Source organism: Serratia sp. M24T3, from assembly GCF_000257645.1.
Lineage (GTDB): Bacteria > Pseudomonadota > Gammaproteobacteria > Enterobacterales > Enterobacteriaceae > Rouxiella.
The window spans coordinates 1-52,032 of sequence record NZ_AJHJ01000016.1; the positions used below are offsets into that span (position 1 = coordinate 1).

Sequence of the window (52,032 nt, forward strand, 5' to 3'; positions counted from 1 at the left end):
AAACTATCCGTTCCTACCTATAAATGAGATACCAGACTTCAATAAAGCATTACGAAGTTATGGTGGCAGCATAATTTCCAAATATGCTACCCAGGTCCTTCAGTATACCGCATTACGCACTATTGAATTGAGATCTATGCTATGGACAGACATCGACTTTGAAAGCAGGTTAATCACCATCAATCCGGAAGTAATGAAAATGCGAAAAGCTCACATTGTTCCAATGTCTGAGCAGGTATTTTATATTCTTAAGGATTTAGAGCCTATTACTGGCATGCATGAATATGTTTTCTCTGGACGCACTGATAAGTCTAAACCTATCAGCGAGAATACTGTTCTCGGGGTAATTAGGCGAATTGGTTATGGCGGTTACGCCAGTGGTCATGGATTCAGGCACCAGTTTAGCACTATCATGAACGAGCATGAATTTAATCGTGACGCAATCGAGGCTCAGTTAGCTCATGCCAGCGGGGGGAATACTCGCGGAGTCTATAATCATGCCCAGTACTTTAAATTGCGTCAGGAAATGATGCAGTGGTGGGCTGACTGGATAGATGGCAAGGTGAATTAATAAAACTTGCCTCACCGTTATAAGTGAGGCTCATTTCACATCAGCGGACAGTCATCAAACTCCCCTGTCGTCGCATCATTGATGATGTACGTCACCACACCCCACACCATCGTTTCCTCCCCTTCCAGATCGCCGCCTTCAATCAATCGAACATCATCGGCATTATCCAAAGACTCCAGGCAAGCAGTCGGGAAAAGCTTCAGGCGTTTAACCTCAAACTCTCCCGTGTCCATGGTCACTACCAAGCTGCCGTCTACGGCCGTTCTTGACCGGTCGATGACCAGAACAGCGCCCTGCTTAATCCCTTCTCTCCAGCTCGTGCTTACCGCTCTTGCCATAAACAACGCTGGATTATTTCCCCAGCGACATACCTGGTCAGGCGAAACTCGACCTTCAACATAATCCGCTGCCGGTGATGGAAAGCCCATATCAGCGCCCTCCGCCATAATTAAACATGAAGAAGGTGCGAGCCTCTCCTTCCTGAGTCGAGATATCACTGAAGTTATGCGTGTAGTGCTCGATCCATTCGTTAGCCTGTTTCAGTGACCAGTCCCAATTAACCTTTTTCAGTTCAGCAACAAAATCGACTGTGGTCACAGTGCGCTTACCCTTTGGGCTCATTTTTACTGCTCTGTCAAAAGCAGTACCTATATCGTATCGACGCGCCATACTCGCCACCTCATAAACACTGGTTATACGCACAGTATAACCATGCAGTGCCGAGTATGGGAAGCCAGAGTTTTAGGTTTTGGGTATCTTACTGAGGATCGGGGAAATTAACTTGTCGCAGTAGTCGTGGTCGCGCTTGTTGCTTGAGTTAGGCTTGCTTGAAGTTGTGTTTCAGCCTCTGTAAACGGATCGATACTGTCACCAGTATAGGATATCTGGAGGCTGGTAGTTCCAGTGTCACTGGTTGCGGTGTTAGTGACTTCAAATATCGCAGTGCCGGAGTAAGTGGTGACCGAATCTTCTAACGTCTTAGTTAGATTCAGAATTGATGTTGCTTCAAAGGTTAGAGAAAAATCTGCGGAATCAAGAGTTGTCGTAATTCCGTAATCACTTATTACTTGCTTAGGTGATAATGATTTAGTAATTGTAAAGCTCATAAATACCTCCTCAATTTAACTGTTCGTCATTGCTTAGGAACTTGATACGACATTCGGAGAGTATCCACTAATTGGATACCAATATGTGCCATTATAATAAAGCTCAATAGATGACCCAGCGTCTAGCGTCAATGAAGTGGCCCCTTCAACTGAGCCAGATAATATTAGAGAATACGAAGATGAGAGATTTCTAACAATAAAGCTTTGACCGGTTGTCGTTCCTGTTGGGACGGTGACGGTATCTGTTGAGGCGGTAGACGTAACAAAGTTAATACTTGTTGTTGGGACAAGTGTCCCACCGACTGAGATGGTCACGTTTGGTCTAATGTTAATAGGTCCTTGGTGGCCAATTGTATACCAAGTACTCCCGTCACCAATCAATTCAATGGTATTGCCGGGTTGTAATTTAACCCCACTTGTTCCCTCATAAGAACCAACTAACGTTACAGAATAGGTGGAGGCTACATTCCTGACTTTAATTATCAAGCCTGCATTTGCTGTAGGCAGATAGACAGTATCAGAGTCAGTGGTTGGTCTTACAAAATTTACCACGTTATAACTTGAGATCGTTCCCCCAATAGTAACTGAGGAGTTTAATCTCAACCTAAGATATTCAATCTGACCAGACGAATTTATTGCAGTTAAGGTTGAAGATCCTGCTGCATCCTGAATCAGCAACGGATATGAAGAAGCCCCCTTTATTTGGACCCCATAAGTATTATTTTGAAGAAGTGCGCCAACAGTATCAGCAGCAGAGTAGTAGCCTGCTGTATTGGCGGAGTATGAAACAAACCCGTAATTTGTTCCGTCATAGGCAACAAATCCAATATTAAACTCACCTCTGGATTGGAAAGCCTGTCCTACCCCGTAATCACCAAGGTTTACAACATCAAACCCATATCCAACATAACCGTCTGTTTTATCATTAATTAACCCTAATTCATAGCCAGCAAACTGTGTTGCTTTAGAGGTTGAAGCAAGGGTGACAACTGTATTTTGACCCCAAATTTTTGTTGATGGAACAAAAACAGCGGTGGATGATTCACTCGGAGTTCCTGTCGTCCCATCTCCACCCTTGAGATACCATGCAGTGTCTACTGTGATGGTTGAATCTGAAAGAGATGTGATTAACCCACTGTAAACTACAGTTGAATCGGATGAATCTGTCACGTCGATTATCTGTCCTGCTCTCAAGTGCTCAGAGACGCTTGCGATATCTGATGATGTAATTGTATTGGCTGTGAAGGTCGTGTCGGAAGTAGTAAGTAAAGCAGGTGCGCCTTGAATTTGGGTGAAAAGTAAAACCTGATCCCTATCTGAATACGATCCCAATCCAGAGGCATCGGCAAGTCCTAACACTTGCGTGGTGGGTTCTACATGGTCTGGTGTTGTGAGGTTACTGAAAGATACTGCCGCTCCTCTATCTTTGTATCCGTCAATCCAATTAAAAGTCTTTAACGTAGACCCAGGAATACAATATTGCTTAGCGCCCAAATATGGGATTCTTTCTGATTTAGCAAGAAGCTTTATAGCAGTTTCTTCAACACTGGGGTCAAAATCTGAACGCTCGCTCCCCCCATCCATCAAGCTTATTGATTCTGCATTTTTATTGTCCTGCGTTCTAGCAACTGTTCCAGTCAAGCCCTGCTGTGTAGCAACCAATGCCGCCCCGCTTTCGGCTGATGCAAGAGCTGTCCTTAACAGGCCATCCCCGGACACAGACCATGCGCCAGACTCAATACCACCAGTAGCATCAACTGATGAATTAGCCGGTACAACTTTAGGGAAATCCCCCGTCCAGTAATACAGGTTTGTACCGTCGTTAATTTGGTCCAGAACGGAATCTAGGGTGGCACCGTCAACGAATGTATTTCCGCCTTTGACTGTATTTGTTAGATTATCTTGAACGGATAATCCATTATAGGCCCCCACTAATGCTGCGCCAGAATCTGATGATAGTGCATTGCTGAAACTGTAATTTTGAGCGGTTAATTCAGCAATGTATTCATAGTTACCAACATTATATTCGTAGTACTCTTTTGCACTGGCCGCGTCATAAGATATATTTGTCCAAGTGCCATCAGAGTTGTATGAATACACCTCATCATCAGAGCTATTTTTATACATGTCACCGACTTGTAGAGCGCTGCCATCATTCCTTGTTATGGGTGCAGTACTTTGCGTTCCAATAAACCATGATGATAAGCCGGTTGAATAGGAATAGTATTGCTCCGCCAGAGAGGCTGACGCCGATGAGTTATCTGCATAGGTAGAGGCTTGATCTGCATATTCCTGAGCATCAGTAACAATTGTTGTATTTTGATCTGAGTAAACTTTCGCTGTTGCAGCAGCAACTTTTGCCTCAGAGGCATATCTCTGCGCATTAATTACGTCATTTGAAGCCATGTTAATTCCCTTCTTGTAATCTTGTGGCTTGTTATTATTTTCGTTGTTAATTATTTGAATTTAAAAATTACTTATTAGGTGTGTAATTGGAATTTCGTTGTTTCAATCAACTATGAATACTCTTCAATAATTACAATCCCTACTTTCCCCGCACCGCTAGAATATAGACTCCCTGACATTCCCGTGTCGTAGGCCCCGCCACCTCCAGAGCCTATAGCTTTTGCATCTGCCCCTCCGCCAGACCCTGCACGACCTCCTCCGCCCCAGTAAGATGGGCCTCCATGCCCAGGGAAGATATGCGACCCTGATTGACCGTCATAACCGTCGCCACCACTCGTATTAACATCCCCGCCTGTCGCCGTTCCTCCAGTACCACCAGGCGTAGTTGTAGCATTGAGATAAAAAGCGGCTACTCCTCCATATCCAATTATTGTTCCCGCAAAAGAAGAAAGTGAACCCGCATTACCCGCAACAGCACCGCTCACAGCCGAACCGCCAGCGCCAACAACTACGGAGTATGTAAGACTTGATGAAATCGTGAGTTTTTTTATTGCAGTGCCCCCCGCGCCACCTCCGGCACCACCCAGGGTTTCAGATGTTGATGAGCCTTCGCAGCCCCCGCCAGAAGCACCTCCTCCAGTCACCAATACATTAATCATCCGAGTGCCATCAGAGGGGGTATACGTGTAGCTTCCTGATGTCGAGAACACTTTCTTACCTATATACCGACCAAAATTAAAATCTTGGACAAGATTAGTACCATCGCCCCGGATCTGATATGAGGTCCCATTTGGTACAGTGATCCCAGTGCCACTAACCGTGCTACAGATAACGTTGTATTTACCCGTGCAGTTATTTACTACCGTCCAAGTCTTGGCCCATGCGGGGAAATAAACATAAATGCTGGCCGTTAAGGTTCCAGATAAAATCACCACATCACGAGCTGCCTGTAAACATGTCAATGTCGAAGCTGTTGCAGATAGTCCGGTTACTGCACTTGAACCTGTAAACGCCAGGGGGATCCATCCGGTGCTAGATGCTGCAGTACCTTCTGGGTCGGTGATATTGGCATCTATGGTATTCAACCAATTGCCTTTAAAATCTGAAGAGCGCAATACCGCCCCTTTAGGATAACCAGTAATAGCGGCAGCAAAGGTTGAATCAAAAGGTATTGCCCCCCCGGCATCGCCCCATTGAAGCTTATTAGTGATATCGAACAGGATGCCATTAGTATCAAGGCCGGTTGGCGGTTTTCCGCCTGAGGAAATTGCAGTTCGGGTTAATGGTGGAAACCCGACATCATAAGTTGCAACACCATCGGATAATGAAGTAGTTGTTGAGCTATTTGCAATGTCGTTATATTCACCGTTTGCAGCAAAAGCAGTAGAGAGTCGATCGGGGATTCCTGAACTTTTCATTAATTGGTCTCAAATATATATGACACGACACATCCCGCAGGGCGGGGGAGAATATTCCCATTTTGAATGATGGCTAACTCTGGAGTATTTGGTGTAAAGTCGAAGCGATATGACATAGCCATGGGCCCATCATGCTGAACCCAGGCGTTGCCAGAGTCGCTGAACATATACATCAGCATGGCATTCATCTTGGGAACGGTGCAGTCAGATATATTTGCCATGGCCTTCATCATGATTGCTTTTCGATAATAATCATCAGACAAAACAACACGGCCGTCAGTATTCAATGATGGGTCAAAAAAAGGGTAAGTACTGAAGGGTTGTGGATCTGTTGTTGTCGTCACTTCAAGCTCTGCCTCACGAAAACCGAAATAAAGGTTTGTATCGCTGTACTCCATGGTGCGGCTTAGATTGACGATTTTTCCCCAGATATTTAGCCCGTAAGTATTCGCAGTGCTGACATCCCAGATATTCGTATAAAAATCATCAATAAACTCCGATGGGCTTACCGCCTGCCAAAGCAGGTTTGCCATATTGACGATTTTTGGAGAGTTGGAATATTGCCTGAGGATGACAGAACTGACGTCGAAGTCAGAAAAGCCTGTCGCCATTGATTAGCTGCTCAGTGATACCGTGATGTTCGATGAACTCAGTGTAGGGATCTCGTCGATACCGAACTCAAGGCTGGTTGAAAAAGTAGAGTTATCCGTGGAAAGCTCGATGCTTAAAATATTAATGTTCTGCTGATCGATATCCTGCACGCCGCCGTAATACCGTCCGGCGTAAATCGTAGAACCGATCCGCGCGCGGGTACCACCATCTTCACCATTGAATGCTTCAAGAATGATAGATTGAACAGATGATGTTAAATCTTGCGGCAGGTAGTCATTACTCTCTAGCGTAACATTCACGTAAACAGGGATTGTGGTCGGGACTGTCCAGTAATAGGTATATTCCGGGTAATTTGATGTATAGTTCGTGTCGTCGGTCACAGTGTAAGAGGTTTCATTTGACGTCGAGCATTCAGTAGCGCAGCCGGGATTTAACTTGTTATAAAATGCATCTGCCACATCAGAAGAGTCCCCGCCATAAACAGCGATGTAGGCCGTGCCAACGGGGATACTTACGGCTGTAGAACCCTTGGATATAACGGTCGTCGTATTGTTTGAAAACACGTAAACATCGGTAACATCTGTGATCCCCAGCAGCGCAGCATAAAGCGCTTCAATGGTGTTTTTGCTGTTAGCAGTGACCATCTGGCGACGACGCCACTCAAAATTATTTCGCGACTCCTCTTCCGACCCCAGCACGCCAGCGGCATCGTTCGTAATGCCTGACCAGCCCGTAACGGCCTGATAGATAGTGGTCAGCGTGCCTGCGGCGCATTCGATAGGCCCAGTACTCGAGTTCGTGAAAACTACTGAGGCTGTCCCATCACTGCCTATCGTTGCGTCGGCCGTGGAGTAATATATATACCCGCTTGTGTCCTGGGCATAACTTCCCGACGGAATATCCGTGTCAACCAGCCCTGTACAAGTTGCTGTTACTGTCGTGCCCGTCGCCGGGTTACGGTCAATAAAATACATCTGCCCGATCGCATCTTGGAATCGGCCGCTGGAATAATCCGGGTTAATCATATTCGCGAAGGCCAGCAACTGGTCATTTTTATCGCCGACAATGGCGGTTTCAACCATCGCGTATTGTCCTTGCGGCGTCGTTAAGTCTGTACTGGCATCGGTGCCATAAGCTGTCTGCGCATCCGTTAACGAGCCATTGAGGACATCAATTAAATCAGGCGCAGTAATGCCCTCAGTGCTAAATGTCATCGACGGCACCGCGGTTGAAACTGTTGTGGTGGTGGTCATGAATACCTCAGAGGACTAGTGTGGAAGAGGTTCCGTTTGAGTCCGTAATGGATATGTAGCCAGAAGTATCGCGCGTGGCGCGATTAGGGATGAGTGTTACGGTCGCGCTTTGGACATAACTCAGGCGAGTAGCCTGCTTCTGCAACCAGGATGATAACGTTGTGGTTGTCACCGGCCGACCGAGTAGAGTATCGAAATAGGGGATCCCGATAGTGGTATCGTAAATAACCTCACCCAGTATCGTCTTGCAGGCACAGGCAACGTCTTGGGCAACCGAGTATGGATTGGTGACAGTCTTTAACGAACCGTTGCCATCAAGAACCAAGTCCCATGTATCAGGATCGAGATAAAGCGATCGCGTTTGCATACGCCTCCGATGTTTGGCCAATAAAAAACCCCGCCGGAGCGAGGTTTATGTCAATTATGTTGTTAATTCCTGAACGCTATATTCTGGTTATCGAATTGTTTGTTTAAATTTTAAATTCACTGCTTTTTTAACGCATGCTTTCTGATAATCTGAAACCGAAATCAAAGGAGAAACTATGAAAAAAATCATTTTATTGCTTGCAGTACTTGCCTGCTCATCAACACTCACAGGTTGCATATGGCCTGGATGGGGACCTGGCGGCGGTGGTGGCGGCGGCGGTGGCCCGTCACAAGGTGGCGGTGGTGGCGGGGGCGGTGGCGGCGGCCCGTCACAAGGTGGCGGCGGTGGCGGCGGCCCGGGCTGATAATCTAAACCACTGATCTTTTATCAGGATATGAAACTTCAAGATTTGACGTAATCTCAATACTCCTATCACAAACTGTAAGGTAAACAACATGAAAAAAGTTGCTGCTCTGATGGTTATGGCTCTTACACTAACATTTGCTACTAGCGTTATGGCTTGCCCTAAGGGTACCCACCTTACAGGTGGAAAAGGAGCCCACCATAAAGGCGGGATCTGCACTAAAAAATAATGGTCTTATATAGAACCTCGCATCTGCGGGGTTTTATTTACTGATACAAAAAGCCCATCTTAGTGGGCTTGGTCACTGCGCCAAACTTCGAAGCTTTTCTGCTACTGATTGCAGGTCATGAAGCCCCTGTGCAGCTTCAGCTATATAATCAGCAAAGCCAACAACGGGCGCTATCGTCACCCCGTTCATGTCCAAGAACACCATTGCAGATGCTATGGCAGTTCGCTTATTGGCGTCGTTGAAGCCATGACCGCGTGCTATGGATAGCAGCAGTGCAGCGGACAGAACAAACAGGTCAGTTTCACTCTCATAAATATTAAGATTCTCAACCCGCGCAACCATCCCTTCCACCAGGCCAATATCCCTGAAACCCGGCAAGCCACCATAAGCTTCTAACTGGCTATCGTGGATCGAAATAACCTGCCCGACAGTTAAAAAGTAAATCATTTATCAGCCAATTCCTTGAACAGAGCCTGATTTCCCGGCTTATTCATCACCTTGGCAAGTGACGCTTCAAACTTAGCCTGCTGCAAGGCCGCAAACTGTTCGGCACTTATCACAACAACATCAGGGGCCATACGACGGGTAATGGTAACGGGCTGGTCTACAGCCTTGTTGAGAACATCAGCGAACTGAGCACGGGCATCTGAGTAGGTTAATGTGATCATTTGAAACACTCCGGGGATAATAAGAATACAACTGAATTGTACAACTCAATTAATATCCCCGTCAATATTGATGTAGTCCTCCTACCACCTAAGCGGGCTGTTGGCGTGGTGATTTTGGTTTGTTTAATGTTATTGGGTAAGAGAATTCATCGCGAAAATGAATGCTGTAGCTGTATTAAGAGCCACATATGCTTCACCTTCTTCCATTTTAACATTCAGATGGTAATCGGCTGCATGCCTTCTATGCTTGACTTTTGTTAGCTGTAAGGAAAGGTTATTGCAAAGGTCCTGGGGATAATGGTGAACTCTTGGAAGGCTAAGATTTATGTAATCGGCCATTCTTTCATGTGAGCCCTTCTTTTTGATGCTGCTATCTTTCTTGCATGACAAACCGTACTGATTCGCTGCATGACTATACATTGAATAATAGGCCCTGCTCACAGCATTTCGCACACCTATCTCGGTTTCAGTAGAAATTCTTTTTGCAAATTCTAAGAAATCGTTCGAGTTAACTGACATGAGCACCTCCAAAAAATATAACAGGGGTGACGTGCGTATAATCCAGCATAGAATCAGTAATTAGGCGATCTAGTTTTCTATCAAGCTCTTGGAACCGATCATGGCAATCCTCGTGCAGATAAAAAGCATAACAATAGCAATCCTCGTCATCCTTCCACACCTTGGTATCGATAATAGGCAACCCTTCTTCCTCTGCAAGCTTTAGAACCAAGTTCGCAGCTAAATTCAGGCTTTCTCTTTCTCCTTCAGAAGCGTCGCCCAAAGTAGAAAGCATCTCTTTAGATTCACTAAACATTTTGTTTATGCCCATATCATCGCTCTGATTGTTCTCTGCATTAAGTTGAGCCAATTTTCTTTCGATATCTTTTAGCATGCTAAATTCGCACCATTTGGCCGCGACGTGCGAAGCGTATTTAAGCAAATGAAGGTTATTCAATGACAGGGATTTCTTAAGATAGAATAGCTCCCTACTGTACCTTTTATTTACACCAAAAGAAGCAGCGGTGTTACTTATCACGAATCCCCTTTGCTCAGGTGGACAATCGGCAAAGGCCCTATCAAAAAAATCTACCGCACCAAGCACGTCATCTTCTATCAGCCTGGTAATGCCATAAGCCACATTCCTTTGATACTCAAATGGTAGCGTGGGTATTAGCTTTTCAAGCAATGCCAATGACACCGAGTCATCTGGATGAGATAGCTGCTCGAACAGGGGATCGATAATTTCGGCTGAATTTCTAAAAGCTAGAATAGGCATAATTTTAAACCATTAGGGGGACGCCTAAATCTATCATGAGGATAAAATTGCAATTAGATGGTGATTTGAACAGTTATACTTTAGCATTAGTAAATAGCCCATATCGAAATGCAGTGACCAGCTCCCCGTTGACTTCCTAAACGAGTACCATTCCGACATTTAAAAAAGCCCACCTGAGTGGGCTTGGTTTGATGATTCTATTGACAGAATTTTCGACCGATTAAGCTGCTACACCGCTTACACCGAGCATTTTTGAAAGTTTTGTAAGACCTTTTGCAGTAACCAACACCTGCTCAACAACCTTTTCACTGCCATCAGACCGCTCGACAGTAGTTACCTTGTGCTCAAGAATGCCTGACTGAATGCGATCTTGATAAGCCAGCCAGGTTTTACCGCCAGCACGGCGATAAATCCAGTGACCTTCCGACATCATTTTGAACAAGAATTTTGGTTGCACCTGCAAGTGCTTTGCTGCATTGGTAATGCACATGCTGCCGTCGGCTTTTGCGATACGGTCAAGCGCCTCAACATCGGGCTTCATTTCTTCAACCTTATGTTCGAGCGCAATCACTTTTTCGCTATAGGTCAATAATGTTCCGCGCAGGAATTCAGCATCATTAAGCGCCGCCATTGGGTCGAAAGCTGACTGAAGCTTGCCGGTCTTAAAGTCGATGAAAGTCTGGTTTACTTTCAGACGATATGACGCTGAAATCCAGCCGGCATACTCAACCGCCAGGAGTTCATGGGCAAAAGTGCCACCGTGCCGACCTTCTTTTTTAACTACCGAGATCACGGTAGTTTGCTTATCTAGCTCGTTCATCAGGTTCTGTGTGCTTTCAAGGGCAAGCCAATAAGTTGGCCCATCCTTTTTCTCACCACCGCTAGCCTTGTGAAGTGCATTCAGGTTAAACCGCCCTTCTGCATCCGTAGTAATGTCAACGCCAGCGATGACAGGCAGTGATTTCTTTGCTACATTAGAATTAGTCATTAAAAAATCCTTCTGTGATTGGAAAGGGTTTCGACATACGCCAGTAGCTGCAAACTACTGGCTTTTTTTATTGCCGTATGCCAGAGCAAACGCGCCATCCCATGCACCTACCTTAAGTCTAATACCTATTCTTTACTGATCCAGTGAGATTCTTTAAATACCACTTAAATTCAAATAATTAGACTTTTGAATCTACAGCAAGTCCAAAATATTTAGCATTCAACCTTACTCAAGCTTCATCATCCCTTTAAGTCCTGTTTTAAGCTCAAGGCTATTCCTGACCATTTTCACAATCATGCATGAGTCGTTTATTCTGTCGTAAAGCTTCACCGCCAATGGCGATCCCATTTTTACAAGCGAAGGGTGAAGCTCGTTACGCCAAATCTCGCTAATGACATCCATATTTGTACATGCCGCATTGATGTTATGTACCTCAGTGGAAAAATCAGTGACGACCTCCTGCTTTGGCATCCACTCACCTTCAATCACCTTTCCAGCCAAGTATTCGACAGCTTCAGCAGTCTGTCTCGGTGACAGTTCGTCGATATGGTTTACACCGAACTCTTTGTGCACCAACTTATAAACCGCCTGATAGGTCAGCCCATACTTACCCATAATGCGGTTTACGATGCCGCGTAGCGGGGTGCGATCGTCAACGGTGGTTTCTGGCCTGCGGACCGCAGCGCCTTTAGTCCAATAATCATGGAGGGCCGTGAAACATTCTTCCTGATAGCGGATCAAACGATCTCGGATATCATCGCGTACTTTTGCGGGGTTGATGCTGAACAGCCAGCCATTGAGTTTTTTCAGAGGGATGCACAGCATGCGTTGCAATCCACCGTTTGTAGGGATGGAGATATCTCCACACCCAAACTTATCCATCTGATTAATAAGCTTTATATACTGACCTTTCCAGTTAAGACCGATATTCTCAACAACTGGTTTCATCGCCACATAAGCAACACCCGCTGCCATGGCTGTGATAACGCTCTGGCCGTGGAACGGCAAAGAGGTAGTGTTCACTGCTTCAATAATTGCTATACTGTTCATCGTTAGTTTCTCTCAAGGTTACTGACATTAGAGGCCCCGTTAGTGTTAGCGCACTGCGGGGTTTCGCATTTCTTAATGGTCATTCGAACGCTCCTCACGAAGACACCTCGCCAGACGCTGCACGATTGCCGAGTTGATCGAAATGCCATCCATCTCCGCCAAGCGGCGGATCTCCTCCTTCATGCGCTCCGGCAGGCGTAGCATAAATTTGTCGCTTTTTGACCCTGTATAAAGGGTTATCATAATAGCTCCCAATGATATCACCATGACTTCAGTGTCACTATGACTCCATTTACTGATAGTGTCAATGTGATACCATTAAGAAAATTTAAGAGGTGTGTATGTCAGACAAGCAGGTACGGGATTACGACAAATTTATGCTCAGGCTACCTGATGGGATGAGGGATTCCATAGCAGATTTAGCCAAGAAACATGGTAGGTCGATGAACGCTCAAATTGTTCATATTCTGGAAGAGTACATCACCCCACCTAAAGTTGATGATATGCCCTACCTTACAGATGCAGAGTTAAAATCTTCTGATAAAGTACAGGAATGGATGAATGTTCTGTCTGAAAAGATTTCCATTATTGAAAAGGTTGTCAAGAAAAATTTTCCCGAATAGAAATCAAAACAAAAAACCCACCTGAGTGGGCTCTTGATGTTTTACTAGTTATGCAGGGTAAGCCATAATTTTATTTAAGCTTCTTTTGAATCTCCACCCTGGAGTAAAATTTCATCAATTTGGGCATTCAGTGTTTCAGCATCAAAAATCATTCTAAGTGCCAAAACCCTATTCACTTTTTTGCCTAAATCATAGTCCGACTCGCAGCGGCTTGAATGGGAAGCTCTTAGTTTCATCCCAATTTTTGCTATCATGGCTTCATCGACATTTAGTAACTTGGCGGCGTCCCCGCTGCAAAGCCAATCACTGAGCCTACGATGAGTGCCTGGGTTAAATTTTGTCCCATCACTGCTTGATGCAGGTAACGGTTTTCCAGCAAGAAGTCGTAAGGTTGAGTGATACATTGCATAGTAACTGCGGCTTATGGCATTTCTCGTCCAAGGCTCGCCTTGAACTTCTACGGAAGATTTTGCTACAGCTAAGAATTGCTCGTAATTTATAGACAATTATTCAATCCTCAACCTCAATTGGCTCAAAGAAAGCTATACAATCCCTAGATTTAATACCTTTTGATATCAGCAAATCAAAGAGCATGTCGTCTAGCTTGGCGAGATACTGAAAGTCATCCGTTTTTATCCCAACCCTAAATGCGTAACCACCTTCAGCTTCATCAACGATCGAGCTGCTTACAATCTGCAGGCGTTCTTTATCAGCAATCTCTCGTGCTGCAGCCGCCATTTCTCCCAACTCATAAGATGCCTCAGGACTCATTTGATTAAGTTTGCCCATAGTCGCCTTTGCTTTAGTGAGAGATTGGGACATCCTTGGATTTAAATCCATAAACTCCGTTAACCGATAAGCATGATCGGTAATTTCGTTGAGTAAACCTTTGTGAGCCCAAAGAGCTGCCACCTCAATGCATTGGATTAGCAATATCGGTATGTTGGTCTTAATACCTCGCTGTGCTAACTCGAACGCCCCTTCATGGAGACCCCATGACATCAGAGATATGAGGTAATTTGACCATGCAGTCCTGTCATTGGGTGATCTGCTAATGGCTAACTCGCATAGCCTGACAGCTACACCGATGTCACCTTTGACGAAATTTGCTAGCCCTTCAACCAAATACCGCTGAGTAACATCAGGTAACTTCCTAGCATTATTGATTATTGTTCTTAAAGCGATATCATCAACAAGCTTCTCTCCCTCAAGAATGGAGGGCAAGAGTGCGTTAAGTAACTCATTGGTTATAGGTTGGGGTGAGAGCATGTTTTTGGGGCCTTCCTTGTCAATTGAAAATTATTCTACAGAAGATTGTAGCAACTTCAATGGTGTTTATTTCAACAGACATCCCGGGCCTGCCGGCTAAAGCAACTGCCCACCTGAGTGGGCTGCTTCGACGCTTTGTGATGGTCATGCTGCTTTGTCTATAAGACCGGGAATGCTAATTTGCCCCTGCTGCTCGAGTCGTTCCATTTTTGCCAGTAACTGTGGCTTTTTCACTCGCCCCCAACGGTTAAGCAATCGGCCTGACATACTGGCAACATCCTTTTCTTTCATGTATTCCAGCATAAGCTCATTACGATCTTTTTGGTATGAGTGAGAAATTTCCAGCAACTTGTCACGCATCCAGTTGAATGCCTTGATAAACGCCTCCTTGATTGCCGCAGCTTTCTTCCCAGTGAATGACATGATGATGTACATAGCGCCATCACGGGAAATTTCATATTCAACATACTGATTACCCTTATGTTCATAGGTAACCCGCGAAAAGTTGCTGGTTAGAAATTCACCTGAGCAATCCAGTTTTTCTATTTTCTGGATGATGTGGTGGTGCTGCTTTCCAAAGTAATCAGCTACCTTTCTGGAGGTGGTGATAATTCTTTCACCTGAAACTGAAACCATGTCACGAAAGTCGATTGCTGCAATTTGATTTTGCATTTCGGTAGTTACCTTTTAGTGATGAACCTTGAGGAATCCGGCCCACAGAAAGGCACCGATAGCCAACCGGTATCCTCAAGGGTCATCCTGAAAGGTTCTGTGTTTAATGCGCGTGAGATGCGCGGGGATTTATTGCGGACGTAAAAAAGCCCCGCACGATGGCGAGGCTCATTTGATTCAAGGATGCTTATATTCATCCTTGAAATCTAAAAGGGAAGCGAATTAGTTTGGTTTTGTAGCCAAGCCAGCCGCTACCAACGCTTGATAGTTTGGAATGTACTTCTGAGGGGCTAACAGGCAAGTGTCGGTATAAGACGCAGAAAACGCATTCTGAGCCTCTTTTCCTGCATATATAGCTTTCACTGCCTGCTGAGCAATATCCTTGTTCTGAGTAAAGTAAGCGATGACCGAATCCACCTGGCTTGACGTCATTTTGAAAGCATTTTTCCCATAATACATGGCCGTATCTCTGCCGTTTGTACCATTTTGATCAGGAATGCCAAAAGCAGCACTACACGTAGCCATATAAAATTCAGCAGCTTCAACACATAGCATATTTTCAGGCGGCAGAGTAATCGCAGCTTCTCTACTTTGAGCGCTTGCTAAAGTCGGAACACTTAAAAGAAGCATAGCATTAAGCAAGTAGTACGAAACAATCTTTATCATTATCAAAAACTCCTTGTGTGTAGTCGTCGATAATTTGCCCCTAGTTTCCTGCAACTTCAAGCAAATTATCCCCCTCACCACACGTAGAGTACTGATCAAATGTCAGGATTGCTTGTAAAGCTGACATAGGCGTAAGTTACTGTATTTACACGGAGGACACCATATGGAAAAGTTTGACAGAGCTTTGCAGTTGGAAATTTTAAAGATTCTATATGATACAACCCCTACACCATTGGATGACGAACAAGAAAAATCCTTGATTTCAAAATTTTCTGATGAAAATCAATTCATTGCTAACCTATTGTATTTGGAGCAGCATGGGTTGATATTTTCAGGGGTGTTAAAAACAGCCCAAATGATAGGGGCCTCATTTAATTTTTTTGCCAATGAATGCTCCATAACTTCCAAAGGCATTGATTTTTTATTAGATGATGGAGGCCTTGGGGCGATTCTTAATGTTCAAACTATTCGATTGCACAATGAAACTATCATCGCATTAGAAGACATTATTTCAATTTCAAACCTTCCTCCTGAAGAACAGAAAGGGTTAATTTCAAAGCTTCGAGACCTTCCGGCAGACGCCATAAAATATTTGACGAGTCAACTACTGGTGAAGGGCGTTCTGAACCTGCCGGCAGCAATTCCGATAATAGAAAAATTCCTGCATCATGGCTAAATTCGCTAGTTTTTCTCTGTAAAGTAAACTTACCCCACCCTAATTTATGACTAAGTAAAATCCAAAAATCAGTCAGGGAGTCGGCCGTAATAATTAAGCCATTAGGATGAATGCACGCCGTATAGATTTTCATGCCTACTCCGGTTTATCTGTTTCACTCCCGCCAGACTCAACGCCGCCGTGAACATGGCTTGAAAGCGCAATGCCATTCCCCGTCACTTCCCCTTCAGCAGTGATGGTGCTTGTTGTGGTCACAGTACCATCAATTTTCAGGCCATTAGGAGCGACAATATTGATGCCCGAGCCGGTAAACTCGATATATTCAGTTGGGTCGCCATTCAGCAGGCCTATGCCTCCAAGATAAACGCCAAATTGGCGAGAATGCCTCTGCCCTGTAGCTGCAGTTGCAGCTGCCTTGCCTGATAGAACGTTAGATATGTCTTCGTCACAGACAAGCATCAACCCCATGTCACCGGCTTGAGGATTAATGATTATGGCACTACTGCCCATTTGTAGACGGAAATAAGGAATGCCAGACACACTCTGAGAATCGATTTCCTCATTAGCTGCGTTAACGGGGGTCACTAACGGCTTGACTACGCAAGTCTTGGCATCGCTATCGACACTTTCAACAATAACAATCTCGATGAAGGTTGCCTGGCGAAGCAACTTTTTGAATACATAGGCCAAAGAGTTGGCTTCTGAAGCGCTGTCATGCGCCATCATGGTGGTTTCAACTGACACTGGCTACTCCATTTTTAGGCGTCAATAAAAGGGTTGAGAAGAAAGGACCATTATCCACCCAAGACGATATCTGATGCGCTGATTGAGCGGTGATAACGTATTCGCCTGATGCGTTTGGAACTGAAGTTGTAAGTTTGACTGCCTTGCCAAGCTCAAATTTGGGGTTATATATAGCAGTGCAGAACACCCCAAACTCCATAAAAGTTGGGTAGCCTATGAGTCCCGAGCTGGTTGACAAGGCAATGGTGTTTTCATCGACAGCCTGCCCTTCGATATAGGCATTAACTGTTGAGAAGTCCGTAACGATAAAGACTCTTTGTCCTCGCACGGCCTCTTCAATTTTAGCAAACTGATCAGCAGCGCCCCCCTTTAAATATATTCCATTGAAAGTTTTCGAAGAATTGCATATACCGACTGTCATACCCACTTTCTGTGCGATAGTTGCAAGAACTGTTTTGAGAGTCACATTTCCAGCAATGCTGGTATCAGTGATGGGGTTATTGAACGTTAACGGTTGTGCGATGACCTGTATTTCTAATGGAACATCCGGCGCTTGGCTGTAATCCGGCCTCGCCCATTGAATGACCCCCTCGAAGAATATGACGCCATCCACCTTGATCCTGATTGTAGTGCCGGGCCTGCTGTTGTACTTAAAACCGCTGCCGGAAATAATCGACATTTGGGATTCGCTTAGCCCGTAAATGCTAGCATCCAGGGTGTAGCCGCTCATGCCGGCATTGATATTTTGTGATGCGATAATCTTCGCATCTGCGATATGCAATGTGTTGTCGTTAGCTTTAGAAGTGAAAGACCCGCCAGTCAGGCTGATAGTGACATCAATTTTTCTGGTTTTATACGTCATGCTGCTGCGCTCTCTAATTCTGCGTTGGTGATGTAACAAAGCTGGAACCGGGTTCCCAGCTCTGACCATTGAGGATCATCCGCCCCCTGGCTATCGATAAAAAACAGGTCCCCGCTAAAACCGGTTCTTGCCCGGAGATAGCTATAGCGAACCAATCGGTTAGCGTTCATACACAACACTCCGAGACAAACGGCGGCATCACCCACCCATAAGTCTAAGTAAAGCCCGGTTGTGTGTTGGTGAAACTTCATCGTGCATGACACGCTGTCCAACGAGATATTGAACTGTTGCGACATTTCTGCGGAAAGAGTGATTATTTGCATTAAGAAATCCACGATTTCACTAGTGAATTAACACCTTTGACGATTTGTGTGCTGGCCGTCGTTGATTCAGAGCTCCAGGTGGTTGAAACGCTCGTTGCGGCACTATTAACCTCTGTCGTGACCGCGTCAGCAGTGGTACCCAACACGCTGGAAAGAGTGGCCTTGCCACTGCTGATCGCATTGGTTACGTCTTTGAGGGTTGCATTCGTCACGGAGCTTTGCGTGGTGACAGTCGTCATGGCTACGCCCGCAGAGGTTTTCTGATTGCTGCTTGTCGCAGAATCCTCACTGATGCTGATCACTTCTTGGAAATAAGCGTTAACCGTCAGTAAGGTTACGCCCCGCCCCTCTTTCATCTGGTAGTCGTAATGCACCAAGTCGCAAGAGGCAAAAGAAGTATCTGGCGTTTCGATGGTGTAAATGTTCGCGCTGGCGATCATCTTATCGAGCAGGTTAATGAGCTTCTCACGGGAAAGCGTGGTCAGGTTTGTGAGGTTTGGGATTGCCCCGCTATACCCCGTCCAACCTTCCAAGGTGAACGTTAAACGAATATCACCCGGGCGGCGCACTTTGTTATAGCTGGTATAGCTGCCTTTTTCGATGGGCGCATTGGCAATCGAAGCATCTGATGTTCTCTCAAATCCAACCCACGACGTCGGTGTAAATACCGTAGTGCCAGCTGAGAAAGAAGAGGCGTAATCTGAATTACTATCAACGGTCGTTACAGTAATGCTGTACCCCGGCTTTAGGACGCTACCAAGGATACTGGACAAGCTTCCACTTTTCACAGCACTTAGTAGCGTTGTTTCACTTAAACTGAATGCCATATTACTGTCCTGAGCCTAAGCTAGCGATTGTTCCCGCAGTCCTCCGATGAATGTCATTGAGAAGGGATTTGCCGGTAGTCGCTGAGGTGTTTATGTGACCAATACTTATGTGCGTCGTGGTGGCACTGCCTGCATGATTATTCACAACACTGCTGCGCTGCGCTGCTAAATAGGCGCCGCCCTGAGGTAGGCCAGCAATCACCTTAGGTACGTATGCGGAAGTTTCGCCAGGCATAGCAGAAAGACCATACTTATCGACATTACCCTCTCCCCAGTTGTAAGCAGCCAGAGCATACTGGAGCTTGCCGTGATAATGCTTTAGGAGCTCTGAAAGATATTTCGCCGCGGCCTGGGCAGATTTTTGCGGATCGAATACATCATTGCCTGACAAGCCCAAATCTTTAGCTGTCGGGTCCATAAACTGGAATAAACCTTTAGCACCGGCCGGAGACTGTGCGAACTGATCGCCATTTGATTCCGTTGTGGCCACTGAGTTAAGTAGCCCCGCTGGTAAACCATACTGCGCCTCAAGTTGTCCGAACTGGCTGGACATGAAAGACAATAGCTCTTTGCCCTTTCCTATGGCGTGGGCAGACTGAGCATGTTGAAGCGGCACATATGCTAGCTCCTGACTTGCAGCGCGGCGTGCTGCCCAATCACCCGTAACAAAATCCCTTACCTGATTTCCTGCTTCTGTAAAGGTGCCACTATCGGCGGTTGGGATCTGAATGCCAGTGTGTTGGAAAAGCCATGCCCGAAACTCATCACCGGTCTTAGCTACAGCATCAGCACCGGGTAAATTATTCAAGGTTTTTACTACTGGGTTATTTTTTAATGCAGGATGTGCATCCTCATACGGCTTAATAACAATCGCTTCAAGAGCAGTCAATCCCGTTATTAACCCGGCAGGCCCCATAATTGATGAGCTAAGCCCGGTGAATAAAGAAAGAAGTTTACCGCCAACCGATGCGCCAACCAGTATCTCAATAGCAGTCTTCCAGCCACCAACCGCATCCGCCCCTTTATTAGCCCAGGTAACGACATCAACAATAGCTTTCTGGATTTTATCCAGAGCAGCTTGAACTTCCTTCGGGTGTGAATTTAGCCAGGACGCCCACTGTTTCATGTAATTGATGACCTGCTCGAAAGCTGGTTCAAGCGCAACAAAAACCGTGTTCTCAACGTCTCTAAGTTGCTGCCCCAGATCCGTCATTGCCGCCGTAGCCTTTTGGGCACGTTCAATAGCCTCATTATTGATATTCGAATTGGCCGTCATCTGACTAACGCCGGGGAGAAACTTACCCTGGGCGTTATTTTGAATATCAGCCGCATCTAGCCCCACCATCCCCCCAAACGTGTACTGGTCCGCTTTATTGACGTGCTGGAGCCTAGACATTATAAGCCGCATAACATCGCCAGCATCATGGGCCACCATTACCTGAGGACTAACTCCTAACCGCTGGGCTACCTGGTAAATTTTCCCACTATAGTCGCCCGTAGCATGCGCGTCATTCATTTGCTGCTGCACATTAGAAAGCGCGCCAGTAATTGACTGCGCAGTTGAGCCAGCCTTTTGCGCCTGGCGCTGCCACCCATCCAATTCCTTGGCAGACATGCCGAGTGCTTTTGACTGAATGGACAGCTGCATAATCCCTGTCGTCATGCTTGTGACGAAACCAACCGCACCGCCGACCGATAAGCTGATCCCCGCAAATGCCAAAAGCTCAGTCTTGAGGCCGGTAAAAATATTCTGAGTTTTTTTGGCCGTTTCCTGCAGGCCCTTTTGAAGCTTTGAGGAGGTTTCGCCCAGTTTCTTTTGAGATTCAGAGGTGTGCTTAGTGGTATCGTCAAATGAGGACACAAGGTCTGCCAGGTTTTTCTGAATCTCCTGAACCATCGGTAGTACGGCTTTTTGAAAGTCAGTCAGCTGATCGGCATCAACGCCGATGCTGACATAGAACTCCTCGAGGGTGCTTCCTTCCATTAATCACCGCCGCTTAAAATTTTCGTGTTGTGGTTATCCACTGAGGCAATTTCCAGCAGGTCATAGACGTCCTCGAGGCAGTACACTGTTTGACACTCGTAAAGCGTGGCAAGCTTTGAGGAAACCACCGAGGCGATAGTGATCGAGATGTTTGTATACTCGATCAATTTTTTCTGCGGTGGCATCTGGAGCGGAGCGTCTACTCTGCGGCGTCGGTAAAAAAATCGATGTTAATTTTGATAGCTTCAGTGCGCAGTTTAGATATCGAAGAAAGCTCCTCAATATCATCATCATCCAATGCACGAGTAATCGTCGGATCCGCAGCACTCGGCATGATTTTAACCTGCGTCATGAGTTCAGCCTGGAGCTGCGAAGAAACATACGGGTCAGCTTTGATCAGCATATCCATGAACATCGTTTCCACCGCCTTTGAGGCCTGCTCCTTTTCCGCCTCGCCTTTACCATCTTTAGGCTTTCCAGCTACTCCAAATAAAATTTGAGCCATCGCTGCGGCACTGCCAATCTGGCTTAATTCCGCACCTTTCCCGCTGCCGTACACGCCGTTAAGTAAACGCAATGACCAGCTATCAATTTGGGCCGCCGACATCTCTGTAATCAGAAAACGCTTCCCTTTATCTCGCCCCTTATCGAGCGTGATGCTTAGTGTTTTACGAGCCATAAATTAGCGTCCTTTAGTTAAGAAGAATACTCAGACGGGGTAACAGATTCCCAGCGGATTAATGCGGTGATGGGCTGAACGGTCTTTGCTGCTGAAGCCATCGTGGTGCAGTTAATCAGCACGCCGTTTGTGCAGGTGTACTTCTTGCCATGGGTTGGGAAAATAATGGTCGCGTTACAGCGATAAACCGCGATGCTGGTTCTGCTGGTTGTTGCCCACGTCTGGAACTTCGTGTAGGTGGCGCTATCCGGCATGATATGCCATGTCTGGTCCATAGGCGTAAGTATCGCCCCGGCCGATAACGTCCCATCAACTCCCATCACCGTTTCCGCCAACTCAAGATTGGTCACATCAAAAATATTATCAGCCGTAAATCCCTGAAGCGTAAAACCAGAGGTGTACAAGTTAGTGACAGTCATGGTTGCTACGACGTCAGCAGCAGTGATTATTCCACTCATTTATTGCACCTCGACACTATTAAGGGTTAACGACTGGATTTGACCACCGTCGGTGTACCACAGATAAACAACCACACTCTCCCTGTCCATGCGCTGCGTAGCGGTAAAGCTGCCGATATACATGTAATATCCGGTGTTGGTCAGCGTGGTGCTAATGTCTGTACCGACGATCGACTTAATTTTAAGTATCTGACTTGAGTCAAGCGAGGTCCCCGTGCTAATGCCGCCCCAGGTTTTAAATTGAGCAATAACATCTGAACACCACGACTCTACCGTCGCCTTGCCCGTTGTGTTATATGGCAGGTTCGTTTTGTCCAGGAACCCCGTCAGGATTGCACTCTGGAGATTTGCATTTAGCCAAATTTGCCCGAAGTAAGCGTCAGCCCACAGGTAATCACCTGTAATACTGCCCGGTGCCCAATATTTTTCAGCAATGTTATTCGCCCCATACTGGCCATAAAAGTTGTAGCCATTGGCTTCAAGCGCGGTCCATTCGGCATCGGTAGAGGCCTGCGCAAGTAAGCCATCCAGCTGAGTATATTTAAGGGAGTTTCGACCATTCTCTTGATCAAAATTGAGGGCAGCTGCCCAACCCATCACGCTGGCTGCATGCGTTTGGTCGCCATAAACGGGGATCGTCCCGCCGTAGCTATAAACCTCATCAATCTGATAAGCCATTGTCTCCGTGCTCCCCGAGACCGTTTCTGTGCCATCGTTTGACCAACCCACGTAGGCATAGCGATCGCTTTTGTTTGAGCACCATTCGGCAAACAGGAGGTGCTGGGAGACCGAACACTCAAAGGACGTAGTGAATGTTGCCCAATCGTCTGTAGCCGCTATCAAAGCCGTGAAACTATCTGTTGGGTCCGTAATAGCATCCGCGCCCTGAGAGATAACTGCGCCCGTTGCCGATGTAAGCAACAATGATGTCGCCAGGTCACCAGAAGCGTAAGTGATGGCAGAGTTTGCGCCGGTCGTCGCAGACGAGATGATGAAAGCAGTCACGGTAGTGTCGTAAGCCACACTTACCGTGTCGCCCAAGGCTGTTTGAATTGCCGCCGCCGCGCCAGCAAAACTGGTTACTGATGACAAATCAATAGCGCCTGTGATTGAGGTGCCGTTATCAACAGTAAGTGTCAGAGAGCCTGAAAGCAGCTTAAGTGCGGACACTGTCATGGAGGACATTGACGCAGAGCGAAGCCAGGCTGAGACATCAGTGGTGTTATAGCCCCAAAAATACAACGTGCCAGGTAAGGATGTGCAGTTTGTATAGCCTTGTAAATAAATTTCAGCCATCGAATATTCGGTGGCCGCCGTGCCGTAATAGGTCCCGACATCATCGTCATCAGTGAACGTTGATAGCGTGCCGACCGGCGCATAAGCACTATTTGTAAGAATTACCCCATTAAGGTCCAGCGCATCGCCCGAGGCGGCCAGAACTCCAGGGATAATTTTAATATCTTTACTCAGAGAGATAGACATTTCTTGTCTCCAGAAACGGAAAAACCCGCCGGAGCGGGTGATAGTTTATTGCGGTGTGAGTCAAAGAGAGTCTACTGAGTAGGCCTCAAGCTCCACGCTATCGAAGAAGTAACGAGGTAATGTGATTGACCTATCGATGACCAAGGTCACGTCGAGGGTCCAGCGGTCTCCATAGCCTGACTCGGAATTAATGAATGCCGTTTGCCGCAGGTCTCCTGTGGACACTGGTGCCAGTGGGTAGCCGAAAGACTTGAATGCCTCACAGGCCCACTCAGAACGAAATGTTGTTGAAATCAAACCGGCCATCGACTCCGACTCGCTACCAAAGCAGTCGAGTTGCACGCGCCATAGCGCTGTCCGTTGATGAACCTCATCCCCAGGGGTACTCGTGCCATTGTCGTAGTCAATCCGGTTGGTAGATTTCACATCCTCACCGAGCGATGTCATCGCAATGAAATTACCCTCGGGGATAGAAACCTTATTTTGCTGACTTTGAATGACGGGAACATCAACGAGTAGCAGGAGAAATTTACGGAGCGCGGTGAACATGTCCGACTGAGAAAGTGAGTTGCTTACGTTAGCTGTAAACATGCAACCACCCTTGTCCAGTCAGGCCAGATTTCCGGCACCGCTACAACAAGCCAGGTGTCATCACCAATAACGAACAAATCTCCGCCCTCATTCTTTTTGCGATTCATCCCGCACCAGTTACCGTTGGTGTAAATACCGATGAACTGACCTTGAAGGTTGAGGTTGTCTAAATGCTCCAAGTCATTTTGTGAAATGGCCTGCTTCTGCACATCCATCGTTACCGCATCTGCGTAGCTGGGTGTCATAGAGCCATTATCGGCAGTATCGTAACCGGTCGATTTATAAATCTGAGCGGACACGTTGGGATTAATGCTCTGTGTGACGCTATTGGCGATGCCTCTGAGGTTCATTTGCTACCATCCATAATTTCGAAGCTGAGCGCATTTTCCATTGAACCGGTTTCGACCAACGGTTTCTCAGGGTTAGCTATACCCTTGCGCTTTTTGGTCGCCCAGGTTCCGTTACTGATCGGGACGAAATTACCTTCGATGATTGTGTTCTGAATATCTGCAACCATCACCCCGCCAAGCATCTGCAGGGCATCCCTCACTGATTCTTTAGAAACAGGTTGCTCAGCCAGTTTTTTAGTGAGATTAGCAGCCCATTTATCGGACTCAGCCTTAATCGTATTGCGGAAAAAAGGACGGGCGGGAATGATGATGTTGTGCGCGGGGATTGTCACATCCTGAACGAAATTAGACTTTTCCCGGCTAACGAAACGGTTACCAACGCTGCCATCAGCCGCCTGCTTGAAGTGAACCTGGCTTTTCCTCGCTTCCACTTTTACCAGCGCGCCAAATTCGTTTGCGGCTGCATACGGAGCGATTAGCTCACCGGTTTCAGAGTTTGTTGCGCTATTCAGTATCCCGACTTTCATGCTGATATTTTTTACGGCGCTGATCCGCGCCAGCGCTGCCTGGAGCTTGCCGCCGACTTTTAGCGAGTTAGCCATGCTCACCCCCAAGGATGATAGTATTTTTTTGCCACATACCGGCCGCCGACAACATACTTGCGCGTGGACTGCCAGTACATGCTTCCGCACGGGGTCAACTTAAACCATGAAGCATCGGCAGCATTTGGAACCGAGAATGATACGCTAACCGAGCCCTCTGACGCGCCAGCGATCGGCCCCGCTTGGCCGTCACCCCACAACGCTATCGTCGCAATATGGCAGGTCAGTAGGTTTAGAATCGTTTGCCGATCATTAATGCCATTGGCCGGGTCATACGGAACAATTGAGCTGTTGGTGTTATCAAGCAGCAGGCATGCCACGTTAAACGCCTCATTAAGTTGCGCATCAGTGAGCGCGCCAGCAAAGCGCGGGTAAACTCCGGTGAACGCAGTAGGGTCAAACGTGACGACTGCCATTAGGCTGCGACCTTCTCAGCTTGCGTGATGGTAGTACTTGTATCGATAGGCTCGCGCCCGTGACGTTTTTCGATACGCTCACGAGCCATATCTTCCGCGCTTGCGAAGTCGTCAGCAGCAACGATCAGCTCGTTTCGGAAAAGTTTGGTTTTACCGTACTCCTTAAGCAAAGCCTCCCACTCGACTGCTGGAATTTCCGTTTTACCGTATAGTCCTACTGGAATTTTGCCCTTATCTACCCCGATCAGGCTTACTGCGTTGCCATTAATTTTAATGACCTTGCCGTTGCTCAAGCTAAATTCGATACCGTGAGGGTTGTTCATGCGGACATGTTTGATTTTTTCTGCGGCCATGATTATCTCTTCTTCAAATAGAAAAAAGGCCCCGAACGGAGCCTTTCAGATTTTCAATTAATGGTAAGTCTGTCGCTTAAACGCCAACCATCTGAGCAAACGCAAACGGGATCTTAATGATGCCGCCATAGGTGGTTGCTGTGAATTTCTGGCTAAAGCTCGACAACGCTGGAATGATTCGGCCAGCGCGGAACTTCGCGCCAAAGCCGAGCAAACCGGTCTGCATGCCTGCTACTTTGGGGGCGAACATGAACATCGTTTCACCGGCATCGCCTGACAGTTGCGGAAGGACAATGATGGTGAGGTTAGAGAAGTATTTATGCAGCATATCCAACACTGAGACGTTGAAGTCTGTTGCCCCACCAAACATAACGCTGGTATCTGGAGACACGGCAAGTTTGATTTCGTCTTTGTTTGTGATGATACCGTTGGATTGCTTCACCAGGCGCTGGAATAACGCCAGGCAGTCGTTGTAACGTTGCTGGGTATTCTTATCTGCCCATTCAGTCACAACTGAGCCGTTCACGGTTACTGAAGTTGGTGAAATTGCCGCTGGCAGATTGGGATCATTCAGCGCCCCATAGATTTCCAAATCCTCAACGCCGAGAAGATAGAATTTATTGGCGTCGATATCGATAGTCGTGGCAGCAGCCCGCTGCTTTTCAGCGGCGAGGTTAATTTTAGCGACAGATGAAGTCTCAACTTCCAGATCACCATAATCGATAATGGTACTGAAACGATACTGCTCGCGGGTAAGCCAGTTAACGTTCATGCCGGACTTCCCAGACTGGCCGTAGTCAGAATAGGGTGATGTGGTACCGGTAATTTCATTGGTGCGCCACTTCATATACGCCGTGGTCCAATCGCCCTTTTGTTCTTCGCTCAAAAGCTCGCGCGAGTTTCGCGGCGCGGTAAGAATATCAACCACTTCTGGGTCAATGTATGCCGTGAACTCAGCGGGGATGGAGGAGTTAGCGCTAGTAATTAACGCGGCATCCTGAGCCATTTTTGCGGTGTTGGCATGATCAATCCACATGCGGGCGCCAGGGAACGAAAAGCCATATTTCGCGGCCTGGGTGAAAGATAATTGCATTGAGTTTCTCCAACCCGCTGACGCAGATAGCCCTCACCGATGAAGGCGATACGTCAGTTGGTTTAAATTAAAGTGGGATGGTTAAGCTGCGGCTGAAAGCGCTGACCAGTTTGAGATGGTCGCAATACCGCTCTGACTATCGTAGTTTTCAACCCGCCAATCAGTTTCGACAGATCCGCTTACCGTGTCGCCCGTAGCAGCGCCAGAAATGCTGCCATCAGTCAGAGATGCGAAGACTTTTTGCCCGATGGTTACAGCAGCTGTTGGCTTGACGAAGTAATCGCCTTTGCGCGCTACCGTTAGAACCGATCCGGCCGGGATAACCATTGTGCCGGGGCTGGTTAAGTTGTAGTTGAAGTTAACCAACACACGCTCAACCAGGCCAAGCGGCTGGACTGAATCATCAGAATACTGTTGCGCTTCGGTGAAAGCATAGGAGCCAGGCCAGACGAATTGGCCCACCGTCACATTACTGGTCGCGATTGGGTTAAAGGGCACGTAAACGAACGGATTGTTTGAAGCGCGATCCCCTGGCACCGCCGGGGAGTAATAAAGACCAACTTGAGTTTGCATTTACAGTAGCTCCTTAGCCAAATTTAATATTTGCGAGGTGGGCGAAATGGCCTGTCAGCTCTGCGGGTTCATCTTTAAAAGCATGGTCGTTGGCTAAGGCTGAAGGCTGGCGCTCAGAAATCATGTCGAACATGCCCTCGTAGGCTTCCGGCTTGTAGTTCTTGATATTCACGCCCTTGCTTTTCAGCGCATGCGCGAAAATATCCTCAGCGCTGTCGAATGCCATTGCATCGAGATCACCGACCAAGCTACGGACTTTATTACCGGCCGCATTTAACTTACGCGCATGGCCCAAGGCTTCTTTTTTTGCCTGAGCAATGATGGCTTTACTGTCCATCGCAGGGCCCTTACCGTTGTCGTCGTCCAGATTGTCATCACCAACCGGCTTGACTTTACCATCAGACAAATCATCCAGATCTTCGTCAGTCGCAGGTGCTGCCAGGCAGGCTAGCAGCTTCTGAAGCAATTCATCAGGCACTTTACCCTCGAGCATTGTTCGTAAACTTTCCGAAGCATTATCCTCATCAAACGCCGGGTCATCCTCCTTCGCTCCCTCATCCTCGGGCTCTACTGCGCCGCCAGCCGCGTCAAGGAGCTCGACCAGGTCATCAGCTTCAATATCCATGTCCTGAGCAATCATACTGCCGTACTTACGAGATACGGCTTTCGCCAGGGTGGAAGATTTTTTGTAGGAGCCGACTAGTTTAGTCAGATCGTCCGGCAGAGCATCCTGCGCCAGGCGCGGGGCTAAGTAAGTGCCGAGAGCAGCTCGCACTGCTACTTGCACACGGGTTAATTTCATAGGTTTTATTACCTTTTTGATTTTCGACGGCATACCGTCATGTACGTAAACGTCGGGTCCTGCCCGACCCTCTTTAACGAGCGCCACATGATTTCCCCGGATGTTTCGCATCACGAAGTCATAGGCAACGCCGTTAAACTCGCCTGGCGTAAAGTCTGGCGTGTAGAAATACCCGCAGCTGATTTCACGCAACGTTTCATCGTTGATGCCGTCAATTGCAGTCTGATCAGTAATGGTCAGGGAGTTATCGAGATAAGGTGCGCTCCAAACCGGCGTTGTGCCGACCGAACCCACTCTCACCTCTTTAAGCGGAGCATGGGCGCTGTCCTGCTGATGGATGATCAGCAGCGGCATCCCGTTGAACATATCGAGGGACTTTTCAAGCTCCTCGGCTGGACGGTAGCCGTAATAGACTTTGTCCGGCTCGAGTCCTAATTCCTCGTAGCCTGGGATTTCACTCCCCAGATACGGGGCAACCTGCTCTTTTGTTAAGTGGGTCTGCGTAACGTGAAGATATCCGTTCTCATCGATGCGGCGGCGTGAGGATTCAGCATCCAAAGCAATGCCGCGCACCAGAGGCTTTTTATTTTTTGGCATGATGCCCTCTGAATTTCAGGCATAAAAAAAACCGCCTAAACGACCGTTTGGGTAAGTTGAATTTACATTAATCGAATCCCGGCACGACCGGCCGGAAGGTGCATTTACAGTTAATTAGCTCAGCTGGCATTATCCACTCACCGTCAATGAAAGCCCCCTTAGCCAGGCTGAAACGCAGCTTATCCTCTCCCGCCTTAACGTGGGAATGACGATAGGTTTTGCTGCCGCCGCTATGATGTACCCATATCCCCTCGGCAATCCCCACGGACAGATTTCTCTGAATCGCTATCGCCTGTGTGGCCTTGTTGTTCTGATCGCGGGCAATCACGATTGCGCGTCGCCGGGTAACACCATAGCGCTGCTGTAGTTCGTCCCTGAGCCAGGCAATATCACGACCACGGGATACGCTCTCTTGCACGAGGACGTCAACCTGAGTGAGATATTGCTCGGGGATACTCTTTATCAGGCTGACCTGAGTGCGGTAGGTAGCAGCCAAGACAGTTTTCACTTCGGGGGTGTTCTGCATTTTCACCGACATGCCGGCGGTGTTTAGCGCGTGAATCGTTGATGATGAAACGGCCTGGTCAGTCGAGCGCACAAACCAACTGCTCGTTAATTCCGCGTGCTCGTTAAAGCGCTTGCGCCATTGTTTGAGCAGCTTTGATAGCTTGGTGGCCATCGCCTTGGCTGGATTAGCGTCTTGCGCGATGACGGGCATTTGGCGCTTATATTCGGCCTCAATCCAATAGCAGATCGAGTTATTCATCTCATCGACAATATCAACCAAATTCCTCTGATAGGCCTTCTCGATCCCCATGTTCCCGCGCGTCGGCCTGGCTGTTTTCGATGTTCGCATACATATCCTCATCTTGCGGGCTAGTCGGCATCTCGCTGACATCGATATCGGCATAACCAGAGTTAGGATCCGCCGCAATCTTCTTGCGCACCTCAAGCGGCGATACGACGTTGCGGTCGAGGTAGTAAGAATCCGATTCGGCTTTGGTGTTCTGCGTGGTGGCTATCGCGGCATCGTCATCTTCGTTGAGGCTGCGGAATTTGAAGCTGACCGATTTATTGATCTGCCCAAATTTCACAATCTGGATGATGTCGAGAACCTTCTGAAGACCAGCCCGGAACAACTTGCCCTGCTCCGTCGAGACGTGGTCGTTATAATTGGTAATGTCCGCTTCGCCAGTGTTAAAGCCTGCAGGCGATATGCCCATGGTTTTAACGGCCGGTGTGCGGTTAATAGCCACGACGAATTCAAGTTGCTGACGCACGATATCCGTGACACCGGAAAGTGGCGTAACCACGTTCACGATGTCTTCCATCTCCATATCGATAGCCATGGTGCCGTCGTTTGACCGATAGGAGTTCATGTAATCGAGACGGGCATCTAGCGAACCGGTCGAGTTTGGGTTGCTAAGAATGTCCTGCATGTCAGTTTTGAGAATGGTCAGGCTAAATTTTTCAAGTAGCCTGGTCGCCGCAGCGCGCGCATCCTGAAAATGCAGAACGTAGTCATAAAGAATTTGCGCCCGAGGAATGCCGAGGAAATTATAGGACGGTTTCAGCATAAGCGGCACTTCGTCGCCCACGATGCGGATGAGGCGGCTTGAATGGACCTCTTTACTCAATATCCACCAGGTATCTGGATTGAAATATTTGGGGCTGAGCGGATCGGTTGACTCGTATCGACCGGGGAAAATATTGATTGGCTCGACTACGGTCAGGCGTTTGAAATTACTTAGTTCGGCCGATTTATCAGATATATCTAGCGGCAGCTTCAATGTTTCGCCTGATACGCCTGTATCGATGAAAATCAGGCAGCCGCCGAAGTACCCATTTAGCTCAGCTGCCTTATGGAATACCTCGCGAACTTTGTAATCGATCATCGCATCTTCGATGGTCTTCTTTACTTCCGACTCGTCACCACCGCCTTTAACGTCGGCCTCAACAATTTCAATCCATTCACGCGTCATGTCATCCGCAGTCGTTTCTACACACGCACGGATCAGGCCATTCTGTGAAATGTTGGACAGCGCGGCATAGCCCATGAACGAGGGTGCGCCACCAAAGCCTTGCCCCATTTCGAAAGCATGCTGTAGGAGTGTATAAGCGCCACCGCCTGTCATTGCATGGTCAGCAGCCATCTTTATTTCTTGGGGCACGCCGAGTGTTTTAGCTGGCCCGTAAATTATTTTGATTTCATCAATCGTCGGGATATAGCCTGGCGTTAGAAGCCGTTCACGAGCTGTTGCACCGAGATGTAGCCCTTTTCGCTCTGGGCGTGACGAGGCGCGCCGTGCATTACGACGTTGAGTTTTAGTTGTCATAGATTACCGGCGTGAATGGAGGTTTCTTGATTTAGCTCGAGCAACAGTTGCAGGGTTCATGTTGATCCCGCCCGTACCTACACTTAATTCAGTGAGCGCCCAAACGGCCGCATCAAGTCGGTCAGGGGATTTCTTTGCAGTCGCTGGCACATACTCGAGGTATTGGTTTTCCACCTGGTAGAGATTGCCGAGATGGGCAACTTTTCCCTGTGAGTACAAGGCTGATATCGGTTCGGCGCGGGCATACTTGCCTTTGCTGGCATGGACGCGAATAATTCGACCAATGAATCCGGCATTTTTGAGAGTTTCCTCGGCCATGTCGCCGCCCTGGTTCGTCTCAATGACTATCGCGTCCGCGTCGTGGGTTTTATAAGCCTCTATGGCCCGAGTAGCCCAACCATTCGGGGAGTAATGGCCCGAGTAGTCGCCGTCAAGGGAGTACATTCTCTCTTTGCCGCCACCGTATGAGGATCCGACTACTATCCCCGTCTCATCGCTATCGGGATTATTAGAGGCTTGTGGGTCAATGCCGACGACCGTTCTGGATTTCTCCAGGTGGATAGTCATTTTATGGGAGGCGTTAACCATGTCCTCCGTCCACAGCGCACCCTCAGCATTGAATCGCCGAGGATTTTGCATGTACTGGGCCTCAGCTGTTCTCCTGTGCGAGAAAAGCGATACGCGGTGCGTTTCGTTATGCTTGAACTCCCATAGCCATCCATCAGGCAAGCCGTGTTCGATCGGGATAGCATGAGTGTTGTCTGGATACGCTTCATGGTAGGACTTGCTGTTATCAATCAGCACCGGCAAATTGAGATGATGCCACTTTTCACCACTCCCGCCTCGCAGCAGATAGCCACTAAGGTCATGAAAGTGGATCCGCTGCATGATGACAATCATCGGCGTTGTTTCGATGGCCAGGCGGCTTTTAATTGTTTCGTTAAAGCGATTGTTTACGCCGTCACGAACCGTCTCAGAATAAGCGTCATCTGGTTTAACCGGGTCATCGATAATTAGCGCACCCTGCCAGCCTGGCTCCATATGCCCGGCACGAAAGCCAGTAACCTGACCGGCCGCGGATGATGCATAAACGCCGCCGCCCTGCTCTGTCCACCACATTGCCTTACTGTCCGAGTCATCCTTAAGCGACATGGGCCACATGGACTGGTACGCAGAGGATTTCACAATAGCGCGGGCAGTCGATGAGTTTAGTAGTGCAAGATTGTGCGAATAAGACAAGTGCATGAAGCGGGCGCGGTTATTGATCGCAAGGCCATGGGCGATCAGGTTTATCGTGGCCAGCTCAGTTTTGGTGTAACCGGGCGGAACGTTAATGATTAGGCGTGATATTTCACCATTCACGACGCGCTGAAGCGTATCGTCAATTACCCGATGATGTGGGGCGATAATCATCTTGCCGCCGCTGCGCTGCTTGAAGAAATAGCGGGAAAAATAAAGCCCGTCTTCCTCGCACTCTAGCTTACGCGCATAGTTTCGCTGCTCAACAGTCGTCATCCTCCAACATCTCCTGTCGAGCCTGCTTATATTCTTCTTTGCTCAAAGTGGCTGACTCAATCGGACCGCCGTTCTTACCGGTATGCTCAACCTTCTGGCGATTAGTGTAAGCCTCTCCAACCTCTTTGGCTGCTTGCTCCAACAGCTGAGCTGCCATAGCTATATTCTTCATGCCTTCAGCTTTTGTCGCCATGCGATCAAGCGCCCGCAGCCTATAGGCGCGACTGGCAATCGGTATGTCTGAAATTTCGTTCTGGAATCGCTCGCGGGTGCTTTTAAATAACTCAACCCACTTAGGGGCCAATCCAACACCTGCCGCCTTTGTAGGGTCGTGAGATGCGGCCTGCTGGCGAGTAATATCAACGGAGAATTCTTTCTTTACCGACTCGACGATCTGCGAAGGGGTATCGAAGCATGCCAAGCCTTGAACGATGAAGGCTTTCACTTCTGGTTTCAGTGATGCCATATTTCATCATCCGTATTTAACAGTATTAAAATTATGCCAACTTCAGCATGCATGTCCCGCATGCCCTGGCCATATCGATCCCTGCTACGTCTGGTTTGTTTTTAGCAGCGTCAATCATCTCTTGGACTTCAACGCTCGCACCGTATCTACGTACGACGCCAACAAACTCTTCAACGTCGTGGCCGCGCATCGCCAATGCTGGCTGACCATCTTTGTTGAACTTTGGCGCGCCGAATTCATCCTTAGCCTGGCCGATGTGATAAAGCTCATGTTCGACTAACGCGCAGAACTCACGGTCAGTGCATTGGGCACAATAGTCTGCTGCCAGCGTAATGATGAATTTTGGCACCTCGCCGAACCATTCATGCATCTGCTGCTCCAATCTGGCCTTCTGCCAGCCACCGGCACGCATTGCCACTTGCTCGGCTTGACCAAGCACAGTTCTACCCTGCTTTTCGAATGCAGATGACGCCCACATGATTTTTATATCAGCTTCAATCAGGTGAGCGTGGTCTTCGTTATAGAGCGAGCCATCTTCATCAAGGATCTGGCTGTTTACCCACTCAAGCACTTCAGGGGCTGGGTATACACGAGTGTAGAAATGGAATGAGCCAAGGGGGTCTAATGGCGGCAGCGGTCTTTTGATAGAATCGACCATTTTTAGAATATCCTGCTGGTTGGTTGAGTATTACCCTCGGTGATTTCATCACCACGCCCCAAGGATTCAATATGTTTATTCTGTCAAAGGCGCTCATTGAATGCCTTTTGCAGAATTTTATAAATTACGCAACAGCAGCCACTACGCCTTCATCGTCTGCGCTATCGTCAACCGCAACAGCAGTGCTGGAAGCGGATGCATCAGCGGAAGGGTCTGTGCTATCTGGGAACAGTGTAGCAATCGAGGTTGCCACTGCATCAGCCAGGCCAACGGTTTTGGCTTCAGTGATTTTGCTAACGATCAGTGCGGTTACGTCATCGGCCTGAATTGCTGTTTTTAGTTCGTCGGTGGTTACGTCTATGGTCATTTTAACCCCTAATTTTAAGGCAATAAAAAACCGCCCGGAGGCGGCGATATCTAAGTATTATCATCGGAATGCTTTCGGAGTGTGGCGTGCATTGCCAGATAGATTAGTCCGAAACCAATTAAAATTAAAAAACGATATCCCAGTGCGTTGAAAAGCCATACTCCTCCCACCCCCCCTAATAGAAATGAAATGAGTGTAAAAGAATGAAGCCTAAGACGTTCGAGATAAAGTGGAGCTTCTTTTGGTGATTCTTTTCTACGTACTACGTCAAAAAGCATTGCTAATTCAATACCAATATCCGTAGATGTCCCTGACACATGAGTCGTTCTCACGCGTGCATTCGATATCCGAGTCACTACTGCATTCTGTAATCCCATTAAAAAACTCAGACTCAAGATCAATACTACGCCAGGAGAAGACGGTGTTAACCAGCTTTCAACAATACCCAGTATCATCAGAGCCCCCCCCTCAATCAAGATATTTAAAGCATATACAGAACGAATATTCTTTCTTCGACCTGCATTTATAATAATTGTTGAGAACACCGCGCCGGAGATAAAAGTAGCTACAATCCACAGAAAAAAAATACCTGGTACAAGGTTTAACTTCGCAAGATTTGCTGACAATGATGAGACGTTCCCGGTCATATTTGCAGAAAAAAAACCTACAGACTCAAATGCCGCAGTATTTAGAGCCCCAGCAACTGCAGCAAGCGTGCTTGCCAAGCGTCTATCGGCACGATTACTGCGAGCATCCTCAGTACTAGTGAGCATAGTGATTGCCATGGTGACTTTACATGCAGATATAGTCTGCTGATTGCTCGAAATGGACAAGAAATTTGAAACTTATTCTTCTGTCGCTGATAGAAAATTATGGTCACATTGATCCGGCTTAACACCTAGACACATCTCAGGCTGATTATCATCATCAAACGTCCGACAGACAGACAGACACTTTGTCATGAAGAGATGTTGGGAAATATCCTCTTGTTTTAACTGCGCATGTCGGTTAAATAGAGGAACCATGCATAGGGCATGGAAGGAGATTATTATGGGTTACTTTGTCATTAAGAAATCTGAAAAAGCTGTATCTCAACCGTTTTACTTCCTGCTTAAAGCCGATAACCATGAGACTATCGCAACCAGCGAAATGTATTCTTCAAAGGATGCCGCTAAGAAAGGGATTGCTTCTGTTCAGAAGAATGGCCCTTCAACTGATATTCGCGATCAGACTGTGTAACATCTGATATATCTCAGGCCCGGATACAGGGCCTTTTTGGTCAACAATTGCTCATTCTCTTTCTGTCATTATCTAGCCCACTCGTGAATGAGCTATGGAATGAAGAGCCGTTGTGAAAGTGGTTCTCATATAGTTACTACTTGTCGACCTCTCCGTATCGCTTTTCACCGATGCGCCGGAGAACTCGTAGCTGAAGATTGATGCTGTGTACTATTTCCTTCGCAGCGGCCACCCTGCCAGTCTCTAGCAGCTCAAACGCATTCCCCATCGCTTCTTCGATATAATCGATACGGTTGTATTCGCTTTTTGTCATGTTAGGCCGCCAGCCTGTGCTGCTCTTCAATCAGAGGCTGGCGGTGGTTGCGATCAAACATTCCCTTCAGCACCTCTTTCCTCTGGTCAAAGTCCCACCCCATACTGATAAATACCGTATTGGCGCGTTGCAACTCGGTAACACAGTGGATCTGCATCGGGGTCAGGTAATCACGAATAGACTCCTTCTTGTCTATCTCATGATGAACACGGAATTTTGCTGACGTCATGCCAATAGCCAGTCGATTAATCAGATCAGCCTCATTGCTGAAATGATGCGGAGCAATGGACTTACCCGCTGCCTCACGCTCATGCTTTATGGCATCAGTCATTGGCTTGTATTCGAGCCGTGAGGTGTTGCGGTCAAGCTTTTTGCTGGCAAGCGCTCCACGCATTCTGAAGAATTCGGATACGAGGCGTTTTTTGAATGCACGCACCACATCATTGTTCCGCATATAAGTTATCAGTAACGTTGTTTGCAGCTCGTTAAGCAAAGCAACTCTCTGCTTTTGCTTGCCGCCGTTTGTATCAAAGGTGCGGATTTCAAATCCGACCCCACCAAATTCTTCAAGGTCCAACTTGTTACGATCCACTAACTTGATGATGGTGTCATGGTCGCGGCCAACCCCACCAGCGATAGCCACAGTATTGGTTACAAGGTCGAGTTTTTTAATTTCAACTAATTGCATGGTTATTACCTTTCAAAAAAGAGACCTCTGCTCACCAGAACGCCATGCCTGAGCGCACCATGCTGCGATGGCGTTCTCAGAGGTCGCTTTTGTGAATGGTCTCAGGACTGGAAGCGCGGGTGAGTGCGCGGGGATTTACTGCAGGCATAAAAAAGCCCCGCACGGTAGAGGGGCTTATGGGTGATGCAGGTCAGACTTTAAGCTGCGGTTTCCACTGCTGTCGAGGTATCAGTGGTGTCGTCTGAGGCAGCACTGATATCGGTATCGGTATCGGTATCGGTATCGGTATCGGTAGCTGAGTCGGCGCTTGAATCAGTGGCGGTTGCCGCGCTGGTTTCGTCAGTGAATAGCGCTGTAATCTGCTTTACGGCTGATTCTTCCAGTCCATCCGTTTTTAAATCTTTCAGCTTCGTGATGATCAGGGACTGCACTTCACTATCTTGCAGCACAGTTTTCAAATCATCTTGAGTAACTTCAACAGTCATTTTTAGTCCTGAAATTTAGGCATAAAAAAAGCCGAAAGACACTTAATGTGTAATTCAGCCAGCTTGGTAAAAATGTAACTTATTTATTGATTACTTCAACCAACTATTTTTTAGAGGTATTTATCTTTCAGCGCTACTAGTTCGACTTCAACTTCTTTACCCAGCACTTCGATACCCTGCTCTACGAATTTAAAAAATGCTTCTGCTTTGGCTTTAAACTCTGCCAGAGGAGACTCTGAAGTAGTCGATACCACGTCTGTGGCTGTAGAAGCCGTTTCAGTGGTTGCGGTAGTTGTATCAGTAGACGTAGCGGTTGTGGTATCGGTCGAAGCAGTGGCATCAGTTGAGGCTGTGCTCGCATCAGTGGTAGCGGCCGTAGTTGATGAGTCAGTGGTGGTCGCTGCTGCCGTGGTTGTATCAGTAGTGGTTGCTGCGGCAGTAGTTGCCGTTGTATCGGTAGTTGTTGCAGCTGTATCGGTCATCGTGTTTTCTCCGGATGTTGAAGTTTCAGCCGTCTTGGCTGAGGTGAAATAAAGGCTCTTGATAGCAGCCCAAAGACGCTTAATCATTTCTGTCTGGCCTCAGTTATATGTCGCTTTTTTCATCTGGATGGCGTATGCCTCTTCCATTGTCGCGTCTCGCCAGCTAGTAGAGTTGCGGTCAATTTCAGGAAAGTGCGTCGATGGCCTTCTGTAGGTTCGCTGGTTTATTTCAACCTGTAATATTGCAAGCCCTGTAATAGGTTGGCGACGAAATTTGAAATTACCGGTGATGCCGGTCTCTAAAGTGTTTATGGGCATCGGACTCATTCTTTCTGCCTCTCAGTTTCAATTTGCCGTATGCCGTCAAGCTGGCTGCTGGTTTACCCAACCAAGCCCTTAATAAAATCTTCACGCATTGTTAAAATACCTGGTTTGATTTCTCTCAAAACCACCTGAACACTCACTGTCCCATCTGCAGATTCTGTTTTCTTCTGCAGTACGAGTTCAAGTTTTGAACCAACATTCGGCACCTCGCCGTCAAAGTACTGGCCTACAGCCTGCTTATCTCCAGATAACTCCAGAAAGGAACAATCGTCCGGACTGCAAGCGCTAATGCCGAGGTCTTTACCAGCGAGGTTGTCTTTTTCATGGTTCATAGTTATTTACCTTGTTGATTGGTTTCAATTTGGCGGATGCCATCTAATTGGCTATTGCAGTTCTGCAAGTCGGTTAGCAGTAACTCATTCCACAGCACGCTTGCACCGTAAGTTAACGGGTCACTTGGCATGGGTGACGGCTGGCACTGATTTAGCAGGCTGGCCGGTATCGGCGTTACTGGCACTTTGACGTACTGCGTTGTAGTGGTCCCGCAGGCTGTCAGTAGCGGCAGCAGGAACAAGCACCAGATTGCACGGTGCTGTTTCAAGTACCGTCTTAATGATTGTCTGGCGGCCCTGACTGGCAGAGGCGTTCGTTTTTTGCGCATCCAGGGTAGCTCCGGCAATGGTGTTGAATATGCCGACGCTCAGCGCCTGAGATTGGGTGATGAATTCGGCTTCTTTCTTTTGCTGCACTGCGATAGTGAGTTGGTCGGTGGTTGATACCGACTTACCGTAGTAGTGGAAGGCAGCCTACATCAGCAGGGAAATTATCAGCAGGATGATAGCTGTCAGGGCAACGGCAATTTTGTTAATCATGAGAGAAGTACTCCAATGAATAAGCACCAGCCCCAACCCTTTTTGCCAAATAGCGCAAGCACAAAGGCGAAATAGAAAAGCATTAGCGCTAATCCATGTCGGTTCATGGTTGCCCCATCAGGCAAACTTGCCGGTCAATTTCACGCCGGTTGATCAGGCCACGATTCCTCTGCTTATTCACGTATACCCATTTGCGAAGGTCATCGCATGCTTCAGTAGTCTGGCCAGCGTTGAGATGACGCAGTAAAGAGGAGTGCTTGAAGGAGGTAACGCCGACGTTGTATGCAAAACTATACATGGCAGCGCGGGTGTAGTTGTCGATGGGCACCTTTACAGCCGCATCCACAGCCTTTTTAACCGGCACCAGGTGTTTAATTAGCAGCGCATCGCACTCTTTGTCTGAGTAGTGGTGCCCGATAATCACATCCGGTCCGGTTATCCCGCTGCATACCGTCCAGACTCCGCCCTGATCGCGGTAAGGGACGCTTTTCTGCCCTTCCACTCCATCCGGGCCACCGAGCAGAGCAATCGCTATTGTTATCGCGGTTGCTCCGCCCAACTTAACTATCTTGCTCCGCAATTCCGGTGACATCGCCATAATTACTCCACCTGATCCATGGCGCTTTCCACTTTTTCAGCGACGTTAGCAGGATTAACTTCTGAATCGCCTTTATGCCCGGCGAGAAATGAGACCATTGCGTCCGTACGTTTCTCATCAAGCGTCTGCTTTACCTTTAACGCGTTGCGATTGTTTAGGAAGGTACTGAATGAAAGTAATGCACCAAACAATGCACACAGGACGTATATCCACTGCTCGGTCGATAGGCCCGCAGCACTGGCAATAGTCGTCAGCGTGGCCCAGAAATGTGTCCACCATCCGTCATTATTCTGTTGATTCATTTTCACGGTTCCACTCCCATTCTTTAGATGGGCTGTGTCAGTAGTCGAAGGGATTAGCGCCGGAATGCATTGCAATAGGCGTCATTTGAGGGTTGAGCATTCGGCGCTAAATAGGGTTAAGGCTGCCCGTCTACGCTGGGCTGTTAAGAAAATGATTCGAATAACTGGCGGCGTAGCTCGTTTGCATCTTTGATGTGGTAATTCAGACGAACATGCTCCGCAAGTGAAGCCTGATAATCCTCAAGCCTGTTCTTGTCCTTAATGAGAGACTTCATTTTCCTTGAGAAATCATGATTTCCTTCAGCGTATAAGACATGATCGCAATCGACCTCATTAAAGTAAGGTCTAACTTTCGAGGCAATGAATGCTAAGCCCTTCGCGCCCGCTTCCAGCATCTTCAGGTTTGATTTGCAACGGTTAAAGGCGCTATCAACCAGCGGTGCCAGGGATGCCTGGTGGCCGTCATAAAGCTGCATGTAATCGGCAAGCTTCATGGCTGGCTTAATTTGCTGCCCCTTCAAGTTTCCGAGTATTTTTTTCCACTCTGGATCATCAAAACGAACACCGGCGATCGTAACCTCAGGCAAATGCGGTAGTAGTTTTAAATCCTCACAATGGGATGCACCACCGGCCCAGATATATGTGGTTTCAGACTCTTTATCAGGTGAAGTCGTGAATTGGCCTTCGTCGTAAGGCAAAGCGTTAGGGATAACCACAACATTGCGATTGACTTGCCTTACCTGCGCAGCCAAATGAGGGGTTGTCACAATTACAGCGTCTGCTTCTTTCAGGCATAGTGGGATAACTTCGTTAATACCGGCCTTTCTAAAACGGTCATACAGGTAATGTCCTTCGTCGAGCAGCCAGTGATCATCAATGTCGATGACAATCCGATACCCCGCACGTTTCTTTTGCATCAGTTCTGCAAACCCGCCAGTGGGCATCCTGTTACACCAAAGCACAGGCACCTTAGGTTTCGGCAGGTAGGTTTGCTCCATGTACTGGTAGGGCATAACAACACGGTGATAATCGCACGCGGTCGACGGACGCAGATCGGCAAACAGGTTCGAATTACTATTATTCTGGGAAACCAACATAAATAGGGCCCCCTTCTCTCACCAGGTCTTCCATTAATTTATTTCCTGCTTCCATTCCAGCTTTCTTAACTGCGCTTGAGACAACAGAGTTTCGAAATCCTGAAAACATGTCTTCGACGTGGATCCCCGCTACTACGGATAACGGGACTTCCCAACCACTGGATTTACCGCACAGCCCAGCACAATGTGCGCGGTACGCGTAGGTAACGTCTTCGGGGCCATACTTTCCGTACCGTTCATCAAAGTAACCCACCTCTTCAACACATTTGCGGGTGAGCATGGAGAACTGAACGGTTACGCCAGTACAGAACATCACCCCGTCAACGTAGCCATAAGGGGGCGAGTCAAAAACATGCGGCCAGCCAATGAAATCAAGCTCGCGATGTCGAGCAGCAGAGATTGCCAACTCAGCCCAATCCTCTCGGCGTGGGATCACATCGTCATCCATTAAAAAAATATAATCACAGCCTTTTTCGTAGAGCGATTTCAGAACACGATTTCGAGCGTATGCCGGACCGTTTCTTTTTGTATCAGTGAAGACTTCCAACAACGCGCCGTCGGGCATTACATAGTCAGGGAGTTTTCTATCCCCAGTAGTGATTACACCAACACCGATTTGCATAAGCTTCCTACAGAAGGATTGATGAGTTCAGACAAAAAAAAGCCACGCGAGAGCGCAGCCTGAAATGGGGCCAGAATAAGCGTCTGGGAGCGCATTTCCCTATCTGATATTGTTAAATTGCTCAGAAATAACCATACAAATACGGAGGAATTAATGACTGAAAATACAAATTCATCGGATGGAGGTAAGCCTCAACCAACACCACCACCCAAACCAGCTCCAGCTCCTACTCCGACTCGCGAAAGAAATCCTCGAACTGGTTGGACTGTAGTCGGTGATTCTGCTGAAGGCCTCAGAAGAAAAAGTAAGTAAGCGCTGAAATAATAAGTGCGCAAACAGGAGTAAGGATTGTAGCGATCCTTACTCTCTCAAGTCCCTTCCCTATTCTGGAATTTTCATTCTTGCTCAATTCCGCAATTTCGTTCAAATCGACAAGCCGATAGCGTCTCAAAATATTCAATGTCGAAGGCGCTCCGGTGTAACCTTTAGACTTGAAGTTACTATGATCGGCCTCATCGAACTCTTTATAACCTGCATGATACAAAGCATAAGGCGTAGATGAAGCCAGAGCTCTTCGCCTGACTGACAACACATAAATAACCAGATAAACCGCACATAAAGCCCAATAAACGGTGAACACTGCTATTCCTGCGGCAAGAAAACCGGGATAACGATTTTGTGTAAGTAGCAGAAAAGATGAGCCAATACCCACGATCAATATACTGAGTAGCCTTTGCCCGTTCTCTTTATTCAACGAGTTAGACTGATGGATTTCTCGGATGCAGTCTTCACCCTGCTTCTCCAGAAAATTGAGCATGTCATCATCAATATCTAGGAAGTGCTCATCATGTGGTTTTTTCATAGCTAAAACCTTATAGGCGTTTAATGATGGGATTTTATCTCAATGCAACTAACGGTCGAATTCTTATCATCAAAACGGCGCTAAATTTGGGCAATAAAAAAGGCCGCCAAGCTGGCAGCCCTTAAATGAGAAAAGCCCCTGCATTTCTGCAAGGGCCTGTTGTAGTGCCGGGTGCCTCCCGGTGAACCTTTGGCCAACTAACCGTGGTTCGCTCTTAGGCATCTTTAATAGCCTTCAGTTGATTTGCCCCACCGCATAGGGGGATTCACTGCAACGTGTTTGAAAATATCACTAAATTTCAAAATGGAAAAGCCCCGACCGGTTAAGATCAGGGCTTTCTATGTTTTACCGCTCTAACAAGTGCAGTAACCCACTGTTAATGGCAATTTACCCCAACTTTCGGAAAAAGTAAATAACTCACGATACTTTTGTGAGCTATTTCATTCACCACTATTTAGTAACGCGATTTAAGGCTTGCTCTGCCCATGACTCCTCTTTCTCCAAATGAGTTATTAGCGTGTCATAGAATGGCTTTATCGTCTTATCCCATGTGGCAGCTGATATGGTATCGGTGAAGGCGCATATAGCTCTGAATGCGTCAACTGCAGGGACGCGTTCATACCCTCGGCCACGACAACGCTTGCAGTCTTTCATTACGGGAAATCCCTGCTTTTCTGTTTCACCCTGATCCAAAGAAACAGTCCGCCCCCGGCAGTCACGACACGCTACTGATACCTCCCCTTTCCCATTACAGTGAATGCATAATTCACCAACATCTTCGCTCACTACTCTCGCCGGAGTCTTTTCACCACAGCCAGGATGTTTGACTACACGCCTGTTGCGATAGATTAGCTTATGACCCCGGCATTTTTGACACAGCTCTTTCCCTGAAGCGCTTCTGCAATAATCCTTGAAGGCAAATTTTGCGAGCACTTGCACTACTTTCACTTTAATCTTTGTGTCTAGCTTGCGTAAGGCTGGAACCTTGTCGCAATGCTTCATACCATGCTGTACCAGTAGTTGAATTGCTCTCTTTGAATCTTCAGGGCTAAGGCCTAACTTCCCCAAGAAGGCCTTAAATCCTAACTCTGCTTGTGACTGACATAACCCGAAAGCCCCCAACACGTCAGTACCAGTCATTGTGTCTCCAGTACAACGCGATGAGTCCGTGAACGACTGAGTTTTACAGAAGAAATACTTTGTCGCCGATTCAAGATTCATTTCTTTCTCCGCCTAGGCTGGGTATCCCAAGACTGCCAGTGAGTTGGCTGAGGCTCCGGGGTGATGGGCTTGAAAAGGGACAGGATTACTTCAAAAATGCTCATTACAGCCTCCTCAGATATTCATTTTTCAAGTGGCCATTGAGCGCTTTAATCACCTTATACTTTTTGTAAAAACGGTGGGCGCGCACCAATTTCCTATACTCATTGATTCTTTGTTGGTGGAGTGCAAACCTCCAAGGCATCCAGATGAATAGAACTACCAACCAAGGCGTTAGCGATAGCCATGCGCTTGCTGTCATGCTGCTTCTCCGAGTTGTCGTTTGCGTAATTTTTCGTAATGGCGGGCCCGGCGCGTAAAGATTGCTTTCACACGTTGCAGGTATTCGATAGTGAAATTGCGAGGGGTATTGTCTGACTCGATACTTTCAACCCTTTGCAGGCCGATACGTTCGATTAGTCTGATGCGGTATTCTACGGCGTTGCCGCTAAGCTGGCGGTTGCAGCGGGTGCAAGCTGAATGGACGTTAAATACATTGAATTTAAGGTGGGATGCCGCGCCGCGTGAGCGGTAATGACTCGCGTCTACTGCACTGCCGGTGAGGTAATTACTGGAGCCGCTTAGAACGCCTCCACAGCTAACACAGGTTTTGTTTAAATCACGCATTCTGATATAGCGATTAAACGCCGCCTGCGCCTCTCTCTGCCACTCTGGTAAACCCTTTAGTGCTTCCCTTCTTTTTCTCAAATCGTCGCGCTGTTGCCTCTCCTGCTTTCGATTTTCACGCGCTGCAAGTTCTTCGTCTCGGCGGCGGTTAAATTCGATTGCGCATTTGTAATTGCTGCAGACTCTTTGAGTGGTAGACCAAGGCAAGTATTCAGATTCACAGATGGGGCAGGTTTTCGGCTTAGGCGGCTTTGTGCCCTTAGCCATTGTCACCACCTTTGATTTTTACAATGGTCAACTGGCCGCCAAATACTGCGCCGGTGTCGATGTAATTCAAATTGGCCGCTTTAGCTGGGCGCTGGATTGGCGTGTGACCAAAATAGAATGCCTTGGCACCTTCAATTCCCGTTTGCGGGCCATCTGAAAGCGCGTTGAATCTTTCCCGGCTCCAAACAGCATCAGATTCGCTAATTGGCTTACCAAAAAGGTAATGATCGGATGGGTAGTCCGCATGGCAAATAACAGTGCTCTCGCCAGCAATATTTACCTCAATCACCAGTGGTGAATTTTTGGCTCTCTCAATGAGTCTTGTTGCTAGCAGGCGCTGTTCTTCATCGAGCGTCCAATACCAACTCCCGCCATTGCCAAACCACAATCTGCCGTCGTCTTTCCCTGAGATTGTATCGATGGCCATTTGCTCATGATTCCCGCGTACAGCCACAAACCATTTTTCGTTTTGCAGATCCAGACACTCGACATTCTGAGGTCCACGGTCGATTAAGTCGCCAACGGAAATAAGCAGATCTTCATGCCGGTTGAACGCCAATTCTTCGAGCTGCGTAATTAGGCGCTGATAGCAGCCATGCAGATCGCCAACAACGAATACATTCCGGTATTGGTCGCCATTAATGCGCTGGTAAACGCCGTTTCTTTCACTCATCGTCTCTGCTCCTCTCTACGTCATATCCACACATGGCCCACCAATCCGTACAGTCACTGCACGCATAAACCTCATCGTCGCTTAGCGGGATACCGCAGCCTTGGCATTTGCCACATAGACAAGGGTCATCCGGAGGGCTGGTTTTTTTACAATCGCTACACCAAATCCCCGGCATGTAATCGTGCATGCTCAAATTGCTCTCCAGATAGCGCTCTGCCATTGACTGCTTGGCCTTGGCTCATATTTCTCAGTTTCCACGTACACGGATACGCACCAGGTTTTGTAGTCTGGGTTAAGTGATTTCTTAATGGGGGTATTGCGGGATTGGTAATGCCGGGTGAGGTTTTCAACTTCTTCTAAATTGCATTCAGGATACTGAAACCAGTCTTTTTTCATTCAACCCCCAGTGGCATATGACGGGGCATGCTTTCGTTCACCATAATCAGACCTCAACCAGTTTTATCCCTCGCGGAGATTTTGGCTTAATTTTAACAGCGCCCTTTCCTTCCATGCGTGCGAGATGCTTTTGAACGTTATTTGGAGCACATCCAATATCACGAGATATTTCGGCACGGGTCGGCGGGAATCCGTTTTCGTCTCGGAACACACGGATAAAATTGAGAATCCGTTGCTGAATTTCGCTTAACTCTCTCATGCAGCCGCCTGTTTATTTTTGTTGGCCTCGCCCCAGCGCTGCGCCCACTCAATGCGTAGGCGGGACTCTTCGCTAAACCTCACGCCCTGCTCAGTGCCGAACCAGTAAATAGCCTCAATAACTTCGACCATAGGACCGACACGCATCTTGCTGGTACGTACACCAAACATGACCACGCCGCCGCCGATACCAGGTGCTGTTCTTTGTTCCTGCTTCTTTGACTTCGCAACAAGAGCCGTGATCATGTCCTTCCAATCGTCCTCATCGTATTTCTCGCCATACCATACGACTTGCACAGCAAGGTCATGCAGCAGAGGCCACATTTTCTTATTCTGTGAGAGAGTGCGCTTGGGTGGTGATAATTCAACTTCGAATGGTTTTGAGGGGTCTAGCGGAAGCTGTTTGATCTGGTCGATTAAGGTTTGGCGTATCTGGGAGTTTCTTAGATAATAATTTTTTTTATCCATTCTTCCTTCTCAGGGAAGCTTTCAGCATCCGGTCTTGTTCAATAAGCTTCCCTATTAATGCTAATATAAAGTCGTTTTTTTGATCTGTAGGGCAGATTTCGAACCTTTGAAAAAGGATAAATTCTGGTCTATCAGAATCGGTCAAAATTTTTTGAATATCATTTAATAAATAGGATGTATTCATGGGAATCCTCACATTAGACATAACATGCCCCCACTGTTTAAGAGATAACGCAGTTTTAACAGCATTTGGCGAAACTTTGAAAAATGATGGCGTTTTCAGCGTTGGATTTATATGTCGGAGTTGTGCTGAACCGACTGTTGCTAACATTCAGACTAGGAATGGCCAATCTCCTCTAAACAACACTCAAAATTATGGAGATATATCTGTTCCTGGTAGTGCAATTCTCAGACTTCAAGAGTATTACCCTAAGCACAATGTACCTGCTGCTCCTGACAAAACCCCTATACGGGCTGGCAGATTTTTCATCGAAGCCAAAGATAATGTTCAGCGAGGCAACAATGAAACCTCAGTCATGCTTTGTCGCAAAGTTATAGACATAGCTACACGTGTAATCCTTGGTGAGGAATCAAAAAAAGAGCAGTTATCACAGCGTATCGCAATGTTATTTGGAAAAGGTTTGATAACTGAGCAAATGAAAGACTGGGCACATATTGTCCGTATTGACTCAAATGGTGCAGTTCATTCAGACGAAGAGTTTTCCAAGGATGAAGCTGATGAAATGATCGGTTTCACAGAGGTATTCCTGATTTATTCCTTTACACTGCCAGCGATGGTGGAAGCTAAAAAACTCACCCATAAAGCTGAATAATTAATGTCAAATCTTCACTGAATACATGATCCAGATCGGATGTTATATCTAGAAGTAGTAAAACGATCTGGATCAATTTTCTCAAACTTTTGACCCAACTTAAAAAAATCAACTAAATCATTGTATTAAAAGTCTTTATTAATTAAACCTTCAGCCAGCTGGCAAGAGTCTTCAACCGTATGTAGTGGGACTCAGCAATTAAATCTACTAAATATCCCTCTTAAGGTAGCGACGGTCTGATGAAGATGACTGGGGACTTTCTTTACAGATTTTCGCAGCTATCGCCTGATCAGTCCGCATAAAGTGACCATTTTTGAAAAGCTGATAAACGGTACCCAGTGATCCAAAACGGTTTTTGGTAACGATGATTTCAGCGTATGGCGCCGCAGGACTTTCAGGCTCATACACGCCTTCGCGATAAAGCATGTAAATTCCGTCAGCGTCCTGCTCGATACTTCCACCATCGCGCAGATCGGAGTTAACCGGCCAGTGTTTATCTAATCGCGACTTTGGCACTGTAAGACTAATTCCCATATCACCAGCTTTCTTGATCAAAGCATTAAGCGGCTTGTTTAGCGCTCTGGCTATCACAGGTGCCGGAACCTTGCCGCCTAGGCGAGTCTCATTTTGCATCACTCACCTCCTCGCCATGAATTACTGTCACTACGATTGTTGGTGTTTTCTGCGTAACGCTTGGCAGCTTCGGCCTGCTCGATATTGACGAAGTGTCCCCTGCTCCAGCCCATGTAAAAGGTTTTTGGCTGTCCAGAGCGATACTTTCCAATGATGATTTCAGCGATCCCCTTCATATCACTGTTTTCGTTATAAACCTCATCGCGGTAAGGAAAAATTATTACGTCCGCATCCTGCTCAATAGCCCCTGACTCTCTTAGATCCCCCATCGTAGGGCGCTTTTCAGAGCGGGACTCGACACCGCGATTAAGCTGAGAAAGTAGAATCACAGGGACTTTATTCCTCAAACAGAACTGTTTAAGTTTTCGTGTGATTTCTGCAATGGCCAAATCAGAACGCTCAGCCTTTGGCTTGGGGATAAGTTGCAGGTAGTCGATAGCTAGGAAACTAAGCCCATCGTCATCCATGTTCATGCGTTCAGCATGTGCAATGATTTCTTCAACCGTGAATGATCCATCGATTACGTAATTATTTTCATCCAACAGGGTTCCAGTTGCCGTCGTCAAGCGCGTGTAATGCTCCTGGCTCATATCCAATGGGTTGCGTAGCGTTCTAATTGAAAGCCCTGCACGGTCAGCAACGTGACGTTCCACCACTTGCATATCTGACATTTCCATAGAAATAATCAGACCTTTTCCACGCTGCCGACCTATAGAATTGGCAATATTTATAGTCAACTCTGTCTTACCCATGCCTGGTCTGCCAGCAATGATTATCAGGTCTGTCCTATCAAATCCTCCGTACTCTTCGTCCACTGGGAGTATCCCAGTTTTTAGATACAAACCTGACTCTGAACCCTGCATGCGCTTTTCAAGTACCTGCATGTAGTCATCAAGCATGTCCCCTATACGGCGCGGAAGTTTGTCGTTGGTTTCAAACTGAAGCTTAGAGAGCATGCCGGTGACTTGCGCTAGGCGTTCATTAAGGTCGTGGCTTGACGACCCTCTCAGTAATTCTACCGCCCGTAGCAGGCTCTCTTCTCCCTGGCGAAGCATCCAGCACTGGCGCACTTTCTTTGCCCATGCCTTGATGTTCGCAGCGGAGACACAGCGAGCTGAAATATCCAGAACGAAGTTTTTCGTCTCCGGCTCAACGCCATCCTGAACAGTGAATATATCTACTGGCTCAGCCTTGATGAGCAAGGCGCGGATCACCTTGTACATGCTACGCAGATGGAAATTTAGAAAGGCTTCATCAGGAAGCTTACCGATGATGTCGCGGCAGTCGATATGGTCTCCCTTAAGCATCATGGAGCCGATCAGTTGCTCCTCAAAATCATAACTTTCCATGCTAATCCTCCTGGCTAATGATTGGGTCAATGATGCGTTGGGTCAGTGCCGTGCTGATCCCGTATTTTTTTCCAGCTGGGTTATCTCCCAACGCGTAGGGGGAAGGCGTATATCCAAATTCGATATAGCCGTTGATGAACGTATCGATGTCTACGGGATTCCGCTTAGTTTGCTTGCAGTGCCGTAAGTGTGATTCATACAGGCGCTTAATGCCTTTCTCGGTGGAAATGCTGATACTGGTGATGCGTGGAAGTCCATGCTTCTTAGCTTTGCAGTTCCAAGTATCTTGGAAGCGCTCACGGTCGAATGTGAATTTGGATGCTGCCTGTTTTTTGGGTTTAGTTTCTTCCTGCTCGACAAAACCCCCCTCTGGGGATTTAGGGGGATCTTTTAATTCTTGTTTAAATACATTCTTGTTCTGTTTGACCTGATTAGTTACCAGCTTTGTTACCTGACCTGCCTCGGAAGCCGCGCTACCACTGGGTTTGTTTGTTACCTCGTTAGTTACTTTGTTTGTTACCTCAAAATCAGCCTGATAATCGGCATAATTTAGGATGGTAATCAGCGTTCCATGGCGGCTTCCTGAGTAGCTAATCATCTTCTCTTTTACGAAAAAATCCAGCATGCCACGAACCTGTTTTGCCGTCTTCTCTTCCCCTTTTGAGTCGAGCAACTTACGGCACATGATGCTAATTTTGGTTACCATCTGCCCGCGAGATAAATCCCATTTCACTCCGTCAAAGATAATACTACGCGGCTTGTGAGTGGCACCGCCAATCAGGTGAACCCATAGGGCTAACTTCGCGTAATCTCTTGCCCAATCCGTGGTAAGAGCACTCCTGAATAGAGCGAAATGCCCTAACTTCTGGTTCTCCATCCGTGAACTCCTGAGAGCGGCTTGCTCTCCGAAATCTGCATAGGCTACGTTACTCATCTGGTCGCCCCTTAGGCTTGAAACTGCGGAATATCTCCGCAAATCGTTTGCCGGCAGCGGGGTTGTCCATGCATGTCATAACGAATTCATCTGGAAGCGCAGCCCTCTGCTGTGTTCTTTCATTGGGCTGGCGTGTTTTTCTTTTTTGATGCATAATTACTCCTGTGTATTTGCTCAGTTAAAGCAGCATTATGGTTTGTTCTTAAGCCCCATCTGTTCCCGCGGTTGGGGCTTTTCTTTTAAAACAGCGAAAGTGTGCCGACCGTTTTTCTGGCTCGGGTTTTCTTCGCTGGCTTCTCGTCTTTCGTGGCGTTAGTTTCTGCCCACACTCTTGCTCGATATAAGCAGTCATCAAACATCGCTCCCTTCTTGCTTGAGTTTTCTGCTCTTTTGCATATATAATTACCCTTGTGATTAGCCTGTACTGATTGCATTCAATACGCTGTAATGATTTGAAAAACCAAGGTCTCCTCAGAAACCCATGGTGATTTGTGAAGCCTCTACCGTTCCAGCGGTCGGGGCTTTTTTATTGCCTACCGCCTTAAACGCTTCCTGAATTACCCTACCAAGCGGACTAACCTCTGCCGCCATTCGAGCGATACAGAACACTGTGGCGATATCCCGCCAGTTCATTCGGCTTACCTTCGATTCATGCCAGCCTGCTAAATCTGCGAACTTACGCCCAGTTACCTGAGAGATGGTGAGAAGGAGATCGGTTTCTGCACGATCAATTTCTCGCTGAGTCGGCTTGCTGTAGTTTGCGTGTTCCATGCGTAATACTTCCGTTGTTGGTTAGTTGTGTGTTTGCGTGATCAGCCCGTGGGGATGACCACAGTGGATTTATTCTTCGGGTGCACTTTTCAGTGCTCGATTGGTGAGCGGGGGTGCTTAGGCTGCTGTTGCGCGTACCTTCGCGAAAACTAGGTTTTCTTTGGTTACCGGATCGATAGCGGAAAATTCTTTAGTTGCAGCTTCAATCTGCTTTGCCTTTCCCGGTGAGGCGCGACGAAATCCATATGCGATTTGGTCGAGGTAACCAACTGAGGTATTTGCGAGGATGGCGAGCTTTAACCATTCATCAGAGCTAGCTTCCTTTCTCCATCGGAGCAAATCGTTGTTCATGGTCTTGTCCTCTTGGTTATTTCAAAGGCAAGTTTATCTTTATGATAAATTTACTGCAACCGATATTTATCAATTTGCATATTTATCGCATTGCTAAATAGTGTAAAAATTGGCAAATGGAAACTAAAGACATCAGGCGAGCGAATCTTGCAGCCTTATTAAAAGATCACCTCGACAAACACTCAGAATCCACTAGGGCTGAGTTTGCTGTTTTATGCGGTTTGCTTCCGGCTCAGTTAAGCCAGTTGACCGGGGAGAAATCTTTTAGAAATATTGGCGGGAATCTAGCGAGAAAGATTGAAGCTTCACTTAAACTTCCTAACGGATGGCTTGATACGCTTCAAAGCGGAACCTCAGAAAATACATCTAATGTTTCTTACGTTGGAGTAAAGGAAAGTAAAGGGCAGTACCCACTCATTAGCTGGGTAAGCGCTGGTTGCTGGCTGGAGGCGGTAGAGCCTTACCGGAAGGATGAGATTGATATATGGCCTGAAACTACCGTTGACGCTAGCGAAAACTCGTTCTGGTTGCGCGTTAAAGGGGACTCTATGACCGCACCTGCTGGCTTCACGGTGCCAGAAGGGATGATTATCCTTGTTGACCCTGATCGGGAGGCAATCAGTGGAAAATTGGTTGTTGCTAAGCTTGAGAGCGATAACGAAGCCACATTTAAGCAGTACATGGTTGATGCGGGTAGAAAGTATTTAAAAGCCCTTAACCCACACCACCCGCCTACTATTATCAACGGTAATTGCAAAATCATTGGCGTAGTTGTCGATATCAAGTGGGAGCAGATCCCTTAAGGCTCAGTGGCCTGAAGAGACGTTCCTCTAACAGAAGGATTTGCACAAAATGAAATTTAGATTCCTACCTCCAGTCATCGTACTTCTTGGTGCGGCAGGCTTCATGATCTGGTTCTTTGCGAGTGGTGGGGCTGCTCACGGTGGGTGATAACTAATCCTAGATAAGGTTATATGACTATGAAAAGAACTTTGATAATTGGCTATATGTCGTTTATTTCAATGGCTTTAATTGT

At 47.3% G+C, this 52,032-nt stretch carries 72 protein-coding genes and 1 pseudogene; 7 read left to right on the plus strand and 66 right to left on the minus strand.

The annotated features are described in order from the left end of the window. Positions 1-571, plus strand: a 571-nt coding sequence (locus SPM24T3_RS13490) for a site-specific integrase (protein ID WP_009637325.1), incomplete at its 5' end; no start/stop codon positions are given. Positions 572-606: 35 nt separating this feature from the next. Here the strand turns inward: SPM24T3_RS13490 and SPM24T3_RS13495 are convergent. The 8 genes from SPM24T3_RS13495 to SPM24T3_RS24700 form a co-directional block, all read right to left on the minus strand. Next, a complete protein-coding gene (locus tag SPM24T3_RS13495) occupies positions 607-999 on the minus strand; it encodes a S24 family peptidase (RefSeq protein ID WP_009637327.1) in 393 nt (130 codons plus the stop codon). A 1-nt stretch (position 1,000) separates the two neighbouring features. Next, entirely contained in the window at positions 1,001-1,240 is a 240-nt protein-coding gene (locus tag SPM24T3_RS13500; protein WP_009637328.1) for a hypothetical protein, read from the minus strand. A 107-nt stretch (positions 1,241-1,347) separates the two neighbouring features. Continuing rightward, on the minus strand, positions 1,348-1,677 hold the full coding sequence (locus tag SPM24T3_RS13505; RefSeq protein WP_009637329.1) for a hypothetical protein: 330 nt from the start codon (positions 1,675-1,677) through the stop codon (positions 1,348-1,350). Between the two features lie 33 nt (positions 1,678-1,710). Beyond that, the gene (locus tag SPM24T3_RS13510; protein WP_009637330.1) at positions 1,711-4,083 is read right to left on the minus strand and encodes a hypothetical protein; all 2,373 of its coding nucleotides are present in this window, start codon (positions 4,081-4,083) and stop codon (positions 1,711-1,713) included. 110 nt (positions 4,084-4,193) lie between these two features. Beyond that, positions 4,194-5,501: a hypothetical protein gene (locus SPM24T3_RS13515; RefSeq protein ID WP_009637331.1), complete on the minus strand. Its 1,308-nt coding sequence runs from the start codon at positions 5,499-5,501 to the stop codon at positions 4,194-4,196. After that, positions 5,501-6,112, minus strand: coding sequence for a DUF2612 domain-containing protein (locus tag SPM24T3_RS13520; protein WP_009637332.1), 612 nt, complete (start codon positions 6,110-6,112; stop codon positions 5,501-5,503). The genes SPM24T3_RS13515 and SPM24T3_RS13520 overlap by 1 nt, the downstream gene beginning before the upstream one ends. A 3-nt stretch (positions 6,113-6,115) precedes the next feature. Then, positions 6,116-7,366, minus strand: a complete 1,251-nt coding sequence (locus SPM24T3_RS13525) for a baseplate J/gp47 family protein (RefSeq protein ID WP_009637333.1) — start codon at positions 7,364-7,366, stop codon at positions 6,116-6,118. Positions 7,367-7,373: 7 nt separating this feature from the next. After that, on the minus strand, positions 7,374-7,733 hold the full coding sequence (locus tag SPM24T3_RS24700) for a hypothetical protein (protein ID WP_009637334.1): 360 nt from the start codon (positions 7,731-7,733) through the stop codon (positions 7,374-7,376). 175 nt (positions 7,734-7,908) lie between these two features. Between SPM24T3_RS24700 and SPM24T3_RS25720 the strand changes: the two genes are divergently transcribed. Continuing rightward, positions 7,909-8,097 carry a hypothetical protein gene (locus SPM24T3_RS25720; protein WP_009637335.1) on the plus strand — a complete coding sequence of 63 codons (189 nt, stop codon included), beginning with the start codon at positions 7,909-7,911 and terminating at the stop codon, positions 8,095-8,097. A gap of 301 nt (positions 8,098-8,398) precedes the next feature. Here the strand turns inward: SPM24T3_RS25720 and SPM24T3_RS13540 are convergent, their stop codons facing one another. The 7 genes from SPM24T3_RS13540 to SPM24T3_RS13570 all read right to left on the minus strand — a co-directional run bounded on the left by SPM24T3_RS13540 (position 8,399) and on the right by SPM24T3_RS13570 (position 12,551). Next, a complete protein-coding gene (locus SPM24T3_RS13540; RefSeq protein ID WP_009637337.1) occupies positions 8,399-8,773 on the minus strand; it encodes a type II toxin-antitoxin system death-on-curing family toxin in 375 nt (124 codons plus the stop codon). Next, positions 8,770-8,994, minus strand: coding sequence for a type II toxin-antitoxin system Phd/YefM family antitoxin (locus SPM24T3_RS13545; protein ID WP_009637338.1), 225 nt, complete (start codon positions 8,992-8,994; stop codon positions 8,770-8,772). The genes SPM24T3_RS13540 and SPM24T3_RS13545 overlap by 4 nt, the downstream gene beginning before the upstream one ends. A gap of 129 nt (positions 8,995-9,123) precedes the next feature. Then, positions 9,124-9,513, minus strand: coding sequence for a hypothetical protein (locus tag SPM24T3_RS13550; protein WP_009637339.1), 390 nt, complete (start codon positions 9,511-9,513; stop codon positions 9,124-9,126). Further along, on the minus strand, positions 9,503-10,270 hold the full coding sequence (locus SPM24T3_RS13555) for a hypothetical protein (RefSeq protein ID WP_009637340.1): 768 nt from the start codon (positions 10,268-10,270) through the stop codon (positions 9,503-9,505). Before SPM24T3_RS13555 ends, SPM24T3_RS13550 begins: the two co-directional genes overlap by 11 nt. Before the next feature lie 220 nt (positions 10,271-10,490). Further along, positions 10,491-11,258, minus strand: coding sequence for a phage antirepressor KilAC domain-containing protein (locus SPM24T3_RS24280; protein WP_009637341.1), 768 nt, complete (start codon positions 11,256-11,258; stop codon positions 10,491-10,493). Between the two features lie 225 nt (positions 11,259-11,483). Continuing rightward, on the minus strand, positions 11,484-12,308 hold the full coding sequence (locus SPM24T3_RS13565; RefSeq protein WP_009637342.1) for a phage antirepressor N-terminal domain-containing protein: 825 nt from the start codon (positions 12,306-12,308) through the stop codon (positions 11,484-11,486). A gap of 72 nt (positions 12,309-12,380) precedes the next feature. Further along, complete coding sequence (locus SPM24T3_RS13570) at positions 12,381-12,551, minus strand: Arc family DNA-binding protein (RefSeq protein WP_009637343.1); 171 nt, start codon at positions 12,549-12,551, stop codon at positions 12,381-12,383. A 98-nt stretch (positions 12,552-12,649) separates the two neighbouring features. Between SPM24T3_RS13570 and SPM24T3_RS13575 the strand changes: the two genes are divergently transcribed. Next, a complete protein-coding gene (locus tag SPM24T3_RS13575; RefSeq protein WP_009637344.1) occupies positions 12,650-12,931 on the plus strand; it encodes an Arc family DNA-binding protein in 282 nt (93 codons plus the stop codon). A 74-nt stretch (positions 12,932-13,005) separates the two neighbouring features. Here SPM24T3_RS13575 and SPM24T3_RS13580 read toward each other — a convergent pair whose 3' ends face one another. The 4 genes from SPM24T3_RS13580 to SPM24T3_RS13595 form a co-directional block, all read right to left on the minus strand. Beyond that, complete coding sequence (locus SPM24T3_RS13580) at positions 13,006-13,437, minus strand: bacteriophage protein (RefSeq protein ID WP_009637345.1); 432 nt, start codon at positions 13,435-13,437, stop codon at positions 13,006-13,008. Between the two features lie 4 nt (positions 13,438-13,441). Continuing rightward, positions 13,442-14,200, minus strand: a complete 759-nt coding sequence (locus SPM24T3_RS13585) for a hypothetical protein (RefSeq protein WP_009637346.1) — start codon at positions 14,198-14,200, stop codon at positions 13,442-13,444. A gap of 144 nt (positions 14,201-14,344) precedes the next feature. Beyond that, entirely contained in the window at positions 14,345-14,872 is a 528-nt protein-coding gene (locus SPM24T3_RS13590; RefSeq protein ID WP_009637347.1) for a Rha family transcriptional regulator, read from the minus strand. 222 nt (positions 14,873-15,094) lie between these two features. Then, positions 15,095-15,538, minus strand: a complete 444-nt coding sequence (locus tag SPM24T3_RS13595) for a hypothetical protein (RefSeq protein WP_009637348.1) — start codon at positions 15,536-15,538, stop codon at positions 15,095-15,097. 163 nt (positions 15,539-15,701) lie between these two features. Here SPM24T3_RS13595 and SPM24T3_RS13600 point away from each other — a divergent pair, with 163 nt between their 5' ends. Further along, a complete protein-coding gene (locus tag SPM24T3_RS13600) occupies positions 15,702-16,214 on the plus strand; it encodes a hypothetical protein (protein WP_009637349.1) in 513 nt (170 codons plus the stop codon). 135 nt (positions 16,215-16,349) lie between these two features. Here the strand turns inward: SPM24T3_RS13600 and SPM24T3_RS13605 are convergent, their stop codons facing one another. The 24 genes from SPM24T3_RS13605 to SPM24T3_RS13720 form a co-directional block, all read right to left on the minus strand. Further along, positions 16,350-16,958: a phage P2 baseplate assembly protein gpV gene (locus SPM24T3_RS13605; RefSeq protein WP_009637350.1), complete on the minus strand. Its 609-nt coding sequence runs from the start codon at positions 16,956-16,958 to the stop codon at positions 16,350-16,352. Beyond that, positions 16,948-17,820 carry a hypothetical protein gene (locus SPM24T3_RS13610; RefSeq protein WP_009637351.1) on the minus strand — a complete coding sequence of 291 codons (873 nt, stop codon included), beginning with the start codon at positions 17,818-17,820 and terminating at the stop codon, positions 16,948-16,950. Before SPM24T3_RS13610 ends, SPM24T3_RS13605 begins: the two co-directional genes overlap by 11 nt. Then, positions 17,817-18,143 carry a hypothetical protein gene (locus tag SPM24T3_RS13615; RefSeq protein WP_009637352.1) on the minus strand — a complete coding sequence of 109 codons (327 nt, stop codon included), beginning with the start codon at positions 18,141-18,143 and terminating at the stop codon, positions 17,817-17,819. Before SPM24T3_RS13615 ends, SPM24T3_RS13610 begins: the two co-directional genes overlap by 4 nt. Beyond that, entirely contained in the window at positions 18,143-18,970 is an 828-nt protein-coding gene (locus SPM24T3_RS13620; protein ID WP_009637353.1) for a phage baseplate protein, read from the minus strand. The genes SPM24T3_RS13615 and SPM24T3_RS13620 overlap by 1 nt, the downstream gene beginning before the upstream one ends. Position 18,971: 1 nt before the next feature. After that, the gene (locus SPM24T3_RS13625; protein WP_009637354.1) at positions 18,972-20,954 is read right to left on the minus strand and encodes a lytic transglycosylase domain-containing protein; all 1,983 of its coding nucleotides are present in this window, start codon (positions 20,952-20,954) and stop codon (positions 18,972-18,974) included. Beyond that, entirely contained in the window at positions 20,954-21,121 is a 168-nt protein-coding gene (locus tag SPM24T3_RS13630; RefSeq protein WP_237713058.1) for a transglycosylase, read from the minus strand. The genes SPM24T3_RS13625 and SPM24T3_RS13630 overlap by 1 nt, the downstream gene beginning before the upstream one ends. 32 nt (positions 21,122-21,153) lie before the next feature. After that, on the minus strand, positions 21,154-21,633 hold the full coding sequence (locus SPM24T3_RS13635) for a hypothetical protein (RefSeq protein ID WP_009637356.1): 480 nt from the start codon (positions 21,631-21,633) through the stop codon (positions 21,154-21,156). Positions 21,634-21,650: 17 nt separating this feature from the next. Then, the gene (locus SPM24T3_RS13640; RefSeq protein WP_009637357.1) at positions 21,651-22,091 is read right to left on the minus strand and encodes a hypothetical protein; all 441 of its coding nucleotides are present in this window, start codon (positions 22,089-22,091) and stop codon (positions 21,651-21,653) included. Continuing rightward, positions 22,092-23,573 (minus strand): DUF3383 domain-containing protein, encoded by a 1,482-nt coding sequence (locus SPM24T3_RS13645; protein ID WP_009637358.1) that lies wholly within the window; start codon positions 23,571-23,573, stop codon positions 22,092-22,094. Positions 23,574-23,633: 60 nt separating this feature from the next. Next, positions 23,634-24,164: a hypothetical protein gene (locus tag SPM24T3_RS13650; protein ID WP_009637359.1), complete on the minus strand. Its 531-nt coding sequence runs from the start codon at positions 24,162-24,164 to the stop codon at positions 23,634-23,636. Further along, entirely contained in the window at positions 24,146-24,514 is a 369-nt protein-coding gene (locus SPM24T3_RS13655; protein WP_009637360.1) for a hypothetical protein, read from the minus strand. Before SPM24T3_RS13655 ends, SPM24T3_RS13650 begins: the two co-directional genes overlap by 19 nt. After that, positions 24,511-25,116, minus strand: coding sequence for a hypothetical protein (locus tag SPM24T3_RS13660; RefSeq protein ID WP_009637361.1), 606 nt, complete (start codon positions 25,114-25,116; stop codon positions 24,511-24,513). The genes SPM24T3_RS13655 and SPM24T3_RS13660 overlap by 4 nt, the downstream gene beginning before the upstream one ends. A 2-nt stretch (positions 25,117-25,118) precedes the next feature. Then, positions 25,119-25,532 carry a DUF4054 domain-containing protein gene (locus tag SPM24T3_RS13665; protein WP_009637362.1) on the minus strand — a complete coding sequence of 138 codons (414 nt, stop codon included), beginning with the start codon at positions 25,530-25,532 and terminating at the stop codon, positions 25,119-25,121. Then, on the minus strand, positions 25,532-25,885 hold the full coding sequence (locus SPM24T3_RS13670) for a hypothetical protein (protein ID WP_009637363.1): 354 nt from the start codon (positions 25,883-25,885) through the stop codon (positions 25,532-25,534). The genes SPM24T3_RS13665 and SPM24T3_RS13670 overlap by 1 nt, the downstream gene beginning before the upstream one ends. A 76-nt stretch (positions 25,886-25,961) precedes the next feature. After that, positions 25,962-26,978 (minus strand): major capsid family protein, encoded by a 1,017-nt coding sequence (locus SPM24T3_RS13675; protein ID WP_009637364.1) that lies wholly within the window; start codon positions 26,976-26,978, stop codon positions 25,962-25,964. A gap of 81 nt (positions 26,979-27,059) precedes the next feature. Next, complete coding sequence (locus SPM24T3_RS13680) at positions 27,060-27,551, minus strand: hypothetical protein (protein ID WP_009637365.1); 492 nt, start codon at positions 27,549-27,551, stop codon at positions 27,060-27,062. A 13-nt stretch (positions 27,552-27,564) separates the two neighbouring features. Next, positions 27,565-28,950: a DUF2213 domain-containing protein gene (locus tag SPM24T3_RS13685; protein ID WP_009637366.1), complete on the minus strand. Its 1,386-nt coding sequence runs from the start codon at positions 28,948-28,950 to the stop codon at positions 27,565-27,567. Between the two features lie 67 nt (positions 28,951-29,017). Next, positions 29,018-29,806, minus strand: a complete 789-nt coding sequence (locus SPM24T3_RS13690; protein WP_237713059.1) for a phage head morphogenesis protein — start codon at positions 29,804-29,806, stop codon at positions 29,018-29,020. Next, positions 29,730-31,286 (minus strand): DUF1073 domain-containing protein, encoded by a 1,557-nt coding sequence (locus tag SPM24T3_RS13695; RefSeq protein ID WP_037378555.1) that lies wholly within the window; start codon positions 31,284-31,286, stop codon positions 29,730-29,732. Before SPM24T3_RS13695 ends, SPM24T3_RS13690 begins: the two co-directional genes overlap by 77 nt. A gap of 3 nt (positions 31,287-31,289) precedes the next feature. Continuing rightward, entirely contained in the window at positions 31,290-32,801 is a 1,512-nt protein-coding gene (locus tag SPM24T3_RS13700; protein ID WP_009637369.1) for a hypothetical protein, read from the minus strand. Beyond that, positions 32,788-33,267, minus strand: a complete 480-nt coding sequence (locus SPM24T3_RS13705; protein ID WP_009637370.1) for a DUF2280 domain-containing protein — start codon at positions 33,265-33,267, stop codon at positions 32,788-32,790. The genes SPM24T3_RS13700 and SPM24T3_RS13705 overlap by 14 nt, the downstream gene beginning before the upstream one ends. Before the next feature lie 31 nt (positions 33,268-33,298). Continuing rightward, on the minus strand, positions 33,299-33,925 hold the full coding sequence (locus SPM24T3_RS13710; RefSeq protein WP_009637371.1) for a putative metallopeptidase: 627 nt from the start codon (positions 33,923-33,925) through the stop codon (positions 33,299-33,301). Between the two features lie 124 nt (positions 33,926-34,049). Next, positions 34,050-34,292, minus strand: a complete 243-nt coding sequence (locus tag SPM24T3_RS13715) for a hypothetical protein (RefSeq protein WP_009637372.1) — start codon at positions 34,290-34,292, stop codon at positions 34,050-34,052. A gap of 50 nt (positions 34,293-34,342) precedes the next feature. Beyond that, positions 34,343-35,065 (minus strand): YoaK family protein, encoded by a 723-nt coding sequence (locus tag SPM24T3_RS13720; protein ID WP_037378558.1) that lies wholly within the window; start codon positions 35,063-35,065, stop codon positions 34,343-34,345. Between the two features lie 277 nt (positions 35,066-35,342). On the opposite strand from SPM24T3_RS13720, the gene SPM24T3_RS13725 reads away from it, so the two are divergent. After that, positions 35,343-35,531 (plus strand): YegP family protein, encoded by a 189-nt coding sequence (locus SPM24T3_RS13725; RefSeq protein ID WP_009637374.1) that lies wholly within the window; start codon positions 35,343-35,345, stop codon positions 35,529-35,531. 136 nt (positions 35,532-35,667) lie between these two features. Here SPM24T3_RS13725 and SPM24T3_RS25725 read toward each other — a convergent pair whose 3' ends face one another. From SPM24T3_RS25725 to SPM24T3_RS13815, 17 genes are all read right to left on the minus strand, one after another. Continuing rightward, complete coding sequence (locus SPM24T3_RS25725) at positions 35,668-35,844, minus strand: hypothetical protein (RefSeq protein ID WP_192807951.1); 177 nt, start codon at positions 35,842-35,844, stop codon at positions 35,668-35,670. 1 nt (position 35,845) lies between these two features. Then, positions 35,846-36,532, minus strand: coding sequence for a Rha family transcriptional regulator (locus SPM24T3_RS13730; RefSeq protein WP_009637375.1), 687 nt, complete (start codon positions 36,530-36,532; stop codon positions 35,846-35,848). Between the two features lie 197 nt (positions 36,533-36,729). Then, entirely contained in the window at positions 36,730-37,017 is a 288-nt protein-coding gene (locus SPM24T3_RS13735; protein WP_009637376.1) for a hypothetical protein, read from the minus strand. A 110-nt stretch (positions 37,018-37,127) separates the two neighbouring features. Further along, positions 37,128-37,499, minus strand: coding sequence for a hypothetical protein (locus SPM24T3_RS25480; RefSeq protein ID WP_157135302.1), 372 nt, complete (start codon positions 37,497-37,499; stop codon positions 37,128-37,130). 380 nt (positions 37,500-37,879) lie between these two features. Beyond that, a complete protein-coding gene (locus SPM24T3_RS13755; protein WP_009637379.1) occupies positions 37,880-38,155 on the minus strand; it encodes a hypothetical protein in 276 nt (91 codons plus the stop codon). A gap of 2 nt (positions 38,156-38,157) precedes the next feature. Continuing rightward, positions 38,158-38,286 carry a hypothetical protein gene (locus tag SPM24T3_RS26045; RefSeq protein ID WP_255346522.1) on the minus strand — a complete coding sequence of 43 codons (129 nt, stop codon included), beginning with the start codon at positions 38,284-38,286 and terminating at the stop codon, positions 38,158-38,160. After that, positions 38,276-38,572: a hypothetical protein gene (locus tag SPM24T3_RS25730; RefSeq protein WP_009637380.1), complete on the minus strand. Its 297-nt coding sequence runs from the start codon at positions 38,570-38,572 to the stop codon at positions 38,276-38,278. The genes SPM24T3_RS26045 and SPM24T3_RS25730 overlap by 11 nt, the downstream gene beginning before the upstream one ends. Positions 38,573-38,798: 226 nt before the next feature. Beyond that, positions 38,799-39,293, minus strand: a complete 495-nt coding sequence (locus SPM24T3_RS13765) for a lysozyme (RefSeq protein WP_009637381.1) — start codon at positions 39,291-39,293, stop codon at positions 38,799-38,801. A gap of 2 nt (positions 39,294-39,295) precedes the next feature. After that, positions 39,296-39,595 carry a hypothetical protein gene (locus SPM24T3_RS13770; RefSeq protein ID WP_009637382.1) on the minus strand — a complete coding sequence of 100 codons (300 nt, stop codon included), beginning with the start codon at positions 39,593-39,595 and terminating at the stop codon, positions 39,296-39,298. Positions 39,596-39,738: 143 nt separating this feature from the next. Continuing rightward, entirely contained in the window at positions 39,739-40,692 is a 954-nt protein-coding gene (locus SPM24T3_RS13775) for a glycosyltransferase family 1 protein (RefSeq protein WP_009637383.1), read from the minus strand. Next, positions 40,673-41,314, minus strand: a complete 642-nt coding sequence (locus tag SPM24T3_RS13780; RefSeq protein WP_009637384.1) for a glycosyltransferase family 2 protein — start codon at positions 41,312-41,314, stop codon at positions 40,673-40,675. The genes SPM24T3_RS13775 and SPM24T3_RS13780 overlap by 20 nt, the downstream gene beginning before the upstream one ends. Positions 41,315-41,606: 292 nt before the next feature. After that, positions 41,607-42,176, minus strand: coding sequence for a hypothetical protein (locus SPM24T3_RS13785; RefSeq protein WP_009637385.1), 570 nt, complete (start codon positions 42,174-42,176; stop codon positions 41,607-41,609). A 450-nt stretch (positions 42,177-42,626) separates the two neighbouring features. Next, positions 42,627-43,397, minus strand: a complete 771-nt coding sequence (locus SPM24T3_RS13790; protein WP_009637386.1) for an antitermination protein — start codon at positions 43,395-43,397, stop codon at positions 42,627-42,629. A gap of 297 nt (positions 43,398-43,694) precedes the next feature. Beyond that, positions 43,695-44,330 carry a recombination protein NinG gene (locus tag SPM24T3_RS13800; RefSeq protein ID WP_009637388.1) on the minus strand — a complete coding sequence of 212 codons (636 nt, stop codon included), beginning with the start codon at positions 44,328-44,330 and terminating at the stop codon, positions 43,695-43,697. Next, positions 44,323-45,003, minus strand: a complete 681-nt coding sequence (locus SPM24T3_RS13805) for a metallophosphoesterase (RefSeq protein ID WP_009637389.1) — start codon at positions 45,001-45,003, stop codon at positions 44,323-44,325. Before SPM24T3_RS13805 ends, SPM24T3_RS13800 begins: the two co-directional genes overlap by 8 nt. A 442-nt stretch (positions 45,004-45,445) precedes the next feature. After that, complete coding sequence (locus SPM24T3_RS13810; protein WP_009637390.1) at positions 45,446-45,658, minus strand: LexA repressor; 213 nt, start codon at positions 45,656-45,658, stop codon at positions 45,446-45,448. Continuing rightward, positions 45,655-46,125 carry a recombination protein NinB gene (locus SPM24T3_RS13815; RefSeq protein WP_009637391.1) on the minus strand — a complete coding sequence of 157 codons (471 nt, stop codon included), beginning with the start codon at positions 46,123-46,125 and terminating at the stop codon, positions 45,655-45,657. The genes SPM24T3_RS13810 and SPM24T3_RS13815 overlap by 4 nt, the downstream gene beginning before the upstream one ends. 182 nt (positions 46,126-46,307) lie before the next feature. Between SPM24T3_RS13815 and SPM24T3_RS13825 the strand changes: the two genes are divergently transcribed. Beyond that, positions 46,308-46,958, plus strand: a complete 651-nt coding sequence (locus SPM24T3_RS13825) for a DUF4145 domain-containing protein (RefSeq protein WP_009637393.1) — start codon at positions 46,308-46,310, stop codon at positions 46,956-46,958. 207 nt (positions 46,959-47,165) lie between these two features. Here SPM24T3_RS13825 and SPM24T3_RS13830 read toward each other — a convergent pair. From SPM24T3_RS13830 to SPM24T3_RS13855, 6 genes and pseudogenes are all read right to left on the minus strand, one after another. Continuing rightward, a pseudogene (locus SPM24T3_RS13830) lies at positions 47,166-47,444 on the minus strand (DnaB-like helicase C-terminal domain-containing protein); the annotation flags it as partial. Between the two features lie 146 nt (positions 47,445-47,590). Then, positions 47,591-48,940 carry a replicative DNA helicase gene (locus SPM24T3_RS13835; RefSeq protein WP_009637395.1) on the minus strand — a complete coding sequence of 450 codons (1,350 nt, stop codon included), beginning with the start codon at positions 48,938-48,940 and terminating at the stop codon, positions 47,591-47,593. A 1-nt stretch (position 48,941) separates the two neighbouring features. Continuing rightward, a complete protein-coding gene (locus tag SPM24T3_RS13840) occupies positions 48,942-49,874 on the minus strand; it encodes a hypothetical protein (RefSeq protein WP_009637396.1) in 933 nt (310 codons plus the stop codon). Further along, complete coding sequence (locus SPM24T3_RS25485; RefSeq protein WP_157135304.1) at positions 49,867-50,028, minus strand: hypothetical protein; 162 nt, start codon at positions 50,026-50,028, stop codon at positions 49,867-49,869. Before SPM24T3_RS25485 ends, SPM24T3_RS13840 begins: the two co-directional genes overlap by 8 nt. Before the next feature lie 317 nt (positions 50,029-50,345). After that, positions 50,346-50,645 carry a CII family transcriptional regulator gene (locus SPM24T3_RS13850; protein ID WP_009637397.1) on the minus strand — a complete coding sequence of 100 codons (300 nt, stop codon included), beginning with the start codon at positions 50,643-50,645 and terminating at the stop codon, positions 50,346-50,348. A gap of 117 nt (positions 50,646-50,762) precedes the next feature. Beyond that, positions 50,763-50,996, minus strand: coding sequence for a hypothetical protein (locus SPM24T3_RS13855; RefSeq protein ID WP_009637398.1), 234 nt, complete (start codon positions 50,994-50,996; stop codon positions 50,763-50,765). 116 nt (positions 50,997-51,112) lie between these two features. On the opposite strand from SPM24T3_RS13855, the gene SPM24T3_RS13860 reads away from it, so the two are divergent. Beyond that, the gene (locus tag SPM24T3_RS13860) at positions 51,113-51,799 is read left to right on the plus strand and encodes a LexA family transcriptional regulator (RefSeq protein WP_009637399.1); all 687 of its coding nucleotides are present in this window, start codon (positions 51,113-51,115) and stop codon (positions 51,797-51,799) included. The last annotated feature ends 233 nt before the right edge of the window (positions 51,800-52,032 follow it).

Coding starts and splice junctions, on each gene's coding strand:
- SPM24T3_RS13495 (WP_009637327.1), bottom strand. CDS start 999: ATGGGCTTTCCATCACCGGCAGCGGATTATGTTGAAGGTCGAGTTTCG.
- SPM24T3_RS13500 (WP_009637328.1), bottom strand. CDS start 1,240: ATGGCGCGTCGATACGATATAGGTACTGCTTTTGACAGAGCAGTAAAA.
- SPM24T3_RS13505 (WP_009637329.1), bottom strand. CDS start 1,677: ATGAGCTTTACAATTACTAAATCATTATCACCTAAGCAAGTAATAAGT.
- SPM24T3_RS13510 (WP_009637330.1), bottom strand. CDS start 4,083: ATGGCTTCAAATGACGTAATTAATGCGCAGAGATATGCCTCTGAGGCA.
- SPM24T3_RS13515 (WP_009637331.1), bottom strand. CDS start 5,501: ATGAAAAGTTCAGGAATCCCCGATCGACTCTCTACTGCTTTTGCTGCA.
- SPM24T3_RS13520 (WP_009637332.1), bottom strand. CDS start 6,112: ATGGCGACAGGCTTTTCTGACTTCGACGTCAGTTCTGTCATCCTCAGG.
- SPM24T3_RS13525 (WP_009637333.1), bottom strand. CDS start 7,366: ATGACCACCACCACAACAGTTTCAACCGCGGTGCCGTCGATGACATTT.
- SPM24T3_RS24700 (WP_009637334.1), bottom strand. CDS start 7,733: ATGCAAACGCGATCGCTTTATCTCGATCCTGATACATGGGACTTGGTT.
- SPM24T3_RS25720 (WP_009637335.1), top strand. CDS start 7,909: ATGAAAAAAATCATTTTATTGCTTGCAGTACTTGCCTGCTCATCAACA.
- SPM24T3_RS13540 (WP_009637337.1), bottom strand. CDS start 8,773: ATGATTTACTTTTTAACTGTCGGGCAGGTTATTTCGATCCACGATAGC.
- SPM24T3_RS13545 (WP_009637338.1), bottom strand. CDS start 8,994: ATGATCACATTAACCTACTCAGATGCCCGTGCTCAGTTCGCTGATGTT.
- SPM24T3_RS13550 (WP_009637339.1), bottom strand. CDS start 9,513: ATGTCAGTTAACTCGAACGATTTCTTAGAATTTGCAAAAAGAATTTCT.
- SPM24T3_RS13555 (WP_009637340.1), bottom strand. CDS start 10,270: ATGCCTATTCTAGCTTTTAGAAATTCAGCCGAAATTATCGATCCCCTG.
- SPM24T3_RS24280 (WP_009637341.1), bottom strand. CDS start 11,258: ATGACTAATTCTAATGTAGCAAAGAAATCACTGCCTGTCATCGCTGGC.
- SPM24T3_RS13565 (WP_009637342.1), bottom strand. CDS start 12,308: ATGAACAGTATAGCAATTATTGAAGCAGTGAACACTACCTCTTTGCCG.
- SPM24T3_RS13570 (WP_009637343.1), bottom strand. CDS start 12,551: ATGATAACCCTTTATACAGGGTCAAAAAGCGACAAATTTATGCTACGC.
- SPM24T3_RS13575 (WP_009637344.1), top strand. CDS start 12,650: ATGTCAGACAAGCAGGTACGGGATTACGACAAATTTATGCTCAGGCTA.
- SPM24T3_RS13585 (WP_009637346.1), bottom strand. CDS start 14,200: ATGCTCTCACCCCAACCTATAACCAATGAGTTACTTAACGCACTCTTG.
- SPM24T3_RS13590 (WP_009637347.1), bottom strand. CDS start 14,872: ATGCAAAATCAAATTGCAGCAATCGACTTTCGTGACATGGTTTCAGTT.
- SPM24T3_RS13595 (WP_009637348.1), bottom strand. CDS start 15,538: ATGATAAAGATTGTTTCGTACTACTTGCTTAATGCTATGCTTCTTTTA.
- SPM24T3_RS13600 (WP_009637349.1), top strand. CDS start 15,702: ATGGAAAAGTTTGACAGAGCTTTGCAGTTGGAAATTTTAAAGATTCTA.
- SPM24T3_RS13610 (WP_009637351.1), bottom strand. CDS start 17,820: ATGACGTATAAAACCAGAAAAATTGATGTCACTATCAGCCTGACTGGC.
- SPM24T3_RS13615 (WP_009637352.1), bottom strand. CDS start 18,143: ATGCAAATAATCACTCTTTCCGCAGAAATGTCGCAACAGTTCAATATC.
- SPM24T3_RS13620 (WP_009637353.1), bottom strand. CDS start 18,970: ATGGCATTCAGTTTAAGTGAAACAACGCTACTAAGTGCTGTGAAAAGT.
- SPM24T3_RS13625 (WP_009637354.1), bottom strand. CDS start 20,954: ATGGAAGGAAGCACCCTCGAGGAGTTCTATGTCAGCATCGGCGTTGAT.
- SPM24T3_RS13635 (WP_009637356.1), bottom strand. CDS start 21,633: ATGGCTCGTAAAACACTAAGCATCACGCTCGATAAGGGGCGAGATAAA.
- SPM24T3_RS13640 (WP_009637357.1), bottom strand. CDS start 22,091: ATGAGTGGAATAATCACTGCTGCTGACGTCGTAGCAACCATGACTGTC.
- SPM24T3_RS13645 (WP_009637358.1), bottom strand. CDS start 23,573: ATGTCTATCTCTCTGAGTAAAGATATTAAAATTATCCCTGGAGTTCTG.
- SPM24T3_RS13650 (WP_009637359.1), bottom strand. CDS start 24,164: ATGTTTACAGCTAACGTAAGCAACTCACTTTCTCAGTCGGACATGTTC.
- SPM24T3_RS13655 (WP_009637360.1), bottom strand. CDS start 24,514: ATGAACCTCAGAGGCATCGCCAATAGCGTCACACAGAGCATTAATCCC.
- SPM24T3_RS13660 (WP_009637361.1), bottom strand. CDS start 25,116: ATGGCTAACTCGCTAAAAGTCGGCGGCAAGCTCCAGGCAGCGCTGGCG.
- SPM24T3_RS13665 (WP_009637362.1), bottom strand. CDS start 25,532: ATGGCAGTCGTCACGTTTGACCCTACTGCGTTCACCGGAGTTTACCCG.
- SPM24T3_RS13670 (WP_009637363.1), bottom strand. CDS start 25,885: ATGGCCGCAGAAAAAATCAAACATGTCCGCATGAACAACCCTCACGGT.
- SPM24T3_RS13675 (WP_009637364.1), bottom strand. CDS start 26,978: ATGCAATTATCTTTCACCCAGGCCGCGAAATATGGCTTTTCGTTCCCT.
- SPM24T3_RS13680 (WP_009637365.1), bottom strand. CDS start 27,551: ATGCAAACTCAAGTTGGTCTTTATTACTCCCCGGCGGTGCCAGGGGAT.
- SPM24T3_RS13685 (WP_009637366.1), bottom strand. CDS start 28,950: ATGCCAAAAAATAAAAAGCCTCTGGTGCGCGGCATTGCTTTGGATGCT.
- SPM24T3_RS13690 (WP_237713059.1), bottom strand. CDS start 29,806: ATGCGAACATCGAAAACAGCCAGGCCGACGCGCGGGAACATGGGGATC.
- SPM24T3_RS13695 (WP_037378555.1), bottom strand. CDS start 31,286: ATGACAACTAAAACTCAACGTCGTAATGCACGGCGCGCCTCGTCACGC.
- SPM24T3_RS13700 (WP_009637369.1), bottom strand. CDS start 32,801: ATGACGACTGTTGAGCAGCGAAACTATGCGCGTAAGCTAGAGTGCGAG.
- SPM24T3_RS13705 (WP_009637370.1), bottom strand. CDS start 33,267: ATGGCATCACTGAAACCAGAAGTGAAAGCCTTCATCGTTCAAGGCTTG.
- SPM24T3_RS13710 (WP_009637371.1), bottom strand. CDS start 33,925: ATGGTCGATTCTATCAAAAGACCGCTGCCGCCATTAGACCCCCTTGGC.
- SPM24T3_RS13715 (WP_009637372.1), bottom strand. CDS start 34,292: ATGACCATAGACGTAACCACCGACGAACTAAAAACAGCAATTCAGGCC.
- SPM24T3_RS13720 (WP_037378558.1), bottom strand. CDS start 35,065: ATGCTCACTAGTACTGAGGATGCTCGCAGTAATCGTGCCGATAGACGC.
- SPM24T3_RS13725 (WP_009637374.1), top strand. CDS start 35,343: ATGGGTTACTTTGTCATTAAGAAATCTGAAAAAGCTGTATCTCAACCG.
- SPM24T3_RS25725 (WP_192807951.1), bottom strand. CDS start 35,844: ATGACAAAAAGCGAATACAACCGTATCGATTATATCGAAGAAGCGATG.
- SPM24T3_RS13730 (WP_009637375.1), bottom strand. CDS start 36,532: ATGCAATTAGTTGAAATTAAAAAACTCGACCTTGTAACCAATACTGTG.
- SPM24T3_RS13735 (WP_009637376.1), bottom strand. CDS start 37,017: ATGACTGTTGAAGTTACTCAAGATGATTTGAAAACTGTGCTGCAAGAT.
- SPM24T3_RS25480 (WP_157135302.1), bottom strand. CDS start 37,499: ATGACCGATACAGCTGCAACAACTACCGATACAACGGCAACTACTGCC.
- SPM24T3_RS13755 (WP_009637379.1), bottom strand. CDS start 38,155: ATGAACCATGAAAAAGACAACCTCGCTGGTAAAGACCTCGGCATTAGC.
- SPM24T3_RS26045 (WP_255346522.1), bottom strand. CDS start 38,286: ATGCCAAGTGACCCGTTAACTTACGGTGCAAGCGTGCTGTGGAATGAG.
- SPM24T3_RS13765 (WP_009637381.1), bottom strand. CDS start 39,293: ATGGCGATGTCACCGGAATTGCGGAGCAAGATAGTTAAGTTGGGCGGA.
- SPM24T3_RS13770 (WP_009637382.1), bottom strand. CDS start 39,595: ATGAATCAACAGAATAATGACGGATGGTGGACACATTTCTGGGCCACG.
- SPM24T3_RS13775 (WP_009637383.1), bottom strand. CDS start 40,692: ATGTTGGTTTCCCAGAATAATAGTAATTCGAACCTGTTTGCCGATCTG.
- SPM24T3_RS13780 (WP_009637384.1), bottom strand. CDS start 41,314: ATGCAAATCGGTGTTGGTGTAATCACTACTGGGGATAGAAAACTCCCT.
- SPM24T3_RS13785 (WP_009637385.1), bottom strand. CDS start 42,176: ATGAAAAAACCACATGATGAGCACTTCCTAGATATTGATGATGACATG.
- SPM24T3_RS13790 (WP_009637386.1), bottom strand. CDS start 43,397: ATGAATCTTGAATCGGCGACAAAGTATTTCTTCTGTAAAACTCAGTCG.
- SPM24T3_RS13800 (WP_009637388.1), bottom strand. CDS start 44,330: ATGGCTAAGGGCACAAAGCCGCCTAAGCCGAAAACCTGCCCCATCTGT.
- SPM24T3_RS13805 (WP_009637389.1), bottom strand. CDS start 45,003: ATGAGTGAAAGAAACGGCGTTTACCAGCGCATTAATGGCGACCAATAC.
- SPM24T3_RS13810 (WP_009637390.1), bottom strand. CDS start 45,658: ATGAGAGAGTTAAGCGAAATTCAGCAACGGATTCTCAATTTTATCCGT.
- SPM24T3_RS13815 (WP_009637391.1), bottom strand. CDS start 46,125: ATGGATAAAAAAAATTATTATCTAAGAAACTCCCAGATACGCCAAACC.
- SPM24T3_RS13825 (WP_009637393.1), top strand. CDS start 46,308: ATGGGAATCCTCACATTAGACATAACATGCCCCCACTGTTTAAGAGAT.
- SPM24T3_RS13835 (WP_009637395.1), bottom strand. CDS start 48,940: ATGGAAAGTTATGATTTTGAGGAGCAACTGATCGGCTCCATGATGCTT.
- SPM24T3_RS13840 (WP_009637396.1), bottom strand. CDS start 49,874: ATGAGTAACGTAGCCTATGCAGATTTCGGAGAGCAAGCCGCTCTCAGG.
- SPM24T3_RS25485 (WP_157135304.1), bottom strand. CDS start 50,028: ATGCATCAAAAAAGAAAAACACGCCAGCCCAATGAAAGAACACAGCAG.
- SPM24T3_RS13850 (WP_009637397.1), bottom strand. CDS start 50,645: ATGGAACACGCAAACTACAGCAAGCCGACTCAGCGAGAAATTGATCGT.
- SPM24T3_RS13855 (WP_009637398.1), bottom strand. CDS start 50,996: ATGAACAACGATTTGCTCCGATGGAGAAAGGAAGCTAGCTCTGATGAA.
- SPM24T3_RS13860 (WP_009637399.1), top strand. CDS start 51,113: ATGGAAACTAAAGACATCAGGCGAGCGAATCTTGCAGCCTTATTAAAA.